57 protein-coding genes and 1 riboswitch (2 of these 58 cut by a window edge) are annotated in these 57671 nt (G+C 62.5%); of the genes, 19 read left to right on the forward strand and 38 right to left on the reverse strand.

What is annotated here, in order from left to right:
• The 3 genes from RE4_RS23215 to RE4_RS23225 form a co-directional block, all read left to right on the forward strand.
• Positions 1–1023 carry the 3' portion of an MlaD family protein gene (locus RE4_RS23215; RefSeq protein WP_060939431.1) on the forward strand. 216 nt of this gene lie to the left of the window's left edge, so the window shows 1023 of its 1239 coding nt (coding positions 217–1239); its start codon lies off the left edge, out of view; the stop codon is at positions 1021–1023.
• Positions 1020–1574: an Rv1363c family protein gene (locus RE4_RS23220; RefSeq protein WP_060939432.1), complete on the forward strand. Its 555-nt coding sequence runs from the start codon at positions 1020–1022 to the stop codon at positions 1572–1574. Before RE4_RS23215 ends, RE4_RS23220 begins: the two co-directional genes overlap by 4 nt.
• A gap of 116 nt (positions 1575–1690) precedes the next feature.
• On the forward strand, positions 1691–2572 hold the full coding sequence (locus tag RE4_RS23225) for an HhH-GPD family protein (protein ID WP_024487744.1): 882 nt from the start codon (positions 1691–1693) through the stop codon (positions 2570–2572).
• Here RE4_RS23225 and RE4_RS23230 read toward each other — a convergent pair.
• Together RE4_RS23230 and RE4_RS23235 are read right to left on the reverse strand one after the other, a co-directional pair.
• On the reverse strand, positions 2569–3591 hold the full coding sequence (locus tag RE4_RS23230; protein ID WP_238076934.1) for a hypothetical protein: 1023 nt from the start codon (positions 3589–3591) through the stop codon (positions 2569–2571). The two genes, RE4_RS23225 and RE4_RS23230, sit on opposite strands and share 4 nt — an antisense overlap.
• A 70-nt stretch (positions 3592–3661) precedes the next feature.
• The gene (locus RE4_RS23235; protein WP_238076944.1) at positions 3662–4474 is read right to left on the reverse strand and encodes a hypothetical protein; all 813 of its coding nucleotides are present in this window, start codon (positions 4472–4474) and stop codon (positions 3662–3664) included.
• Positions 4475–4860: 386 nt separating this feature from the next.
• Between RE4_RS23235 and RE4_RS23240 the strand changes: the two genes are divergently transcribed.
• Both RE4_RS23240 and RE4_RS23245 read left to right on the forward strand, forming a co-directional pair.
• Positions 4861–7479 (forward strand): helix-turn-helix transcriptional regulator, encoded by a 2619-nt coding sequence (locus RE4_RS23240; protein ID WP_060939435.1) that lies wholly within the window; start codon positions 4861–4863, stop codon positions 7477–7479.
• 38 nt (positions 7480–7517) lie between these two features.
• Entirely contained in the window at positions 7518–7943 is a 426-nt protein-coding gene (locus RE4_RS23245; protein WP_060939436.1) for an HIT family protein, read from the forward strand.
• On the opposite strand, the gene RE4_RS23250 is transcribed toward RE4_RS23245, so the two are convergent.
• Positions 7928–8665, reverse strand: a complete 738-nt coding sequence (locus RE4_RS23250; RefSeq protein ID WP_029254422.1) for an alpha/beta fold hydrolase — start codon at positions 8663–8665, stop codon at positions 7928–7930. The two genes, RE4_RS23245 and RE4_RS23250, sit on opposite strands and share 16 nt — an antisense overlap.
• A 45-nt stretch (positions 8666–8710) precedes the next feature.
• Between RE4_RS23250 and mhuD the strand changes: the two genes are divergently transcribed.
• The 3 genes from mhuD (at position 8711) to RE4_RS23265 (ending at position 10232) form a co-directional block, all read left to right on the forward strand.
• Positions 8711–9019, forward strand: coding sequence for a mycobilin-forming heme oxygenase MhuD (gene mhuD / locus RE4_RS23255; protein WP_007726927.1), 309 nt, complete (start codon positions 8711–8713; stop codon positions 9017–9019).
• 87 nt (positions 9020–9106) lie between these two features.
• A riboswitch (cobalamin riboswitch) is annotated at positions 9107–9245 on the forward strand.
• Positions 9246–9270: 25 nt separating this feature from the next.
• Positions 9271–9465: a CbtB domain-containing protein gene (locus RE4_RS23260; RefSeq protein ID WP_003945915.1), complete on the forward strand. Its 195-nt coding sequence runs from the start codon at positions 9271–9273 to the stop codon at positions 9463–9465.
• Complete coding sequence (locus tag RE4_RS23265; RefSeq protein WP_019746815.1) at positions 9456–10232, forward strand: CbtA family protein; 777 nt, start codon at positions 9456–9458, stop codon at positions 10230–10232. The genes RE4_RS23260 and RE4_RS23265 overlap by 10 nt, the downstream gene beginning before the upstream one ends.
• Positions 10233–10291: 59 nt before the next feature.
• Here RE4_RS23265 and RE4_RS23270 read toward each other — a convergent pair whose 3' ends face one another.
• Positions 10292–12127, reverse strand: a complete 1836-nt coding sequence (locus tag RE4_RS23270; protein WP_046379764.1) for a flavin-containing monooxygenase — start codon at positions 12125–12127, stop codon at positions 10292–10294.
• A gap of 140 nt (positions 12128–12267) precedes the next feature.
• Positions 12268–13413 carry a hypothetical protein gene (locus RE4_RS23275; protein ID WP_060939437.1) on the reverse strand — a complete coding sequence of 382 codons (1146 nt, stop codon included), beginning with the start codon at positions 13411–13413 and terminating at the stop codon, positions 12268–12270.
• A gap of 219 nt (positions 13414–13632) precedes the next feature.
• Between RE4_RS23275 and RE4_RS23280 the strand changes: the two genes are divergently transcribed.
• On the forward strand, positions 13633–14412 hold the full coding sequence (locus tag RE4_RS23280) for an acetoin reductase (RefSeq protein ID WP_060939456.1): 780 nt from the start codon (positions 13633–13635) through the stop codon (positions 14410–14412).
• A 95-nt stretch (positions 14413–14507) separates the two neighbouring features.
• The gene (locus RE4_RS23285; protein ID WP_046377894.1) at positions 14508–15776 is read left to right on the forward strand and encodes a GAF domain-containing protein; all 1269 of its coding nucleotides are present in this window, start codon (positions 14508–14510) and stop codon (positions 15774–15776) included.
• On the opposite strand, the gene RE4_RS23290 is transcribed toward RE4_RS23285, so the two are convergent.
• The 3 genes from RE4_RS23290 to RE4_RS23300 are packed head-to-tail and all read right to left on the reverse strand — an operon-like array spanning position 15755 to position 18518.
• Positions 15755–16399 (reverse strand): DsbA family oxidoreductase, encoded by a 645-nt coding sequence (locus RE4_RS23290; RefSeq protein WP_225989533.1) that lies wholly within the window; start codon positions 16397–16399, stop codon positions 15755–15757. The genes RE4_RS23285 and RE4_RS23290 overlap by 22 nt on opposite strands.
• A 55-nt stretch (positions 16400–16454) precedes the next feature.
• A complete protein-coding gene (locus RE4_RS23295; RefSeq protein ID WP_060939438.1) occupies positions 16455–17114 on the reverse strand; it encodes a response regulator in 660 nt (219 codons plus the stop codon).
• Between the two features lie 48 nt (positions 17115–17162).
• On the reverse strand, positions 17163–18518 hold the full coding sequence (locus tag RE4_RS23300) for a sensor histidine kinase (RefSeq protein ID WP_060939439.1): 1356 nt from the start codon (positions 18516–18518) through the stop codon (positions 17163–17165).
• A gap of 24 nt (positions 18519–18542) precedes the next feature.
• Between RE4_RS23300 and RE4_RS23305 the strand changes: the two genes are divergently transcribed.
• Together RE4_RS23305 and RE4_RS23310 are read left to right on the forward strand one after the other, a co-directional pair.
• Complete coding sequence (locus RE4_RS23305) at positions 18543–19058, forward strand: DUF4352 domain-containing protein (RefSeq protein WP_019746807.1); 516 nt, start codon at positions 18543–18545, stop codon at positions 19056–19058.
• Positions 19055–19537 carry a hypothetical protein gene (locus RE4_RS23310; RefSeq protein WP_020906087.1) on the forward strand — a complete coding sequence of 161 codons (483 nt, stop codon included), beginning with the start codon at positions 19055–19057 and terminating at the stop codon, positions 19535–19537. The genes RE4_RS23305 and RE4_RS23310 overlap by 4 nt, the downstream gene beginning before the upstream one ends.
• Here the strand turns inward: RE4_RS23310 and RE4_RS23315 are convergent.
• Positions 19512–19946 (reverse strand): OsmC family protein, encoded by a 435-nt coding sequence (locus tag RE4_RS23315; protein WP_003945839.1) that lies wholly within the window; start codon positions 19944–19946, stop codon positions 19512–19514. The two genes, RE4_RS23310 and RE4_RS23315, sit on opposite strands and share 26 nt — an antisense overlap.
• A gap of 98 nt (positions 19947–20044) precedes the next feature.
• Complete coding sequence (locus RE4_RS23320; RefSeq protein ID WP_060939457.1) at positions 20045–21268, reverse strand: TetR/AcrR family transcriptional regulator; 1224 nt, start codon at positions 21266–21268, stop codon at positions 20045–20047.
• A gap of 338 nt (positions 21269–21606) precedes the next feature.
• Between RE4_RS23320 and RE4_RS23325 the strand changes: the two genes are divergently transcribed.
• From RE4_RS23325 to fadD5, 3 genes are all read left to right on the forward strand, one after another.
• Entirely contained in the window at positions 21607–22596 is a 990-nt protein-coding gene (locus RE4_RS23325; protein ID WP_019746804.1) for an NAD(P)H-dependent flavin oxidoreductase, read from the forward strand.
• Positions 22593–23372 (forward strand): enoyl-CoA hydratase, encoded by a 780-nt coding sequence (locus RE4_RS23330; RefSeq protein WP_019746803.1) that lies wholly within the window; start codon positions 22593–22595, stop codon positions 23370–23372. Before RE4_RS23325 ends, RE4_RS23330 begins: the two co-directional genes overlap by 4 nt.
• 95 nt (positions 23373–23467) lie before the next feature.
• Positions 23468–25057, forward strand: coding sequence for a fatty-acid--CoA ligase FadD5 (gene fadD5, locus RE4_RS23335; protein WP_020906085.1), 1590 nt, complete (start codon positions 23468–23470; stop codon positions 25055–25057).
• A gap of 57 nt (positions 25058–25114) precedes the next feature.
• On the opposite strand, the gene RE4_RS23340 is transcribed toward fadD5, so the two are convergent.
• The 5 genes from RE4_RS23340 to RE4_RS23360 form a co-directional block, all read right to left on the reverse strand.
• Positions 25115–25594, reverse strand: a complete 480-nt coding sequence (locus RE4_RS23340; protein ID WP_021342784.1) for a nucleoside deaminase — start codon at positions 25592–25594, stop codon at positions 25115–25117.
• Positions 25595–25671: 77 nt separating this feature from the next.
• Entirely contained in the window at positions 25672–28215 is a 2544-nt protein-coding gene (locus RE4_RS23345) for an ATP-dependent Clp protease ATP-binding subunit (protein WP_003945604.1), read from the reverse strand.
• A 297-nt stretch (positions 28216–28512) separates the two neighbouring features.
• Complete coding sequence (locus tag RE4_RS23350) at positions 28513–29403, reverse strand: esterase/lipase family protein (RefSeq protein WP_269138594.1); 891 nt, start codon at positions 29401–29403, stop codon at positions 28513–28515.
• 5 nt (positions 29404–29408) lie between these two features.
• Positions 29409–30305 carry an esterase/lipase family protein gene (locus RE4_RS23355; RefSeq protein WP_060939458.1) on the reverse strand — a complete coding sequence of 299 codons (897 nt, stop codon included), beginning with the start codon at positions 30303–30305 and terminating at the stop codon, positions 29409–29411.
• A 150-nt stretch (positions 30306–30455) separates the two neighbouring features.
• Positions 30456–30794: a histone-like nucleoid-structuring protein Lsr2 gene (locus RE4_RS23360; protein ID WP_003945673.1), complete on the reverse strand. Its 339-nt coding sequence runs from the start codon at positions 30792–30794 to the stop codon at positions 30456–30458.
• 113 nt (positions 30795–30907) lie between these two features.
• Between RE4_RS23360 and RE4_RS31200 the strand changes: the two genes are divergently transcribed.
• A complete protein-coding gene (locus RE4_RS31200) occupies positions 30908–31282 on the forward strand; it encodes a DUF8017 domain-containing protein (protein WP_162267913.1) in 375 nt (124 codons plus the stop codon).
• Between the two features lie 226 nt (positions 31283–31508).
• On the opposite strand, the gene lysS is transcribed toward RE4_RS31200, so the two are convergent.
• From lysS to RE4_RS23385, 3 genes are read right to left on the reverse strand one after another with little or no spacing between them, the layout of a single operon-like run.
• Positions 31509–33020 (reverse strand): lysine--tRNA ligase, encoded by a 1512-nt coding sequence (gene lysS, locus RE4_RS23375; protein WP_003945834.1) that lies wholly within the window; start codon positions 33018–33020, stop codon positions 31509–31511.
• Between the two features lie 11 nt (positions 33021–33031).
• Positions 33032–33535, reverse strand: a complete 504-nt coding sequence (locus RE4_RS23380) for an anthrone oxygenase family protein (RefSeq protein ID WP_060939442.1) — start codon at positions 33533–33535, stop codon at positions 33032–33034.
• The gene (locus RE4_RS23385) at positions 33532–34365 is read right to left on the reverse strand and encodes an NmrA family NAD(P)-binding protein (RefSeq protein ID WP_020968357.1); all 834 of its coding nucleotides are present in this window, start codon (positions 34363–34365) and stop codon (positions 33532–33534) included. The genes RE4_RS23380 and RE4_RS23385 overlap by 4 nt, the downstream gene beginning before the upstream one ends.
• 80 nt (positions 34366–34445) lie before the next feature.
• On the opposite strand from RE4_RS23385, the gene RE4_RS23390 reads away from it, so the two are divergent.
• Positions 34446–35405 (forward strand): AraC family transcriptional regulator, encoded by a 960-nt coding sequence (locus RE4_RS23390; RefSeq protein WP_060939443.1) that lies wholly within the window; start codon positions 34446–34448, stop codon positions 35403–35405.
• A 21-nt stretch (positions 35406–35426) separates the two neighbouring features.
• On the opposite strand, the gene RE4_RS23395 is transcribed toward RE4_RS23390, so the two are convergent.
• From RE4_RS23395 to RE4_RS23460, 14 genes are all read right to left on the reverse strand, one after another.
• The gene (locus tag RE4_RS23395; protein WP_003945445.1) at positions 35427–35849 is read right to left on the reverse strand and encodes a rhodanese-like domain-containing protein; all 423 of its coding nucleotides are present in this window, start codon (positions 35847–35849) and stop codon (positions 35427–35429) included.
• A complete protein-coding gene (locus RE4_RS23400; protein ID WP_019746792.1) occupies positions 35846–36364 on the reverse strand; it encodes a cysteine dioxygenase in 519 nt (172 codons plus the stop codon). The genes RE4_RS23395 and RE4_RS23400 overlap by 4 nt, the downstream gene beginning before the upstream one ends.
• A gap of 261 nt (positions 36365–36625) precedes the next feature.
• On the reverse strand, positions 36626–37441 hold the full coding sequence (locus RE4_RS23405) for a type III pantothenate kinase (RefSeq protein WP_019746791.1): 816 nt from the start codon (positions 37439–37441) through the stop codon (positions 36626–36628).
• Positions 37442–37444: 3 nt separating this feature from the next.
• Positions 37445–37891 (reverse strand): aspartate 1-decarboxylase, encoded by a 447-nt coding sequence (panD, locus tag RE4_RS23410; protein WP_003945761.1) that lies wholly within the window; start codon positions 37889–37891, stop codon positions 37445–37447.
• A gap of 27 nt (positions 37892–37918) precedes the next feature.
• Positions 37919–38851, reverse strand: a complete 933-nt coding sequence (panC, locus tag RE4_RS23415) for a pantoate--beta-alanine ligase (RefSeq protein ID WP_170320391.1) — start codon at positions 38849–38851, stop codon at positions 37919–37921.
• Positions 38844–39785, reverse strand: coding sequence for a Rossmann-like and DUF2520 domain-containing protein (locus tag RE4_RS23420; RefSeq protein ID WP_019746789.1), 942 nt, complete (start codon positions 39783–39785; stop codon positions 38844–38846). Before RE4_RS23420 ends, panC begins: the two co-directional genes overlap by 8 nt.
• A 110-nt stretch (positions 39786–39895) precedes the next feature.
• Positions 39896–41020, reverse strand: coding sequence for a DUF6779 domain-containing protein (locus RE4_RS23425; RefSeq protein ID WP_201799169.1), 1125 nt, complete (start codon positions 41018–41020; stop codon positions 39896–39898).
• Between the two features lie 68 nt (positions 41021–41088).
• Complete coding sequence (locus RE4_RS23430; RefSeq protein ID WP_153213529.1) at positions 41089–41556, reverse strand: DUF3180 domain-containing protein; 468 nt, start codon at positions 41554–41556, stop codon at positions 41089–41091.
• A gap of 17 nt (positions 41557–41573) precedes the next feature.
• The gene (folK, locus tag RE4_RS23435; RefSeq protein ID WP_030534807.1) at positions 41574–42077 is read right to left on the reverse strand and encodes a 2-amino-4-hydroxy-6-hydroxymethyldihydropteridine diphosphokinase; all 504 of its coding nucleotides are present in this window, start codon (positions 42075–42077) and stop codon (positions 41574–41576) included.
• A complete protein-coding gene (gene folB / locus RE4_RS23440; protein ID WP_019746785.1) occupies positions 42074–42439 on the reverse strand; it encodes a dihydroneopterin aldolase in 366 nt (121 codons plus the stop codon). Before folB ends, folK begins: the two co-directional genes overlap by 4 nt.
• A 1-nt stretch (position 42440) precedes the next feature.
• Positions 42441–43301 carry a dihydropteroate synthase gene (gene folP, locus RE4_RS23445; RefSeq protein WP_020968349.1) on the reverse strand — a complete coding sequence of 287 codons (861 nt, stop codon included), beginning with the start codon at positions 43299–43301 and terminating at the stop codon, positions 42441–42443.
• 5 nt (positions 43302–43306) lie between these two features.
• Entirely contained in the window at positions 43307–43924 is a 618-nt protein-coding gene (gene folE / locus RE4_RS23450) for a GTP cyclohydrolase I FolE (protein WP_019746783.1), read from the reverse strand.
• Between the two features lie 59 nt (positions 43925–43983).
• Complete coding sequence (ftsH, locus tag RE4_RS23455) at positions 43984–46548, reverse strand: ATP-dependent zinc metalloprotease FtsH (RefSeq protein WP_030534808.1); 2565 nt, start codon at positions 46546–46548, stop codon at positions 43984–43986.
• A 267-nt stretch (positions 46549–46815) separates the two neighbouring features.
• Positions 46816–47463: a FadR/GntR family transcriptional regulator gene (locus RE4_RS23460; protein WP_060939445.1), complete on the reverse strand. Its 648-nt coding sequence runs from the start codon at positions 47461–47463 to the stop codon at positions 46816–46818.
• 99 nt (positions 47464–47562) lie between these two features.
• Between RE4_RS23460 and RE4_RS23465 the strand changes: the two genes are divergently transcribed.
• Entirely contained in the window at positions 47563–48903 is a 1341-nt protein-coding gene (locus tag RE4_RS23465) for an SLC13 family permease (RefSeq protein ID WP_060939446.1), read from the forward strand.
• A 28-nt stretch (positions 48904–48931) separates the two neighbouring features.
• Complete coding sequence (locus RE4_RS23470) at positions 48932–50341, forward strand: acyl-CoA synthetase (RefSeq protein ID WP_060939447.1); 1410 nt, start codon at positions 48932–48934, stop codon at positions 50339–50341.
• A 31-nt stretch (positions 50342–50372) separates the two neighbouring features.
• Here the strand turns inward: RE4_RS23470 and RE4_RS23475 are convergent, their stop codons facing one another.
• From RE4_RS23475 to RE4_RS23500, 6 genes are all read right to left on the reverse strand, one after another.
• Complete coding sequence (locus tag RE4_RS23475; protein WP_060939448.1) at positions 50373–52748, reverse strand: DUF7937 domain-containing protein; 2376 nt, start codon at positions 52746–52748, stop codon at positions 50373–50375.
• A 46-nt stretch (positions 52749–52794) separates the two neighbouring features.
• Entirely contained in the window at positions 52795–55116 is a 2322-nt protein-coding gene (locus tag RE4_RS23480; RefSeq protein WP_060939449.1) for an outer membrane protein assembly factor BamB family protein, read from the reverse strand.
• Between the two features lie 22 nt (positions 55117–55138).
• Positions 55139–55804 carry a DUF4190 domain-containing protein gene (locus RE4_RS23485; protein WP_060939450.1) on the reverse strand — a complete coding sequence of 222 codons (666 nt, stop codon included), beginning with the start codon at positions 55802–55804 and terminating at the stop codon, positions 55139–55141.
• A gap of 122 nt (positions 55805–55926) precedes the next feature.
• Positions 55927–56481: a hypoxanthine phosphoribosyltransferase gene (gene hpt / locus RE4_RS23490; RefSeq protein ID WP_019746778.1), complete on the reverse strand. Its 555-nt coding sequence runs from the start codon at positions 56479–56481 to the stop codon at positions 55927–55929.
• A gap of 3 nt (positions 56482–56484) precedes the next feature.
• Positions 56485–57462, reverse strand: a complete 978-nt coding sequence (tilS, locus tag RE4_RS23495) for a tRNA lysidine(34) synthetase TilS (protein ID WP_046377881.1) — start codon at positions 57460–57462, stop codon at positions 56485–56487.
• Positions 57463–57671: the final stretch of an Rv3626c family coenzyme F420 biosynthesis-associated protein gene (locus RE4_RS23500; protein ID WP_019746776.1), read on the reverse strand. Its footprint extends 865 nt past the window's final position; only the last 209 of its 1074 coding nucleotides appear in the window; the start codon falls outside the window, past its right edge; it ends in the stop codon at positions 57463–57465. It lies immediately after the preceding gene.

Raw genomic sequence — 57671 nt, forward strand, 5'->3', positions numbered from 1 at the left:
TCTGCCCAGGACCTCGTCGTGATGACGTTGAGCATCGCCGCCGACCAACAGATCCCCAACGATTCGCATGTGGCCATCAGCCAGGACACCGCCGTTCCGGTATTGAAAGTTCAGTTGTCCTCGCAGACCGACGGCGGCCCGTATCTGGTTGAAGGTTCGGTTGTTCCGACTGAGCGCACTTCGATCCCGGTCGCGTTGGGAACCGTGATTGCGAATTTCAACGCTGCTGCCGACACCGTCGATCCGGCAGATCTGCGTACCCTCTCGCACGAACTCGGTGAGGGATTGAACGGATTGGGTCCGGATCTGCAGGCGCTCGTCGACAACTTCGACGTGCTCGCGCGCACTGTCCAAGCCGATCAACCGCGTGTCAACACACTCGTCGAGAACTCGCGCTCACTGTTCACTGCGAACGAGGAAAATGTTGGCGCTCTTCCCGAAGTTGCACTCACACTTCGCCAATTGACAGATCAGGTACGAAAATCCGATCCGCAACTGCGCACACTCCTCGATCGAAGCCCGAGTGTTCTCGACAATCAGATACTGCCTCTCATCGAACAGAGTCGTGAGCCGTTCAGTCTGCTGTTGGCCAATTCTCTCGTCTCCACTCAGATCGTCACTGCACGGATGCCCGCCGTCGATGCCTTGTTGGTGGTGGTGCCCAAAGGATTCGAGAAGTTCGGAAGTATCGTCAAAGACGGACGGGCACAGCTTGATCTGATCACAGCACTCGGCCCGGTCTGTATCTACGACACGCCCCGGCGATCGGTACAGGACACCTCACCGACCATGCTCGACAAGAACCAACACTGCGCGGACCAGTCGGGCCGGATCCAGAATCGCGGTTCGCAGAACGTCCCCACCGGAGCTGGAACGATCGACGGGGTTGCCGAATACGATCCTGCCCTCGGCACAGTTGCGGCCGGTGACGGAACGTCGATTCGTCTGGGCTTCAACGGTGGTCAGAACACCGTTCTCGGTGACAACTCGTTTGCCGCACTACTAGTACAAGGAACGCAATGACCGAGACACCCCAGTCCGAGACACCCCAACCCCAGACTCCCGAGAGTCCGACACCCACAATCGTCGAAAAGCCCAAGCGGCTTCGCAAGCAGACCTTGTTGATCGTTGCCGGCGTCCTGGTCGTGGTCGCGGCGCTCGGATGGGGCGCATTCGCGACCTGGCAGAAATCGGCCGACGAAGACGCGCGTACCAGCGCACTGGACAGCGGACGACAATTCGCCACTGATCTTGCGACGTACAACTTCCAGAACCTCGATCAGAATCTTTCCGTGGTGCGTGACAACTCTGTCGGAGAGTTCGCCGGTCAGTACGCCCAGGTGGCAGCCAACCTGCAGAACATGATCGTGCAGTATCAGGCGACCTCGTCCGCTCAGATCATTTCAGCCGGACTGGCGAGCAGTGATCGCGACAACGCCGAGGTGCTCGTGTTCCTCGATCAGACGATCACCAATACCAACTCCCCCGATCCGAGGATCGACCGTAACCGCATGCAACTTTCTCTGGTCCGCGAGGACGGCGATTGGAAACTGAGCAACGTGCAGTTGTTGTGACTCAAAGGTCTGGCGTCACAGGCAGCCGTGTCGGTGACTGCCGATAAAGTGGCCTCCAGAAGTCGACGTGTCCTTCGTCGACCAGGAGCACAGGTTCGAGGAGTGTGTCGGTAGCAGTGGCAGTGGAATCTTCGGTGCTACTGAAGTGGTACTCCGAGACGGCTCGTGACCTGCCGTGGCGACGCGAGGGCGTCAGTGCCTGGCAGATCCTGATGAGCGAGATCATGCTCCAGCAGACGCCGGTGGTGCGCGTTGCGCCCATCTGGGAAGAGTGGGTGGAGCGCTGGCCGGTACCGTCGGCGATGGCAGCGTCGAGTCAGGCAGAAGTGCTTCGCGCGTGGGGCAAACTCGGTTACCCGCGACGCGCGCTGCGGTTACACGAATGCGCGGGCGTCCTGGCCGCCGAGCACGGTGACGTGGTGCCGGAAGACGTCGACACCCTGCTCTCCCTACCGGGAATCGGTTCGTACACCGCCCGCGCCGTGGCGTGCTTCGCCTACGGACAGCGAGTGCCGGTGGTGGACACCAACGTACGACGCGTGGTTGCGCGAGCCGTCCACGGCAATGCGGAACCCGGCAATCCGTCCAACACGCGAGACCTCGCCGACGTCGCGGCGCTGCTGCCACGGACACGAGCGCGCGCCGCCACCTACAGCGCCGCTCTCATGGAACTCGGTGCACTGATCTGCACTGCGCGGACGCCGAACTGCGAGAACTGCCCTTTGCCGAACTGCGCGTGGGTCGCTTCGGGCAAACCTGCACACACCGGACCGCCCAAGAAGGTGCAGAAGTTCGCGGGCACCGATCGCCAAGTTCGCGGAAAATTGATGGCCGTTCTGCGCGAGAGCCACCGTCCGGTCGAACGCGCGCAACTCGACATCGTCTGGCCGACCGATCCTGGTCAGCGTGACCGCGCACTACATTCCCTGCTGGTCGACGGACTGGTCGAGCAGACCGATGACGGCCTGTTTGCACTGGCTGGAGAAGGTACGCCCTAGCCCACTCGCATCGGGTCGCATGCTTCTGCTGGTTCGACGGTCTGGGGTGGTGTGACATCAGGATCCGAACGCCGAAACGCAGCGGGAACGACGGGTACCACCGGGTCGCAAGGCGGGAGCGTCAGGATCGGTAGGGCCGCTCCGGACGGTGGCCCGCTCGTCGGGTTCGCCGGCTCGGCGCCGACGTTCGGGCGATCAGTGGACACCGCTCGCGACCCGTCCGGCGACAGAGCGATCAGCAATCCCGTCAGCATGAGCAGGAGCGGCAGCACTATTGCCGCCGCCCACCGGATTCTGTTGACGGGCTGAACAGCCGCGCCGCCAGCGGACCTGACCTCACTCCCCCGACCGGCCGCTACCAGCGCAGCGCCTATCGCCAGTTGGGCGCGCTCGCCGAGATACAGGAAGCCGAGCCCTACCGATTCGGCGGCTTCGGCGGACAGCTGCCGAGACTCTTCCTTCACCAGCATCGCGACGAGCATCTTGGGCACGGGGTCTCGTTCAGCGACGAGCAGGTCCAATGTCGCAGCAAATGTCGAGCTGTCTGTAAGCAACTCGGCGGTTGCGTAACGGTGCGCCGAGTCCACGACGCCGGCGCTCGGATCGATGGCAGCGATCACAGTCTCACCGCCGTCCGGCCAGAATGCGAGAATCGGCGAAATACCATTCAGGGCGTCGACCGTCCGCAAGTAGGCAAGGCGAGCGTCCAGACCGTTGACCAACTCGATGTTCTCGAAAGTGCTGGAGGACAATGAACCCGGGACAAATTCGCGCACGTCCGCGCGCTCGCACATCACTCCGACGACGGTGGGGCACAGGTTCGAGCGCAGGGCCCGACCGGTGGCGACCTCGGCAGCGGAGGCGAGCGCGCGTGCCGACGCTTGCGCAGAGGGAACAGTCCCGTTCGCGCCCCACGGATGACGGAACTCGTCGATCGAGCCCAGAAGGGGCGTGTCCGCATCTACGAGAGCTGTTGAAATGGAATTGTTTTCGAATACCACGCCCAGGCTTTCACGCACTGGATCCTCCATTGACTGTTTCCAACTGGTTCTGAACTGTTTCAGGTGTTGCTATCACTGTGGAGCTGTATCAGAACGTCAGGCCACCGACCGCCATTGCGCCTGGTTCCAACACCACGTCCACCGGCGCTCGGCCGTCGACCGTGACGCGATACGTCCCCGGCAGGAGTCCGACAAACGAGAAGCGACCCTCGAACGGTTTCACCGTCCGCGCTATCGCGTGCCCGCATTGATCGACGCCGTTGATCACCACCGCCTCCGAGATGCCCGACGTCACCAGACCTGAGATCCGACCATCTGCCGAGACAGCTGTCCCCTGGTCTCTCCGACCACCAACAGAATTCCCTTGTGGATCACACACTCCCGGGGTGGTCGCCACCCGCACGGTGACATCGTCCGACCGCACGCGAGCCGCCCCTCGATCTGCGGTGACCAGTGCAGCAATCGATAGACCGTCGGCGTCTTCCCGCTTTCCCGCAGTCATCGTCGCTGTCCGGGTGAAGTACCGGTCCGCTTCCAGATTGCCTATCAGGCAATGTAACCCGAACTCGTCGACACCCGAGCCGTCTCCGCAGTAGTCAGGCACGGAGGGTAGAACGAAACCTCGAGGCACCGGAAGCTGCACGACCACGTCCGAGAGCGGGTTGCCCCGGACGCCGATGTCTACGACATACGTCACCGGATCACCTTCTCGGACAATGCCGTTGGACGGTCCGGAATCGAGCCCTGGACCGTCACCGGGATCGAACGGCGGCGCACCGTCAATCGCCGTCAACTCGACTGTGAAGGGAGAAGCGGACTCTCCCTCGGCTGCCAATCGAACATCCGACTGCATCGGTAGCGCACCGAGCGCAGCTGCGCCGACAAGTAACACTCCTGTCACCACGACTACGCCTCGCACTCTTCGGGCGCACGCTCTCGGTCGGAGTCGGACCGTAACCGCCTTCGACCACACCACTGACAGACGAGTTCTCACGACACTCCTTCGATGGCCGACCCTCGGGGCCCGGTCGGGCACTCTCGACCAGATTTGGCGAATCCCGAGCTACGTTCAATAGAAGTCGCTCGAGGGACTCGAAAGCCAATGGTGACGGCATGATTATGTGGGTGAACTTCTCTCACCCGGGGTGAAGTCGCGGGTGAATTGCCCGGGATGACACGCTCTGGATTCGCACCAGCTACGCTCCTCCCTGTAGATAGATGGATCGAGACAATCCGCCCAAATCCGCCAATTAGCGTGGGGCGTGAAAGCAGAAAGGGTCCGCGTTGATGTTCGGGAGGGACGGCCACGACTGGGCAGCTATTCCCGAAAGGCGCACTCTCACCGAGTCGATTCCTCGGCAAGCACTGTTCGCGAAACTGGATCGACGCGCCGCTCTGACCGTCGTCCGTGCACCGAACGGCCACGGGAAATCGTCGTTGATCGCATCGTGGCTGCGCGCCCATCTGGCATCCGAACGAATACTCGTCTGGGTCTCGGCCCCACAGCCCTCGTCGACACTCGAAGATTTCTGGGCCGTTGTCCTCGATCGAATCCACGCTGCCGGAATCGCACTGCCCGACGTCGACGATCTCGCCGATCCTTTCACCGCTGCCGCCAAATCCCTGAACGCCCTCAGCCGCCCCGTACTGCTCGTGCTGATCAGGCCGGATCTGATATCGGAACCAGAGTTGGACGATCAGTTGATCGATCTCCTCACCCTCTGCCACAACCTGGACCTCGTGGTCACGCTCTCGGGATTCGGCATGTTCGCCGAGCCATACCTTCTCGACACGGATCACGAGGTCATCGGCGCCGATGAGCTGTTGTTCACGACATCCGATACCGCCCAATTGCTGGAACAGGCGGGGGTGCGCACGGCCGAAGGTGATGCAGAACAAATCACATCCCTGACGGGTGGGCTGCCCGCATTGGTTCGCGCCGCAGTCGCCGCCGTCAGGGACTCACGTAACAGCAACCGTGAGCGAGAGATCAAAACGAACACCGCGCAAGCGATAGACGATTACGTGACTGATTCCGTTCTCGCCACCGCTGAGCGCCTAAAGCAACATGAGTTCCTACTCGCGACCGCCTTTGGTCGATCGATCACCGTCGGCGTCGCCACAATGCTGTTCGAGTCCCAGCGCCCTGACACTGCCGAAACCGTTCATGAGATCCGCTCGCGGCTGGTGACGCTGGAGACAGCCGGCTTGTTGTCGCGCGTCGAGGCCGAAGCCGACGAAACATGGGAATTGCCTCCCGCCATTCGACGATCGCTACTCGCGCACCACACTCGCGTGGGAATCGATCCGTCGCAACGTCTTTCATTCCTCGCTCACAATCGACTCGACAACGGTCATCACGCGTCGGCGCTGGACTATGCGGTCGAGGCACAGAACTGGACCCTGGCAGTAGACATCGTCGAACAACATTGGGTGACGATGATCGTGCATAACCTGGACTCGGTTCGCTCCGCCCTCCAACGGATTCCGGCGGAAGCTGCCGACAAGCACTCTGCCGTTGAGGCCGGGCGTGCCTTGTTCACGATGCATCCGAGCAAGCGATCCACGTCAATCGACTTGCTACCCGAATCGCCGGCCGAACTGTGGGAACTCGGCGCCCAACCCAGCGCGAAGGACGCCTTGAGCATCGCCTGCGTTCAATCGATCATGCTCAGGATGGCCGGTGAATACGGGCTCTCGGCAGAGACCACCAGGCGGCTGTCTCACCTCAGCCGCAGTGCGCTGGAAAACAATCCGGAAGCGGTCAGCGCACAACTCCCCCTGATGCGACTTCAATGGGCGATCAATTTCCAATTGAGCGGCAGGTTCACCGAATCCACGATCAAGGCTCGAATGGCATACCACGGCGCCCTGTCTCACGGAGTCGACTTCATCGCTCGCAACTCTGCGGGTAGTGCCGCCCTGAATTGGGCTTTGGCAGGTGAGCCGCGGCAGGCCAGACACTGGTTCGAACTCGAACAGAAGCATCCTGACCCCGGGGGTTGGCTCGAACCTGTAGTCAAGATCGCCGGCTTGACGGCACGGGCTCTCGCCGCTCTCGACACACTCGACTTCGGTGACGCACGTATCGCACTGACCGAACTCGGCGTTCCGTCCGACACCGAGGAGCTATGGGCGTTCGTCGTCTATGCGCACAGCCAATTTGCCCTGACTCAGAGCAGTGCATCTTCCGCTCTGTCCTTGCTCCACAACGCGATTGGAGTGCATTCCAAGCAGTACACGGCCACGTCTTTCGCGCTTCCTCTGCTGCAATCCGCAGAAATCGATCTCCTGCTCGCACTCGGCGAGGGAAACAAGGCGACGGCTCTGGCCAAGGAAATTGCCGATCCTGCAGCCAACCCGTGGACGCTCGCGTCGGTGGCGCGTTTACGTCAGCGAATCGGCCAGAACGAGGCCGCTGTGGCGCTGTGCCATCAGTTCGACTGGTCTGGCGAATCCTATCCGCGGGCACAGATGGAATCGCTTCTGGTGCAAGCGGTTGCACACTCCGAGCTGGGTGAGCCACGCCTCGCCTCTCAGGAGTGGTCCAGAGCGTGCAGTATCGCGGACCAAACCGGACTTCTGCGTCCGTTCGCGACCATTGGATCGGCGGACGTCGAGAAACTCGAATCGATGGCAGTAACAAAATCGCGTGCACTCGCCGAGTTCTCGAAAAGGGCTCCTGCGGAATCATTTCCGGGATTCGTACGTATCGTGGAGCTGACCGAACGCGAACAGAAGGTCCTCTCACTCCTGGCGCTCGGCATGGGATCGGCCGCGATGGCCGACAAACTCTACGTGTCCGTCAACACCGTCAAGACTCAACTGCGCACTCTCTACAAGAAGCTCGACGTGCACAATCGAAACGAAGCGATCACGAAGGCACGTCAGCTGCGCCTGCTGTAGTCCCGGGTCGGATCTGATTCGGACTACATTCTGTAGGCATGAGCACCGATACCTGTGTCTTCTGCAAGATCGTCGCGCTGACCGAGCCGGCGATTCTCGTCCACGAGAGCGAGACGACTCTTGCATTTCTCGACGCCCGACCGGTGAGTCGCGGACACACCCTGGTGGTCCCCAAGCGTCATGCAGAAAACCTCGATGCTCTCGAAAGCCACGAGGGCGCAGAGATGTTCCGCGTCGGCACGCTCATCGCCGGAGCTCTACGCCGCTGCGACATCACCGCTGACGGAGTCAACTTTCTGGTCAACGACGGGCGTGCCGCGGGGCAAACCGTGTTCCACTCGCACCTCCACGTCGTCCCCCGCCATCGCGGCGACAAGGCGAAGTTCGCTGCCGGACTCCTGGCCAGGCGAGCCGTCGAACTGGAGCAGGTGGGCGCGTCGATCCGCAGTCAGCTCACCGTCTGAAGGAATTCCGTCACCACTTCGCGATAGCGCTGCGGTTGATCGTCGTGAACCAGGTGGCCTGCGTCGGCAATACGTACGTACCGAGTTCCCGGCCTCTCGGCCATCTCTCGCATCTGTCCCTCGGGGGTGATGGTGAACTCTCCCTCGATCAGCAAGGTCGGCACGTCGATCGCCTTCCACTGATCCCAGAAATGCCTCGTGCCCCACTCCTCCGAGATGTCGCGGAAGGTCGACACCTCGCCGTGCAGGTACCACCCGTCGTCGCGGCGGTCGAAAGAGTCGAGAAAGTACTGGCCGGCGACGGGCCCGAAGAATTCCTTCATCGCGTCCTCGGAAGCAAACGGCTGCGGCCACGCCGAGATCATCTGAGCCCAATCCGCGGCGGTGCGTCCGCGAAAATCCGGAGCCATGTCTTCGAGGACCAGTGCACAAACCTTTTCGGGATGCGATGCGGCGAAGCACCACGCGTGCAGAGCCCCCATCGAATGGCCGATCACGATCATCGGCTCCTCGATGGACGCAACGGCAGATGCCAGGTCGTCGACGAATGCCTCGGTGGTCAGCTCTGACGGCGCGGGCCGGCCGTGACCGGCGGCGTCGAACGTGTAGACGTGGCCGAACTCGCGGATCCACGGCACCTGGCGTCGCCACGTCCTCGAGCTGCCCATGAGGCCGTGCAACAACAGAATCGGTTGTCCTGTTCCACCTTCGTCATGCAACACGAGTGTCACGGTACGCGGTGAAGGTGCGCGGGTAATGTCGCTTGCATGGCAGTCGTGAAGATCAATGCAATCGAGGTCCCCGAGGGCGCCGGCCCCGAACTGGAGAAGCGCTTCGCAGCACGCGCTCATGCAGTCGAGAACTCCCCGGGCTTTCTCGGATTCCAACTCCTCCGCCCCACCGCAGGTGAGAGCCGCTACTTCGTGGTGACGCAGTGGGAGTCCGAGCAGGCGTTCGCCGATTGGCGTGACGGCCCTGCCCGCGAAGCCCATTCCGGCGAGCGTGCGAAGCCCGTCGCTTCGGGTGCGTCGTTGCTCGAGTTCGAAGTTGTCCTGGACGTCGCCGCAAAGAGCTGATCTAGAACGATTGTGCCCGCCTTGGCGGGCACAATCGACGGTCATCTCGGCTTACGCGTTGACACGGTGCGGGCAGTAGTGCAAAAGTTCGCATGTAAACGCGATGGTCCGACAGGAATCCGGTGAAAGCCCGGAGCGGTCGCGCCACTGTAATTCGAGGTGAAGTGCCTTTTTCGGCACGACTATTTCGACAGCCAGACACTTCGGCCATCGCATGGACCTAGGGGACGCGAAAATCCCAGGAGGCTTCGATGGCTCTCGCCTATTCTCCCGATACGTCGATCGATTCGACTCGTCTTGCTTTCCTCGCCGCTGCAGTAGTTCTGTTCGCGATGCTCGCTCTCTACCTGGTCGGATTCGACCAGGGCGCTATCTCTCGCACCGGCATGTACATGCATGAATTGATGCACGACGGTCGACACTTGATGGGCCTGCCGTGCCACTAGTCGACAATTTCACGAAGCTTCTCATTCGTGGTTTGTTGGCTGGTTTGATCGCAGGCATCCTTGCCGGCGGAGTTGCATTCGTGCTGGGTGAACCGCACGTCAATGCCGCCATTGCGATCGAAGAAGCCAACAGCGCCACCGGTGAGGTTGCCGGCGAAGCCGCTGGGCATTCGCACGGTGACGAAGAAGAACCACTGGTGAGCCGCGACGGGCAGCGCGCCGGGCTGTTCCTGGCCACAGCGCTGGCCGGACTGGCACTCGGGGCAATCTTCTCGGTCGTTGCCAATTACGCTCGACGACTCACCGGAATGTCCGGGCCGTTGTTGGCGATCACCATCGCCGTCGGTGGTTGGCTGGCCATCGAGGCCGTGCCCTTCTTCAAGTACCCGGCCAATCCGCCGGCCGTCGGAGATCCCGACACCATCAACCAGCGCACACTGCTGTGGCTGGCCGCCGTGATTCTCGGGCTACTGTCCGTCACCGCGGCAGCAGCGGCGGCAAAGGCAGTTTCCGGGCACGAGTTCCTCAGCGTGCGCATCGCTGCTCCGGTGGCTGCGTTCCTGGTGATCGCCACGATCGGTTACGTCTCGCTTCCCGGCATCAACGAGGTGGGCGAGGACTTCCCGGCAACTCTGCTGTGGGAGTTCCGACTTTCCTCGCTCGCTACGCAGGCGACGCTCTGGCTCGTGCTCGGGTTGGCATTCGCCTTCCTCACCGAGCGCGCGACCAAGAACACCGAAGTAGCAAAAAAGTACGCCCTTCGCTGAACCTGCTGTGCGCCTTTATTAACCGCGGGCGGTTAATAAAGGCGCACAGCAGTTCTATTTCAGCTCAGGTGATGCACTTCCTGCAGTCCGTACACCGGCGTCGGGATGCCCTCGTAGCGCGCCTTCAACTGCAACGCCAAGTACAGCGAGTAGTGGCGCGACTGGTGCAGATTGCCTCCGTGGAACCACAGCGCTTCCTGCTGCGTCGGCTTCCACATGTTGCGCTGCTCGCCTTCCCACGGTCCCGGATCCTTGGTGGTATTCGAGCCCAGGCCCCACACCTTGCCGACCTTGTCGGCGGTGTCCTGACCGATCAGATCCGCCACCCAGCCGTTCATCGAGCCGTAGCCGGTCGCGTAGACCACCACGTCGGCAGGCAATTCCGTACCGTCTTCGAGGATCACGCTGTTCTCGGTCAGCTCACGAATGTTGCCGTGCGCGAGCTTGATGTCTCCATTGGCAACCAGTTCGGCCGCGCCGACGTCGATGTAGTACCCCGAACCGCGGCGTAGGTACTTCATGAACAGACCTGAACCGTCGTCGCCCCAGTCGTGCTCGAAGCCCGCCTTCTCGAGGCGATCGTAGAAATCCTTGTCGCGCTCACGGATTGCGTCGTACACCGGGATCTGGAACTCGTGCATGATCCGGTACGGCAGCGAACCGAACGTGAGGTCCGCCTTGTGCGTCGTCATGCCTGCGGCCAGTGCACGCTCCGAGTACAGATCGCCCAAGCCCAAATCCATCAGCGAATCCGACTTCACGATGTGCGTCGAGCTGCGCTGCACCATCGTGACGTCGATGCCGTTCTCCCACAGTGCACCGCAGATGTCGTGCGAGGAGTTATTGGCCCCGATCACGACGACCTTCTTGCCCACGTACTGATCCGGGCCGGGGTGCTTGCTCGAGTGGTGCTGATCGCCGAGGAACTTGTCCTGCCCGGGGAACGTCGGAATGTTGGCCTTGCCGGACATACCCGTCGCCATCACCAACTGCTTGGGACGCAACGTCAGCTTCTCGCCGTTGCGGTTGACCTCGACGGTCCATTCCTGGGTCTTCTCGTCGAACGACGCGGAGGTGCAGGTCGTGGAACTCCAGTACGGAACCTCCATGACCTTGGTGTACATCTCGAGCCAGTCGCCGATCTTGTCCTTGGGCGCGAACACCGGCCAGTTGTCGGGGAACGGCATGTATGGCAGGTGGTCGTACCAAACCGGATCGTGCAGGCACAGGGACTTGTAGCGTCCGCGCCACTGGTCGCCCGGCCGCTCGTGGCTGTCGATCACGATGGCCGGAACTCCGAGTTGGCGCATCCGGGCACCGAGGGCGATGCCTCCCTGGCCGCCGCCGACGATCACGACGTAAGGCTGTGTGGTGTAACCCAGTTCGCGATCCTCGATCTCCTTCTGCTCGGCCCACGTGATGCGGTTCGGGTCCGCTCCGTGCTTCGCTCCACGAGGCCGGCGAGTGCCCTTACCTTCTTCGTGTCCCTTCAATTCCTGCAACGACGTCAGCAGGGTCCAACCTTCATCTCCTTTCAAACGAAGGTGCCCGTGCGCGCGACCGGTTGCAGTCTCGAATTCGATCCAGGCCGACGTGACGCCGTCGGCTTCGTCGGGTGTCTCGGTGGTCCGGAATCCCGAAGGATCGGTGTCGTCGAGACGCTCGGAGAGCATGTCGGCAATCTGCTCGCGACCTTCGACGGTCTTGATGTTCCAGGTGAACGACACCAAGTCTCGCCAGAAGCTGTCGAGTGCAAATTTGCCTGCCACACGCTCGATGTCACGAGCCGCGAGGGCCGACTCGAAATCCGCCAGCCAGGCGTCGACGCGTTCCTGAGGTGTCACCGCCGTCAACTTCACCTCGGGGGTGACTGCGGAATCGATGGTTTGCGTCATCACTTCTCCTTGTTTGTGAATGTGACACACAGCACATCCCATAAGTGGCCCCGGTCACAAGCGTTGCAGTCTGTTGCAATCAGCGGGCGCGGTGCCGCCGCCCGATACCGGTTACCCGCACCGATGTGCGGGCAACCGACTCACCCCTCAGTAGGCTTGAATTTGCCGAGTCCCAGCGACTGAAATCCCACGACGTAGAACAGCGTCCACAACACGGCCCAGTCCACGAAACCCAGTGCATTGCCGTGTAATCCGTCGACAACTGCCGGCTCGTGAAGAATGTGCTCTGCCGCAAAGCGGTAATAGAACAAGAATGTGACCACCGCGAGCGCAAACGTGAGCAGCGCGCGGATCGCCAGGTTGACCCCGTCCGCAAAGCCCGTGGGCTTGTTACCGAAGGCGTTGGCCCAGAAGATCATCCAGAAGGCCCAGCACACACCGAGCTGCGCCGGGAACTGATGGACCACACCACCCAACTCGGCAACGGCATCGCTTCCCACCAACACCTTCACGACCGGAAGTGCCACGAAGTACAAGCCGGTTCCGACGGCGAAGTTACCGATCGTGGCTGCGAGCGCCGTCTTACCGCCGCCGCCGAACAGTCGCCACGGCCAGTTGTCGAGCGTCTGGCCAGTCAGGATCACGACCACCACGACGCAGTAGAACCATCCGAGTGCGGTGTCGACGGTCATCAACGGATCCGTGGCAGACAGCGACACGGACGGCAGACCGAACACGAAGTACAGCGCCAGCGTCGGGACGGCGACAAACGCGATCTCACACAAACCCACCAACGGCTGCTTCATCCCGAGGGAAGTCCACGGCCAATGCTGCCAGTTCAGGACCACCATCACCCAGGTCCCGAAGCCGAAGAGCACGAACAGCGCACCCGCGAAATATCCGAGGCCGCCCTCACGATCGGCCGCGAAATCCGGGTACAAACTCCCCAAGCCGTTTGCCAGGAGCCACGTCACCACGACGGCGAAGACCGCGGTCGCGACCATGATCGCCAAGCCTTTCGCCGGCTGTGGGAGTCGATCGAAGCCGGCGAACTCGCAATTGAAGCCGATGAACACAACAAAAAGGATTGCCCAGAAAAGCGCCGCGTTGAACGGCAGAGGATAGAAACTCCAGGGACTGGTGGTCGGATCGGCCAGAAGGTACCAACTCGCCACGGCCAGCACGAGAACGATCACGAGGTTCGCGATCCCGAACCCGATCCAGCGGCGTGACGGTTGTCGGCTCGGCGTGGCCGGTTCCGTGGGTGTGTCGACTGTAGCGGTCATGTGCCCTCTCCCAGATTGTCTCGCAAGATGATTCGCGAAGTGGTGGCGCAACTATGGAACCGTCGCGCGGGGTACCGGGAGGGTTGCCGAGGGTTGCAACTGCTGTCCGATTTTCCGGAATTGCAACACGGTGCAACCCTTCCGCATTGTGGTCGCCGTCACATACAAATCACTCACCGGTTCACAACCGACTGGTTCACTGCTTACGAGGAGATCTGCATGAGCATCACGGGCAAGGTAGTACTGGTCACCGGCGCCGGCCAAGGAATCGGACGCGGAATCGCTCTCCGCCTCGCCCACGACGGCGCCGACATCGCGTTGGTCGACCTCGACCAGACCAAGCTGGATGCGGTTGCCGACGAGATCAGACAGATCGGTCGTCGTGCGACGACGTTTATCTCCGATGTCAGCGATCGCGCGCAGGTTCACGCCGCAGTCGAACACGCGCACAGTGAGTTGAGCGGATTCGACGTCATCGTCAACAACGCGGGAATCGCTCTCGTCGGCCCGATCTCCGATGCGACGCCGGAAGAGGTCTCCAAGATCTGGAGCGTCAACGTCGACGGTGTCCTGTGGGGAATTCAAGCCGCAGCGGCAAAGTTCCAGGCGCTCGGTCAGCGCGGAAAGATCATCAACGCGTCGTCCATCGCCGGTCATGACGGGTTCGCCATGTTAGGTGTTTACAGCGCAACAAAATTCGCGGTCAGGGCCCTCACTCAGGCTGCGGCCAAGGAATACGCGTCCGACGGAATCACCGTCAACGCGTACTGCCCCGGCGTCGTGGGCACCGACATGTGGGTGACGATCGACAAGAGGTTCGCCGAGTTGACCGGTGCGCCAGAGGGCGCCACCTACGAGAAGTTCGTCGGCGGAATTGCGCTGGGTCGAGCTGAAACCCCCGACGACGTAGCCGGTTTCGTCTCTTACCTCGCTGGGCCCGATTCCGACTACATGACCGGGCAGGCCGGTCTCATCGACGGCGGTCTCGTCTACCGCTGACCGAGGTGTCTTCACTGAAAGCGGCGTCTTCGCCGAAAGCGGCGTCTTCGCCGAAAGCGGTGTCTTCACTGAAAAAGCGGTTGCCAGAGCCTGCGATGCCGCCCGGCGAGGATCCTCGCGACTACGCGAGGACCCTCGCCGCGGTGTACGACGCGACGATGGCCGGAGACCGCGCACCGGCCCGCCCAAGGGACGTGGTGCGCCAATCGTGGCAGCGCCTGCGCGAACTCGGTATCGATCCCGAGCACAGCCGGGTCGAACCGTCGATGGACGTCGCCGAACTCGATCTCCGTCGTCGTGAGTCCGGACTGTACGACGTACTCGACGACGTGACACGCGGACTCGAATCGGTCACCGCGAGCGGTGAGAACATCATGGTCGTCGCAGATCTTCGCGGAACTGTACTGTGGCGCAGCGGTTCCCATCGCGTACTGGACCAAGCTGCGCGTCTGGGATTTGTCGAAGGGGCGAACTGGGCGGAGGACAGCGTCGGCACCAATGCCATCGGAACGGCATTGGTGTCACGACAGGCGGTTCAGATCTTCTCGGCGGAACACTATGCGCGCAGCCATCATCCGTGGACGTGTGCGGGGGCGCCCATCCGCGATCCGCGGGACGACCGTGTCATCGGCGTCGTCGACATCAGTGGTCCTGCCAAGACCGTCCATCCCACGACGCTCGCTCTGGTCGACGCCGTCGCACGCCTCGCTCAATCACACCTGCGCGACAAGCATCGGGACAATCTCGATCAACTACGTTCTGTTGCAGGGCCGATGCTTGCACGAAGCGGATCACCCGCATTGGTGATCGACACCCACGGATGGGTCGCAGCGGTCGACGCGTTACCTCATCGCTCGCGCGTGCTGCTCCCCGCAGCTTTGGCTCCCGGCAGGACATGGTTCCCGGCCCTGGGCCTGTGCGAACTGGATCCGCTTCCCGGCGGGTGGCTGGTTAGACCGATCACCACCGGCGAGAGAATCAGCGCGCCCACGGTGCATATTGATCTGCGCGATTCCGAGAACATGTCGGTGACAGTCACGTCGGGTTTCGGCGAATGGGCATACGCCCCCACCCAACGACATGCGGAGATTCTGTTCCTCCTCGGATCCGAGAGACGGGGACTGACTGCATCGCGGTTGGCGCAAGATCTGTTCGGCGACCCGGCCCGCACGGTGACCGCGCGGGCCGAGATGTCGCGTCTGCGAAAGAACCTCGCCGGAGTTGTTGCAGCGCAGCCGTACCGGTTCGTCGATGCAGCGCACGTGACCTTGTCCTGCCCTGTGAACGGCGCACATCTGTTGCCGTTTTCGAACGCCCCGGCTGTGCGTGCCGCTCGCCTTTCTCAGGCCGGTTCGGAGGCCTGAGTGAGCAACTGCAGAAACACCTCTTCGGGCTGAGCGCCGGACACGGCAACCGCACGGTTGGCGACAAAGAACGGAACGCCGCTGACCTGCAGTTGGCGGGCCATGGACAGATCTTCGCGGACAGCCTCCGCTGCGGCATCGGAGCCCAGTTGCTCGCGCACGACATCGGCGTCGAGGCCGACGCTCACGGCCAGCTCGACCAGCACCTCACGGTCGTCGATCACCAAGCCGTCGCTGAAGTGCGCTTTGAACAGCGCTTCGAGGAGTTCGTTCTGCCGCTCACCCGCGAGATGCAGCAACCTGTGCGCATCAAAGGTATTGGCGGCGATCACGGTTTCGAAGTCCAAGGTCAACCCGACCTCGGCGGCCGTCGCGCTGACGTGGGCGAACATCTGACGTACCTGATCAGGCGCCATCCCCTTCATTTCGACCAAGGCGTCGAGTTCGGTTCGGCCCTCTCCCACCGGGGTCTCCGGAGCGAGCTGGTACGAGCGCCAGATGACGTTGACGCGGTCCTTGTTCTCGAAACGATCCAGCGCCGAGAGGAACCTGGTCTTTCCGATGTAGCACCACGGACAAGCGACGTCCGACCACACTTCGATGGTCACGTCTTGGTCAATCACGATTTGATCAGTCACCGAAGGTGCAACAACGAACAGGGTCGGGATTAGTCCCGAGTCACGTCACAAGGCCACACCGGAACGCGATCAACGACGCACTCACGCGGTTGGGCACACCCAGCTTGGCGAACAGCGAAGAGATATGCGTCTTGACGGTGGTCTCACCGAGGTACAGCCGCTCCGCGATAACGCTGTTGGCCGCGCCTGTCGCCAGGATTGTCAGCACTTCGCGCTCCCGATCGGTGAGCGAAGCGAGCGGAGTCTGATCGGGCGCTTGCCGACGCGGCGACGAGGCCACGATGGCGCGCAGAGAATCGCAACTGAACAACGAGTGGTCCGACGCCACTACCCGCACTGCCTGCTGGAACGCCTGCGGAGCTGCGTCCTTGCTCAGGAAACTGTGCGCGCCCGCCTCGACTGCCTGCACAACCATGTCGTCGACGTCGAAGGCGGTCATGGCAATGACCTTCGGTGGATTGCTCATGGTCATCAATTCACGCGTGGCCTCCAAGCCACCGACCCGTGCCATTTTCAGATCCATCAGCACCACGTGGGGACGAAAACGAGTGACCTTGGCTGCGACCTGATCGCCGTCCTCGGCCTCGGCCTCGGCAACCACCACGATGTCCGGCGCTGCTTCCAGGATGTCCTTCATCCCGCGCCGAACCCACGCGTCGTTGTCGACGATCAAAACTGTGATGCGCGAGTCAGCGTCCATAGTGCGCTCAGATTACCCAGAGCCCCCGACAGTTGGAGGGTGGGAGGGCTACGACGACCAGGGCACCCAGCAACTGACGAGGAAATCGTCCCCCAACGCGCCTGCCTCCACCTTGCCGCCGATCTCTCGCGCCTGTTCGGCCAACCCGCGTAGGCCGGATCGAGAACCGATCGACGTCATGGGTGCAAGCTCGCTCAGCTTGTTGCGTGCGAGGATGCGGATTCCGTCGTGCGGCGACCCGGTCACGGAAATGACGAGCATCTGGTCGCTCGCGTACTTCTGGACGTTGGTCAACGATTCCTGAACGACGCGATAACAGACATGCCCCGCCAACATTCCGACATCACCCGGGAGCAACTCGGATTCGAGACGGCAGTGGATGCCTGCCGCGCGTGCACTGTTGACCAGGTCACCGATCGCGTCGATCCCCTGGTGCCCACCGTGTTCGCGGCGATCACCGCTTCCCCTGAGCACTCCGACGATTCCCTTCAATTCGTCCAAAGCCTCGTGTGCGGTGGTTCTGATCATCGCTGCGGTGTTGACGACCTTCTCGGGATTGTCTGCCGCGCTGACCTGCAACCCGCCGGCGAACAACGAGATCCGGCTCAGACTGGCCGCGATCGTGTCGTGCATGTCTCGAGCGATCCGCGTTCGTTCCTCGGTGCGAATCATCTCGTCGCGCATCACGTCGGTTTTCTCGGTGGCCAGATCCCGTACGTGCTCGGCCTCGACGAGTTCGGTTCTGGTCCGAATCAGGAGCGAGAGCGCCACGACAATGCCGACCATGACGGCTGCGACGAGCCACGGGATCCAGATGGCGACGTCGTATTGAACAACCACCGAACCGTCTTTGGGTTTCGCGGTGCCCATCGTGAGAACGGAGTACTCACGATTTCGAAAAGCGTCGTAGGTCAACGAAATTCCGCACACGACGAAGACAGCTGCCGCGGCTACTGCAAGCCGAGGCCCACGCGCGATCCGAGCAACGGCGAACAACGCGATGAGCGCCGCCGTCGCATCGGTGGGGAAGAACAGCGGGCCGACCAGCGTGATCGCCAGAACCACCCAGGGATGTTGATGGCGCCAGACAAGCGATATCCCACCGGCCACGCCCAGGACGAACCCGATCCCGACCAATGCCGGTGGCATATTTCCCGACGCGCCTGCGATGCCCACCGTCATGAAGGAACAGAAAAGGCTGAACGCGACGGCGGCGGTAGTCCATACGCGTCGTCGCACAACGGTTCCTTTGGTGGTGATCACCGAGCAAGCGTATCCACCGCCACCGACGCCTCGAATCAGCCGAACGGGTGGACGAACCGTCAAGCTCCGACCGAAAGGATGAGGCTCCCCGATCTTTCGACCGAAGCGGTGAGCGGTCCCCACATCGTTGACTTGTGCCATACCAACTCTCGAAAGGCGCACATCATGCGATCACTCCGTACTCCCCTCGCCCTCCTCGCCGTCGGCGCAGCCCTGTTCGCAACCATCGCCTCGGGCGAGACCGACGAAGCGAAGAAGGTCGACGACAACGGTTCTTCCGCCGCACCCGCGGCTGCCTTCGGCATCGGTGACGTCGTCGAACTGGGCGACTGGCGCGTCCAGGTACACGGCGTTGTCGATCCCTATGTCTCGACCAATCAGTTCATCACCGCGGATCCCGGAAACCGCTACGTCGTGGTCGACACCGAGGTCACCAACAACAGCGACAAGCCGTCGACTGTGTCATCGATGATGTGCTTCGAACTGCAGGACTCGACCAACAAGTCGTACAACATCACGTTCACCGACAGCAGCACGTCGAGTGTCGACGGAGAGCTTGCGCCGGGTGCAGCCAAGCGAGGCGAATTGGCGTACGAGGTCCCCGAAGCCGCCACCGGTCTTCGCCTTCAGTTCAAGTGCGACCTGTTCTCGTCCGGCTCGGCAACCATCAACCTGTCGTGAACCGCCCGGGCGATCTGCTGCTGAGTCCGTGGGCGCTGGTCTCGGTGGCCGTCATCTTGGTCAACGACCACGTACTCAAAGGGGCATTCGGGAACACGATGACGGGCAAGCTGTCCGACGTCGCCGGCGTGTTCCTGTTTCCCTTGCTCCTGCTCTCGGTTCTCGAGGTGCTCAGACGAAAGCTGGCGGGGCGAGCAGCGATCGCCTGGTCCATCGCGGTCACGGGCATCGGCTTCGCCGCGGTGAAGACGGTCTCGCCGATCGGCGACGCGTACGAGTGGGTGATCGGGTTTTTCCGCTGGACCGCAGGAGGATTCCGCGGCGAGCTCTTGCCGATCGTGGTCTTTCGTGATCCATCGGATCTGTGGGTGCTCCCGATATTGTTCGCAAGCTACCTGGTCGTCACACACAACCGCACTCGGGCGCCGCAGGGGGCGCCCGAGCACGAGGTGATCAGTCCAGTGCCGCATCCAACGTGATGTCGACGCCGGTCAGCGCCTTGCTGATCGGGCACGTTTCCTTGGCCGCCTGGGCAACCTTGGCAAAACCGTCGGCGTCGAGGCCGTCGACCTCGGCGCGAACGGTGAGCTTGATTCCGGTGAGCTTGAAGCCGACCGTGTCGGGGCCCAGCGACACGTCTGCGGTGATGTCGAGGCTCTGCGGAGTTCCGCCGGCCTCGGCGATCAGTGCCGACAACTGCATCGCGTAGCAGGACGAATGTGCCGCGGCGATCAGTTCTTCGGGGCTGGTGGTTCCGCCGGCTTCCTCAGCTGCGCGCTTGGGGAACGACACATCGAAGGTCGCGACACCCGAGCTGGTGAGTTCGACCTGTCCCGACCCGGCTTCGAGGGTGCCGTTCCAGGCGGTGCGTGCGGTACGAGTTGGCATTGCTGTCCCTACTTCCGTCTTCACATGATTCGGTGAACGCCTTGCGATCACGAACCTACCCGCGATACGTGAAGTCACACCTACTGTTTCGGACTGCGCTACCCCAGGAGAGTCGCGGTCAGCAATTTCTCGACGCGCGCCTGCGCGGAGTTCTCCGAGGAAAAGTGCACGATCCTGCCGATGTCGAAGACCAGACCGAGCGCCGCGTGGACGAGGAACCGCGCTTGGACGATCGTCAACTCCGGCCGCGCCTCGACGCACAAGTGCGCCCACTCCTCCACGTTGAGCCGCTGGATGTTCCGCAACTCGGTCCGCGACCGGTCCGGCAAGCTGCCGATCTCGGCGAAATAGACTGCCAACAGTTCGCTTCTGCCGAACGACACCTCGACGTACATCTTGGCCAATGTCTCTACGGCCGCGAGTGGTGTCTCCGACTCCGCCAACGCCGAACCCAACGTCATCGTCAGGCGATCGGACGCCCGATAGAAAGCCGCGGCGAGTAGATCGGCTTTGCTCGCGAAGTGCCGGTACACGCTCGACGCGTTGATACCCGCTGCAGCGCCGATCTCCTCGATACTCACGTCGTGATAGCCGCGCTGATCGAACAGCAATACGGCTTCCTGAAGCAGCACTTCACGTTTCGATGTCCGAGCAAGACCGGGTTTGCGTTCGGGCGCCGCTTTCTTCCCGCTGTCCTTCGCACCAACGGGCAACTCGACGCCGATGACCGACCAACAAGCTGTGAGAATCAACGATTCGATCTGCTTGGCGGACAACGCCGATCGATGACCGGTGATACTGGCGATCACGCTGAGCACAGCCGGTGCGATCAGCTCGACGTCGGCCGGGTCCAGTTCCGGGCGCACTGCGGCCAACGGCTCGGCAATCCGAAGATTGAGCGTGCGCATTCCCTCCCGCAATTGCTCACGATCCTCGTCGACCAGGTACCGGCCCTCCCAACGGTAGAGCCCTCCCCTACGCCGATTCTCGATCGTCGCGCGGATGACCCCCACCATGGTGGAGTTCAACTGCTCGCGTGGATCGTCGTTTCCGTGTACCGCGGGATCGCTGGCATCCAGCAACGCCTGGGTCAGGTTGTTCACGGTGTAGACGAACAGCGCGTATTTCGTGGGGAAATGACGATAGAGGGCCGGCCCGGAGATTCCGACCTTCGCTGCGATCTCGTCGATGCCGACCGCGTGGTAGCCACGTTCACTGAATGCCTCCGCGGCAGCGGCCGCGATTTGGGCCTTCCGATTCTTCGGACGCGTTCGTGGTGCAGAGCCACTGCCGCTCACGGAGACGCGTGTCTGTCCGGGCACCTGACCCTCCACTTCCGTTGCTTTCTTCCACTGCCTTCGTCCGCTGCACCGCACTTCTACGGGCGCGAGTCCGAACGGACCATGTTAACGGTCGCGAAGGTCGCAATTCGCGCCCGGTACGGCTTCACCCGAAACCCTACAACGCGGCTGTCACGGCGGACGGATTCCGGAAAAAGAGTCTTGACACCCGCTCTCACACCGGTGTTATGTTAGTGATGATTCGCACAAACTTGCACGCAGTCCGCTGGCGGGCTCGTTCCATGCAGCGCAGGATTTTTCTTCGCCTGCAATAGGGTTCGATGCCGATTGACCGATCGTAAGAAAGTAGTTGTGAGCAGATGATTCGCACTCGCTTCACCGAGATGTTCGGCGTAGACCATCCGATCGTGCAGGGCGGCATGATGTGGGTAGGACGCGCAGAACTTGTTGCGGCCACGGCCAATTCGGGCGCCCTGGGGTTCCTGACCGGCCTTACCCAACCCACTCCGGAAGATCTCGTCAAGGAAATTGCTCGGACCCGCGATCTCACCGACAAGCCTTTCGGCGTCAATCTCACGATTCTGCCGTCGATCACGCCGCCGCCGTACGCCGAATATCGCCAGGCGATCATCGAATCCGGGATCAAGATCGTCGAGACGGCCGGTTCCAATCCGATCGATCATCTTCCGCATTTCAAGGACGCGGGCGTGAAGGTGATCCACAAGTGCACTGCAGTTCGTCACGCGGTCAAGGCCGAGAGACTGGGCGTCGACGCCGTCAGCATCGACGGCTTCGAATGCGCCGGACACCCAGGTGAAGACGACATACCAGGGCTGATTCTGATTCCGGCGGCCACGCAGCAACTCACGATTCCGGTGATCGCGTCAGGCGGAATCGCAGATTCCCGCGGACTCGTCGCGGCGCTTGCGCTCGGAGCAGACGGCGTCAACATGGGAACTCGATTCATGTGCACCGTGGAATCTCCTGTAGCACAATCGGTTAAAGAGCAGATAGTCGCCAACACCGAGCGTGACACCAAGCTGATTTTCCGGACTCTGCACAACACCGCACGCGTAGCAGCGAATGCGATCAGCGCCGAAGTCGTCGACATCGAGGCACGCGGCGACGCGCAGTTCAGCGACATCCAGCATCTGGTCGCCGGGGCACGCGGGCGCAAGGTCTTCGAAGACGGCGATCTCGATGCAGGCATCTGGTCCGCCGGGCAAAGCCAAGGGTTGATCAACGACATCCCGACCGTCGCCGACATGATCGACCGCATGGTCTCGGAGGCCGAACACCTCATCACCTCACGGCTTTCCGGATTCGTCACCGCTGTGAGCGCGGCATGACCGCCACCGCCGAGACGGGCTTTCGCTCCGAAATCACCGACGGTGTACTGCGATTGACCTTCGACCGCCCGAAGCGGATGAACGCGATCGATCTACCCACGATGACTGCTTTCGCAGCCGCCGTCAGAGAGGGCGGCGCAGACCCGAGAGTTCGTACCATCGTGATCACCGGATCCGGTCGAGCGTTCTGCACCGGAGCCGATCTTGCGGCAGCGGCCCTCAACCCCGCAGACCCGAAAGTTGTCATGGATGCCGCGACTTCTCTGATTCGCGCCATCACCAGCGCCCCGGTCCCGGTGATCGCCGCGGTCAACGGCCCGGCAGCCGGCGTCGGAGTGTCCATCGCCCTGGCCGCGGACCTGACGTACGCAGCATCGAGCGCCTATTTCCTCCTCTCGTTCGTCAACATCGGCCTGATGCCCGACGGCGGCGCCAGTGCGCTGGTGCCGGCAGCGATCGGACGTGCCAGAGCGGCCGAGATGGCGTTGCTGGGCGAGCGGGTTTCCGCCGAGGACGCAGAGCGTTTCGGGCTCGTGTCCCGCACCGTCGCAGACGACGCGTTCGACGCACTCGTCGACTCGGTCGTCGATCGCACGTCGAAGGCTCCCCGACGCGCACTCGAACTCACCAAGCGCGCACTCAATGCGGCGACGCTGGACCGCCTCGATGCCGCGTTGGAGCTCGAAAATACCGGTCAGGCAGAACTTCTCACCGGCGACGACTTCAAAGAAGGCGCGATGGCGATGCTGCAGAAGCGCGCACCGCACTTCAAGTAGCCGTTGCGAATTTTCGTTAACAAAACCACTGTGAGAATCGACGGCTCACTGTAGCCTGAGTCACACAATCACCCACGCATGAGAGGAACCCATCGATGGCCTCCACCGATGCAGTCTCCGAGGCGCAGCGTTCACGCCGCACCAACTGGAACAATCAGATCGCCAGGCATGCGCAGATGATTCCCGATCGCACCGCGCTGCGATTCTTGGGCGATTCCATCACCTGGAGCACCCTCGACGCACGCGTCGAGAAGCTGGCAGACGCTCTAGCCCGACGCGGCGTCAGCTTCGGCGACCGCGTGCTCATCCTGATGCTCAATCGCCCCGAATACCTCGAGATCGTGCTCGCGACCAACGCACTGGGCGCGATAGCTGTTCCGGTGAACTTCCGTCTCACGCCACCCGAGGTCGCTTACCTGGTCAACGACTCCGGCTCCAAAGTCATTGTCGCCGAAGGACCATTGGCTCCACTGGCCGGAGCGGCGCGTGCCGTGTCAGAGGGTATCGACATCTCCATCACCGTAGGCGCCCCCGCCGAGGGTGACAGCCTGAACTACGAGGACCTGATCAGCGAGGCGGGCGAGCCGCACGCGTTCGTCGACATCCCGGACGACACTCCTGCACTCATCATGTACACCTCGGGAACCACCGGTCGCCCCAAGGGTTCGGTGCTCTCCCACTCCAACCTGTCTTCGCAAGCATTGACCTGTATCAGGGCCTTCCATCTGTTCAATGCCGATTCCATCGGCTTCTGCGCGTCGCCCATGTTCCACATCGCGGCCCTCGGTTCCATCGCGCCGAGCCTGCAACTCGGCACGACCACGGTGATCCATCCGGTCGGCGCATTCGACCCTGGTCAACTACTCGACATTCTCGAAGCCGAGAAGGTCACCAGCTTGTTCCTCGTGCCCGTGCAATGGCAGGCCGTGTGCGCAGTGCAGAAGGCGCAACCTCGAGCACTGTCGCTGAAGAACATCTCGTGGGGCGCCGCACCATCGTCCGATACCATCCTGCGGGCAATGGCCGAAACCTTCCCGGACGCATTCAATGTCGCAGTCTTCGGTCAGACCGAGATGTCGCCCATCACTTGCGTTCTCGACGGTGAGGATGCGATTCGCAAGCTCGGATCCGTCGGTCGGGTCATCCCGACCATTTCGGCCAGGGTCGTCGACGAGAACATGGACGACGTGGCGCCCGGTGAAATCGGTGAAATCGTCTACCGCGGGCCCACGATGATGAGCGAGTACTGGAACAACCCCACCGCCACCGCTGACGCCTTCCACGGTGGATGGTTCCACTCCGGCGATCTCGTTCGAGTCGACGACGAAGGCTTTGTCTACGTCGTCGATCGCAAGAAGGACATGATCATCTCCGGCGGAGAGAACATCTACTGCGCCGAGGTGGAAAACGTTCTCTACGAACACGAATTGATCGTCGAAGCGGCCGTCGTCGGTCGCCCCGACGCCAAGTGGGGTGAGGTGCCGGTAGCGATCGTCGCGATGGCGCCAGGTTCAGCCGTGGACCTGACCATCGAGGAACTGAGCAGCTTCCTCAATGATCGTCTCGCGCGCTACAAGCACCCGAAGGACATCGTCGTCGTGGAAGCTCTGCCGCGCAATGCAAGCGGCAAGGTCGTCAAGGGCGAACTGCGAGAGAAGGTCCGAGCGGTCGACGCAGTTTCCTGACTCCACACGCAAACGGGCGGCACCTCCACCGAGGTGCCGCCCGTTAACCTGTGCCTTTCAAGCACTCTGCGAATGCAACTTCCGATGCAGTTCTCGCACCAACGGAACCAACTCCGGCACCGGACCTTCGACCGGGACGTTCGGCGCAACCTCGTTGACGGACAGAGACTTCACCGGCGCCGGGGCCGCACCCCACTCCGCGAGCCAGTCGCCGAGTTGAGCCGAAGAGCAGATGTAGACGATACGTCCGAGGCCCACCCATGCGTGCGCAGCCGAACACATCGCGCAGTGCTCTCCCGAGGTGAATACCGTTGCCGTCGAACGCTCTTCCGGCGTCAGATACTGAACCGCCCACCGAGCCAGCTCGAACTCGGGGTGGCGAGTGTTGTCGCCGCCCGCGATCCTGTTTCGATCTTCCGCCAGAAATGTTCCGTCGGCCGCTGCCAGGACGGAACCGAAAGGTTCGTCGCCGGCATCCAATGCTTCCGTTGCCAATTCGACGCAACGACGCAGGTGACCCAGTTCGATGTCGTTCATGTGTACGCCCTCTCCCGTGATACACGAAACGGGCGGCACCGGTGAGGTGCCGCCCGTTCGTTAATTACTCTGCTGTACTACTCTGCTGCGCTTTCGCTTTCGCCGGCCTTGGTCAGCTCGATCGGCGGTGCGTCCGGCACGTCGATCGGCTTCTTGGTGGGCGTGAACGTGAACTTCGCGTCCTCTCCCGAGCCTTCGCCGTCCCAGTTCTCGACGTCGACGAGCACGATGTGGCCGGGTCCGATCTCTCCGAAGAGGATCTTCTCGGACATCTGGTCCTCGATCTCGCGCTGGATGGTGCGACGCAGCGGTCGTGCACCCAGTACCGGATCGAATCCGCGCTTGGCCAGAAGCGACTTGGCCTTGTCGGTGACCTCCATGGCCATGTCCTTGTTCTTGAGCGCCGCCTCGACGCGAGCGAGCATCAGGTCGACCATCTGAACGATCTGCTCGTTCGTGAGCTGATGGAAGACGACGATGTCGTCGATACGGTTCAAGAACTCGGGACGGAAGTGCTTCTTCAGCTCGTCGTGAACCTTGAGCTTCATGCGCTCGTAGTTCGACTCCGTGCCCGTTCCCGAGCTGAAGCCCAGGCCGACTGCCTTGGAGATGTCCGACGTACCGAGGTTGGACGTGAAGATCAGCACCGTGTTCTTGAAGTCGACGGTACGTCCCTGACCGTCGGTGAGACGGCCGTCCTCGAGCACCTGCAGGAGGGTGTTGTAGATCTCCTGGTGTGCCTTCTCGATCTCGTCGAACAGCACAACGCTGAACGGCTTGCGGCGCACCTTCTCGGTGAGCTGGCCACCCTCTTCGTATCCGACGTACCCGGGAGGGGCACCGAACAGACGCGAAGCGGTGAAGCGGTCGTGGAACTCGCCCATGTCGATCTGGATCAGAGCGTCGTCGTCGCCGAACAGGAAGTTGGCGAGCGACTTCGCGAGCTCCGTCTTACCGACACCGGACGGGCCGGCGAAGATGAACGAGCCCGAGGGACGCTTGGGATCCTTCAGACCTGCACGCGTACGACGGATCGCCTTCGAGACGGACTTGACTGCCTCTTCCTGGCCGATGATCCGCTTGTGCAGTTCCTCTTCCATGCGGAGCAGACGAGTGGTCTCCTCCTCGGTGAGCTTGAAGACGGGGATACCGGTCCAGTTGCCCAGAACCTCGGCGATCTGCTCGTCGTCGACCTCGGCGATGACGTCCAGGTCGCCCGCACGCCACTGCTTCTCACGCTCAGCGCGCTGAGCAACGAGGGTCTTCTCCTTGTCACGCAGGTTCGCAGCCTTCTCGAAGTCCTGCGCGTCGATCGCGGACTCCTTCTCACGACGCGCGTCGGCGATGCGATCGTCGAATTCGCGCAGGTCCGGCGGTGCAGTCATCCGACGGATGCGCATTCGCGCGCCCGCCTCGTCGATGAGGTCGATCGCCTTGTCCGGCAAGAAGCGGTCGTTGATGTAGCGGTCGGCCAGCGTCGCCGCTGCCACGAGAGCACCGTCCGTGATGGAGACACGGTGGTGAGCCTCGTAGCGGTCACGAAGACCCTTGAGGATCTCGATGGTGTGCTCGACGGTCGGCTCGCCCACCTGAACGGGCTGGAAACGACGCTCGAGAGCGGCATCCTTCTCGATGTACTTGCGGTACTCGTCGAGAGTGGTAGCACCGATGGTCTGCAGCTCACCGCGGGCGAGCTTGGGCTTGAGGATGGAGGCCGCGTCGATAGCGCCCTCGGCCGCGCCCGCACCAACGAGGGTGTGCAGCTCGTCGATGAACAGGATGATGTCTCCGCGGGTGTTGATCTCCTTGAGAACCTTCTTCAGGCGCTCTTCGAAGTCACCGCGGTAACGGCTGCCGGCCACGAGCGACCCGAGGTCGAGCGTGTACAGCTGCTTGTCCTTGAGGGTCTCGGGGACCTCACCGTTGACGATTGCCTGAGCCAGGCCCTCGACCACAGCGGTCTTACCGACACCGGGTTCACCGATGAGAACCGGGTTGTTCTTGGTACGACGCGAGAGAACCTGCATGACGCGCTCGATTTCCTTCGAGCGGCCGATGACCGGGTCCAGCTTGCCTTCGAGGGCAGCTTGCGTCAGGTTGCGACCGAACTGGTCGAGCACGAGCGAGGTGGACGGCGTGCCGGCCTCTCCGCGGGTGCCACCGGTTTCGGTGGGCTCCTTGCCCTGGTAGCCCGACAGCAGCTGGATGACCTGCTGGCGGACACGGTTGAGATCGGCACCGAGCTTGACCAGAACCTGGGCTGCTACGCCCTCACCCTCACGGATGAGACCGAGCAGAATGTGCTCCGTACCGATGTAGTTGTGTCCGAGCTGCAGCGCTTCGCGCAGACTCAGCTCGAGGACTTTCTTGGCGCGCGGTGTGAAGGGGATGTGACCGGACGGAGCCTGCTGGCCCTGGCCGATGATCTCCTCGACCTGGCTGCGGACTCCCTCGAGGGAGATACCCAACGACTCCAACGACTTGGCTGCAACACCTTCGCCCTCGTGAATGAGGCCGAGAAGGATGTGCTCCGTGCCGATGTAGTTGTGGTTGAGCATCCTGGCTTCTTCTTGAGCCAGGACAACAACGCGCCGCGCGCGATCGGTGAACCTCTCGAACATCGCTCTCCCTCACACTCTCCGGCGGGCAGGTTCGAGACCGGATGTCTCGTCCCTGGTCGCCGCGTTTCGCTCCGGCACTACAGACTGATCGCCTCGCCGGTCAGCGGACTGACGTCCACGAATCGACAAAGGTTGCACGACCCCACTTATTACTCTAGAGGGCGCGAAGTCCACCTGCTGCTCCTCCACCCGATTGGCGGCGGAAGCCGGACTGCTTACCGTTCACAACGTCGCAGCTGAGGGAATCGTTTCCCGGTTCCTGTACGCCTGAAGCGAACAGCGATTTTCGACGCCTGATCAGCCGAATATCGGGAGTACCCGAGTGCACGGCACCTCACGCGGATTCGACGGATCAAGCGCGTTGAGCGTCAGAGTCGCCGTTCGCTGCGACGCCACCAGCGCGATGTGATCCGACAGGTCCTGCTCGCAACCGTCCTGAACAACTATGTTCGACGCGTTCGACGCGGCCAGTATTCCGCTGCTGTACGGAACGACCACTTGATCGAACCGAGTCACGATGTTGGTGTACTCGACGTCATCGGAGTAGACGCCCGCGTCGCGCAGTTCGGTCACGAAGGTGGCGTTGTCGAAATCCGGTCCCCCGACGCCTTCCGGCGGCCCGACCTCCGAGCCGTCCCACAACGGAGCGATGGAGACGATCTTGGAAACCTTCGCGTCGCCGCCGAGAAACTTGGCGTAGTACGCACTGACCGTCGTCCCCTGAGAGTGTCCGATCAGGTCGACCTTCGAGGCACCCGTCGCAGAGAGAACGTCATCGACGAAGTCCGACAGCTGCCCTGCGCTGTCTCCGAGTGGTGCGAGACCGCCGGCTGCGGAAATCGGCCACGGCTGGTCCGTTCGATTCCCGAAGGTGAGCGCGAAAACGCAGTACCCGTCGTTGGCCAGTACGGGTGCGAGTACGCCCCAATTGGTCTGACGGTTGGCCGCCGTCCCGTGCACCAGGACGACTGGATCAGGATGAGCAGCGGAAGGCGTGCACGAGAAGTCGTTGGTGCCAGGGGCCGATCCGCCCGGGTTGGTCGCTTCGAGGGCGATTCCGCTGAAGAAACCGGACGGAACGGGAAGAGGTTCGTTCGCCGACGCAAGAGGTGCGGCGGTCGCGGCCACGGCACCCGCCAGAGCGAGCGCACCCACGCATGTTCGAATCCCCACCGAAGGCCTCCACATATTGATCAACCCACGACGGGCAATACCGAGTTGCACGGTACCGGCCGCTGATGCGCGGGATCGAGTGCATTGAGAGCAAAAGTCGCCGCGCGCAGCGACGCCGCGATGGCGAGATGATCGGAGATGTCTTGCTCACAACCGTCCTGGACGACGATGTTGGTTGCGTTCGGCCCGGGCTCCAGCCCATTTGTATACGGCAGCACCAGTTCGTCGTAGCGCGTCGTGATGTTCGTGTAGTGAACGCCCGGCGCGTAAACGCCTCCCGCACGGAGATTTTCGATGAACTCCGAACCGGCCCCCATGTTCAGGCACGCCTTGCAGATCGGGAATCCTGCCTGTGCCGCCTCGGATACCCCGAGTTCGCGAAGGCTGCGGCCGATACTTGCCTGCTCGTTTCCGAGGGTTCCCTTCCACAGCGATGCCACCGAGACGATGTTGTCCACTTTGTCGGCACCGCCGAGGAACTTCGCGTAGTACCCGTTGATGATCGTGCCTTGCGAATGCCCGACGAGATCCACCGACGTTGCGCCCGTAGCGCTCAGAACTTGATCGACGAAATTCGACAATTGTGCTGCGCTGGAAGGAATTTCCTGCATTCCACCGATGGCCGACAACGGCCACGGCTGCTCGGGGAAGTTTCCGTACGTCAGCGCGAAGACGCAGTAGCCCTCGTTGGCGAGCAACGGCGCATAGGTGGCCCAGTTGGTCTGCCTGTTTCCACCCGTTCCGTGAACGAGCACAACCGGATTGGGATGTTCGGCAGTAGGTTTACACAAAAAGTCATTGGATCCAGGAGCTGAACCGCCTGGATTTCCCAACTCCTGAGGAACACCGGCAAGGAAGGCATTGGGCACGGGCAACGCGGCCTGAGCCGAAGCCACGGAGGTGAACCCGACAAGCATCAGAGCGGCAAGAACCACGCCCCCGAACAACCCGATTCTGTGCACGACCGACTCCTCTACGAGAGATGCGAACCGTGCAGACGCTAACAAACTAGAACGCGTTATCAATCCGTTTCGGCAAAATGCGCCCGAATCCATTCGCGATCCATTTCAGACGGCCTTTTCGTAGGCTCGGCGCACCTCCGTGGAAATACGACCGCGGGCCGAAATCTCGAAGCCCGCACCCTTGGCCCATTCGCGGATGGCGGCACTCTGATCGCGGTCCGCAACGGGACGGGATTTGGTCACCGCTCCGTTGACCGATTTGGCGGAATTCGACTTTCTCGCATGAGGAATCCACTTTTTCAGTGCATCGCGCAGTTCCGCGGCGTGGGCGGCGGTCAGATCGATTTCGTAAGCAACTCCGTCGACGGAAAACTCCACAGTTTCGTCCGCGGGCGATTTTTTGTCCAGATCGTCAACCATCGTGACAACAACCTTTTTCACCACGACCATTCCTCCCCAGATCCTTCGATAAGCAGCGACAATAGCACCTGGACAAACGTCCTGTCTTGGCTCGTCCGGATGATTGGGACTGATCTCCGCCGGGTATGCCAGTCGGCTTGTCTTGCGACAAAGACAGACGGGGGAATCATGACAGACGACGGCTCGAGAAAAGACTACCGAGCGCAATCTTCGCCTCCAAGAACGGCACTCTCGCCAGCATCGCTTACAGCGGACCCACGAATTTCACCATCTCCGGACGCCCTGCGATCCGGTACACCGCAACCGTCACAAATATCCCGGCGGACAACGAATGCGATCCGCCCTCAGCACAATTCGATGTCGTCACCACACCCGGATACTCCACAGCCGAGGTCATGGTCTTCCTTGTCCAGTCGGATCAGGGACTACCTGACGCACTCAACCAGGGCACGATCGACCAAATCATCGCAACAATTCGAAAGTCCGAAACTCAGGCGACCGCGCATGGATGAATCCTTTGCCGCAGGCGAATGTCGTTGGGAACAAATCGAATCCCAACTACGAGCGCTCCCCGCTGAGCTGATCGAGCTGAAGAATTCACCCAGATTCATCTGGTTTTCGGCACCGCCGATAGCCGACGACGACGCCGACTGTGAACCGTATCGAATACCTTGGGAGTGCCCCAACTGAAAAAGGTTCGGCCGCAACATGTGCGGCCGAACCTTGATCGAAGTAAAGCTAGCGAGCGGACGGACGAACGATCGGGAAGAGAATCGTCTCGCGAATACCGAGACCCGTCAAAGCCATCAGCAGTCGATCGATTCCCATGCCGGTGCCGGTGGTCGGCGGCATGCCCTGTTCCATCGCGGCGAGGAACTCCTCGTCCAGCACCATCGCTTCGTCGTCGCCTGCCGACGCGAGGCGCGCCTGGTCGACAAAGCGCTCACGCTGGATGACGGGGTCGACAAGTTCGGAGTAGCCGGTCGCCAACTCGAATCCGCGGATGTACAGGTCCCACTTCTCGGTGACACCCTTCTTGCTGCGGTGATCACGAGTCAGGGGCGACGTCTCGACCGGGAAGTCACGGACGAACGTCGGCACGTACAGCTGATCGCCGCACTGGTGCTCCCACAACTCCTCGACGAGCTTGCCGTGGCCGTAGCCCTTGTCCTTGGGAACCTCGAGGCCTACCTTCTCCGCCAGAGCGAGAAGCTCGTCGACCGTCGTATCCGGCGTGACCTCGGTGCCGATGGCAGCCGACAGCGACGGGTACATCTCGAGAACCTGCCACTCGCCACTGACGTCGTACTCGGAACCGTCGGCGAGGGTGAGGACCTGCGTGCCGAATGCTTCCTGCGCAACTTCCTGGACGAGCTCACGAATCATCTTCGCGGAATCGTCGTACGTGCCGTAGGCCTCGTACGTCTCGAGCATCGCGAACTCGGGCGAGTGAGTGGAGTCGACGCCCTCGTTGCGGAAGTTGCGGTTGATCTCGAAGACCTTCTCGATACCGCCGACGACGCAACGCTTGAGGAACAGTTCCGGCGCGATACGCAGGTACAGGTCGATGTCGAGGGCGTTGGAGTGCGTGACGAACGGGCGAGCTGCCGCGCCGCCGTGCAGCGTCTGCAGCATCGGCGTCTCGACCTCGAGGAAGCCGCGGCTCTCGAGCGCATTACGCAGCGCACGGACAACAGCGACGCGCTTGCGGGCGTTGTCGCGAGCCTCGGGGCGAACGATCAGATCCGCGTAGCGCTGACGCACCCGGGACTCTTCGCTCATCTCCTTGTGAGCAACCGGCAGGGGGCGCAGCGACTTGGATGCGATCTGCCACGCGTCGGCCATCACGCTGAGCTCACCCCGACGGGAGCTGATGACCTCACCGTGGATGAAGACGAAGTCGCCGAGGTCGACGTCGGACTTCCAGGCAGCCAGTGCCTCTTCGCCGACGCCGGCGAGGCTGATCATGGCCTGCAGCTGGGTACCGTCGCCCTCCTGCAAAGTCGCGAAGCACAACTTGCCGGTGTTGCGCATGAAGATGACGCGGCCGACGACGCCGACCAGCACGCCAGTCGCCGTGTCCGGCTCGAGTTCCGGGTACTCCGCGCGGATCTGCGCGAGCGTGTGGGTGCGATCGACCGAAACCGGGTACGCCTCCTGCCCCTGCGCGAGGATCCGTTCACGCTTCTCGCGCCGGATACGGAGCTGCTCGGGGGTGTCGTCGACTGGCTGGGCTTCTACATCACTCACGGGGTACAAGACTACTGGGCCGTGTCCACCGCGTTTGTTGCTGGTAGCACCGCGGCGACCGCGAGCACGATTCCCGACAGGAAGTACAGCGCAACCCTGACGTGATTCCACACCGTCCAACCCACCTCGTACGACGCCCATGCGGCTGCATCGGTAGCGCTGACCGAGGCAAAAGCGTCGTTGCGGGGGACGTGGTAGATCGCTGTCACCGCGAAGGACGCGAGCACCCCGACACAACCGACAACGGCAAGGACCCAGCCGTCCGGTCTGGAGATCGCTGCCCAGATTCCGGCGGCGATCGCGGTGAGCGCCGATCCGACGAGTGGCAGCATCAAGGCGCTCCGCGGTGCTTCGACGTTGATCGCCTGCATCGACGTGATCGCGGCGTGTGCGTCGACCGACCGCAGGGCGGGCATTACGAAGGACGAGAACGCGAACAACGCGCCACCGGCAACGAGCGCGCCGAGCGCAGTCACGCCGACGAGCAACTCCAAGAAGATCTCGGATTTCTTCACGACCAGACCCCCGTTCGAGCAGCCTCGGCGGCAAAAGTGGTGAAATCTCGAGCGGGTCGTTCCAGGACCTCTTCGACGACGCCGGTCACACTTTGATTTCGTCCGTCGAGAACCTCGGCAAACAAGTAAGTGAGCAACTCCACGACATCACTCGGGACGCCAACTTCTGCCATGCCGCCGGAAAACTGTTGCAGTCCAATTCTTTCGAATGACACCGCACGCCCCGACACCGCCGAAATCGCCTCAACGGCCTCCGCGAAGGTGAGCAACTCCGGACCCGTCACCTCGAGAACTCGGCCGAGGAGGTCGGTTCGAGTCAATGCGGCCACCGCCACGTCAGCTAGATCGTCGACGTCGATGAACGGCTCCCCCACCTCTCCGACCGGAAGTTCCAGGCGGCCTTCCCGAATCGGATCGAGTAGATACCCCTCACTGAAGTTCTGGGCAAACCAGCTGGCCCGCACCACAGCCCATTCCAGACCGGTGTCGGCCAGAACCTGCTCGGCTTTCTGCGCCGCCGGTTCACCGCGCCCGGACAGGAGCACCATGCGACGAACTCCTTCGCGGTACGCAAGCTCAGCGAGTTCCTCGATGTGGGTGCTCGATTCCGGCACTGCGAGGTCCGGCGCATACGTCACATATGCCACGTCGACGCCGGACACTGCAGGCTGCCACGTCGTCTGATCGTTCCAGTCGAAACGCGTCCCGGATGTTCTCGACGCGATTCTGGTACGGATTCCCACCGCCGTCAGCCTCTGCGCAACGCGCGCACCGGTCTTACCGGTACCACCGATCACTACTGCCGATTGAATGTCGCTTGTTGTCGTCATGTACTCATTCGACCGCGGAGCGTCAATACGATCCATAGCCGAAGGTCGCAAAAACATACGTCAGCGTCTACCGTCGAAACATGGATGCATTGTCGATGATGCTGGCCGGGTCGCGGGCGGAGGGCGCTTTTCTGCTGCGCTCGCTGCTCGATCCACCGTGGTCATTACGTATCGAGGACCACGCACCGATCACCGTGCTGGTTCTGGTTCGCGGCACCGCAGTTGTCGTGTCCGACACCGGACAGACAGAAGATCTCGAGGCCGGCGACATTGCACTCCTGCGCGGCCCCGATCCCTATACGGTCGCCGATCACCCGGACACCCCGGTCCACGTACTCATCGACGAGGCACAAAACTGCGCCGCGGTCGACGGATCGCCACTCGAGGACATGTCGGTTCTCGGCGTTCGCACCTGGGGCAACTCGACCAGTGGCCAGACCGTCATGCTCACGGGCACATACCGTTTGGACTCCTATGTCAGCCGTCAGATCCTTGACAGCCTGACACCCGTCGCGGTAGTCCGTCGCAGCATCGAAACCGCGCCGATGACAAAGCTTCTGGAACAACAGATCGCCGCCGACGGACCAGGACAAGAAGTGTTGTTGGACAGGCTCCTGGACCTGGTCCTGATCTCGGCGGTCCGTACATGGTTCGCCGAGAACCAGAATCGATCACCGCGATGGATCAAGGCCTACGAGGATCCCGTCATCGGGCATGCCTTGCGGCTCATACACAATCGGCCGGAACATCCCTGGACGGTCGCGAGCCTGGCCCAGGAGTCCGGCAGCTCACGAGCGGCCTTCGCACGCCGGTTCACCGGTCTCATGGGGATCGGACCCGTCGGCTATCTGACCGAGTGGCGCTTGTCGGTGGCGGCGGATCTACTCGCAGACCCGGCACGAACGGTGTCCTCGATCGCGCGAGAAGTGGGCTACTCGAGCCCCTTTGCGCTCACGACGGCCTTCACCCGCCATCACGGAATGAGCCCGAAGATTTACCGCCAGACCCGCTGTGCGCCTTTATTAACCGCCCGCGGTTAATAAAGGCGCACAGCAAATACCTCAATGAGCCGAAACCGCCGCCAACTCGCGGGAGCAATGACGCACTCCGCTGAGCGCACCGAGCAGTCCGGCGGCCTTGATCGCCTGGTACCCGCCCACGAGATCGGTGGCCTTGTGCAGACCCAACTGCTGCAACGACGCTGCGGCCAGGCTCGAGGTGTAGCCCTCGGAGCAGACGATTACCCACTCGACGTCGTGGTCGGTGGCCAACGCGAGGTGTGCGCTGCTGGTGGGGTCGAGTCGCCACTCGAGAACGTTTCGCTCGATCGCGAGTGCACCGGGGAGGGTTCCCTCGATGGCGCGCTGCGCCTGCGGGCGAATGTCGACGAAGATCGCGCCGCGATGGAAGGCTTCGGTGAGCTGGAAGACGTACATACGATCGATCTGTGCGCGAGCGTCGTCGAGCATTTGGTCGATGGTCATTTGGTGCCCCCCTCGGGCAGGTCGGTCAGCTCGGTACGGGTGCGACGAAGAGTCCGGTGATCCGTCACTTCGTAGAAGGACATTGCCGTCAGCGGCGGTGAGTAGGCGTGAACACTCAGAGTCGGTGCATCAGAGCTGATTTCGATCGGAGCACCAGGAACATCCGTCGAACGCACGACATCGTGAACCCAGCCGAGCGGGAAAGAAGCCTGATCGCCGGCGTCGAGCTGGCGTTCCACCAGGGCGTCACCGGCCCAACGGAATTCGGTCAGAGAACCACTGAGGACGGTCAATGCGCCGAACGAACCTGCGTGGTCGTGCAATTCGGTGTTGCGTTCGGGTACCCAGCTGATGAGCCACACATCGACGTCGTCGTCCGCATGCAGGCGAGTGGACCAACGATCGAGCGTCGGGAAGGCGTCGGGAATGAGGTGGTCGAAACGGCCGTCGAGCACGCCGTTCGCTCCCTCGTCGGTCAGTCGCAGCAAATCGGCCGGGCGAAGGCGGGTAGGCAACGACGCACCACTCGGACGGCGTCCGGACGCCCCACGATTAGCGCTACGACCTGCGGAAACAGCACGATCAGCAGCGAGAGTAGGGGTCAAAACAGAGAGATCTGCAGAATATGTGGATAGCACGAGCTAGCTCCAAGGAATGTGAATTGGTCAAGGCAGCGGTCAGCCTCGACAACACTCCTGAGCACCCATGCAGCGATTCACGAGCACCATTGTGGCATAACTTTTGCAATCGCGAAACTGCTGGAACGAAACCATCGATCAGGCGACCGGTCGTCGACCGGATCCACGACGCGCCTGATTGCGCTCGAAGACCAACCTCAGCCCCTCGAGAGTGAGGTCCCGTTCGAGGTGGTCGATAGTGTCGGATTCGGGAATGATCAGCGGTGCGCTGTCCCCGGTTGCGATCACGGAGACGTCGTCACCACCGAACTCCGGCAGTTCGTCGCGTACGCGGTTGACCAATCCGTCAACGAGGCCGGCAAAGCCGAATACCGCACCGGACTGCATGCATTCGACGGTGTTCTTGCCGACCACCGAACGCGGGCGCACCAATTCGACCTTGCGCAGCGCAGCGGACTGCGACGCCAAGGCATCGGTCGAGATCTCGAGTCCGGGCGCGATGCAGCCGCCCAGAAACTCACCCTTGGCGGAAACGACGTCGACACAGGTCGACGTACCGAAGTCCACGACAATGCACGGACCCTCGTAAAGATGGTGAGCGGCAAGACTGTTGACGATCCGGTCGGCTCCCACCTCTTTGGGGTTGTCCACCAACAGTGGCACACCGGTGCGAATACCCGGTTCGACCACCACGTGGGGAACGTGACCCCAGTACCGCTCCAGCATCACGCGGATTTCACGCAAGACGGACGGCACTGTCGACAGCGCCGCAACGCCGGTGATCTCATCGACATGAGTACCCAACAGCCCACGGAAGGTCAACGCCAACTCGTCGGCAGTCATCCGAGGGTCGGTTCGCATTCGCCAGTCCTGCAACAGCTTCGAATACTCACCAGTCCCGGAAAACAACCCCAGAACGATATTGGTGTTCCGCACGTCGACCGTGAGCAGCATGGATTACACCAGGCTGGATTCGCGCGAGGCCTCGAGTGTCGACAGCATGCGCGGGGTGATCAGACCCGAACCCTCCGGCGCGTGAGCCGGGTCTGAGCCGAGTTCGATCTGCTTGTTGTCGGCATCGACGAAGACGACGCGCGGGGAGTATTCCTTGACTTCCTGCTCGTTCATCACGCCGTAGGCGATGAGGATGACCAGATCGCCCGGCTTGACCAGATGCGCTGCCGCACCGTTGATTCCGATAACACCAGTTCCGCGCTCGCCGGCGATGACGTACGTCTCGAGACGCGCACCGTTGTCGATGTCGACGATGCACACCTGTTCGCCTTCGAGGAGGTCTGCGGCGTCCATCAGATCCTGGTCGACGGTGACGGAGCCGACGTAATGCAGGTCGGCGTGAGTCACGGTGGCGCGGTGGATCTTCGACTTCATCATTGTGCGAAACATATCCAGGTCCTTACTCGTGAAAAGTGCTCAGTGAGACAGCAGGTCGTCGATGGCGTCGGCGGATGGGTCAGTGTCACGCTCGAGGAACCCGGTTCCCACCGCGACACCGACGTTGTCGATCAAACGGGTGGTTCCGAGCTTGGCGGCCACTAACAGTCGGCCGTCACCTCGCTCGGGCGCGGGGCCCAGATCGACGCCCCGAACCTCGAGGTAGTCGACCTCGATTTCCGGAACAGCTGCCAGAACAGCGCGTGCGGTTTCCAGAATTGCTTCCGCTCCCCCGGACGCCGCGTGTGCACCGGCGATCAGAGCAGCGGAAAGCGCGACCGCTGCAGCGCGCTGGCCCTCGTCGAGGTAGCGATTGCGAGAGGACAACGCGAGGCCGTCGAACTCGCGGACCGTCGGAACTCCGATGATCTGTACATCGAAGTTGAGATCCCACACCATCTGACGGATGAGTGTCAGCTGCTGGTAATCCTTCTCACCGAAGTAGGCGTGATTGGGTGCCGCGATCTGCAGCAGCTTCGCCACAACCGTCAACATTCCCGCGAAGTGAGTGGGGCGCGCTCCGCCTTCGAGTTCGCTACCCAACGGGCCCGGCACGATGGTGGTGCGCTGGCCCCGCGGGTACATCGTCTTGGCGCTCGGCGCGAACACCAATTCGACGCCCTCGGCGCGAAGCAGGTCGAGATCCGCATCGAGAGTGCGCGGGTACGCGTCCAGGTCTTCGCCCGCACCGAACTGGAGCGGGTTCACGAAGATGGAAACGATCACGACGGCGCCGGTGACCTTGGCCTGACGAACCAATTCGATGTGGCCGGCATGCAACGCACCCATCGTCGGAACGAGCGCCACCTGACGCCCGACACCTCGCAGTGCCCGCGAGACGCGCCGAAGCTTGTCCGGATCGTGGTGCACCGTCAGTTCGCCGCGCTTGTATCCGCCCTGCAGATCACTCACGACGGTCACCTCCCGTTTCAGTCAAGATGTCGAACAATTCGGTGGGGGCGCCCACCCGCTGGGCCGATCGCAAGGACATCGCCCGATAGCCGGCAGCGAGCTCCGGATCCAGTTCTGTCAGTACGCGCAAATGTGTGTCGACGGCAGCAGCGTCGCCGCGTGCCACCGGACCGGTCAACGCCGAGGGACCGCGTCGTAGCGCGTTGTCCAAGGCTGCCGACAGCAGCGGCTGCAGGACACGCTCGGCCACTCCACCCGGATCTCCGTCGACCAACTGTTGACCGAGCAGCTCGTCACCTTGCAACGACGCTCGCAGCGCCTCGACGGCGTCGACCACGAGCGTGACCAGGTGATTACTGCCGTGAGCCAGTGCGGCGTGGTAGAGCGCGCGGTTCTCCTCGCGCACTCGGACGGGCTCGCCGCCGATCTCGAGGACCAGTGACTGCGCGATCGCGTAACCGATGTCGTCGGCAGCAGTGATTCCGAAGCATGCCGACGACAGCCGTGCGGTGTCCTCGTCGTGACCGGTGAACGTCATCGCCGGATGGATAGCCAAGGGCAGCGCGCCGAGTTCGGTGAGCGGAGTCAGGATCGCGATGCCGTTGGCACCGGACGTGTGGGCGACGAGCGTGCCCGGCTTGACGGCTTGGGTGGCCGCGAGACCTCGCACAAGATCCGCAAGCTGGTCGTCAGGAACGGCAAGAATCAGCAGTTCGGAGCGAGCTGCGACGTCGGCAGCCGGAAGAATTTCGGTATCGGGAAGCCGCTTCACAGCGCGGGCGACCGAGGCACTAGAGACGGCGGAGCAAGCGCTCACAACATGACCGGCTCGCTCCAATGCGGCACCGACAGCTGTTCCGACCCGTCCTGCTGAGACAATTCCTACCGTCAATCGCGCAGGTGCAGGCCCATTAGTGATCCCGAAGGAAGTCACCGGATTCCTCTCGTTCGTTCCAGTCCCGCTCGGCGGGTACCAGACGTTCTGCGTCCGAGGATATCCTTCGCCCGAACCGTCATGCCATGGCCGGGCGAGTGATCTGCGACTCAGTCCTCTCGGCGACGACGTCGACCGGAGCCTTCGGACGGGTTGCTCGAACTCAGGTTCGCCATTATTTCGGCGACGGTCAATCCGTTGGAATGAGCACCGCTCGCGGCATCTTCCGGAGCGGCACGGCGACGACGGCGAGGCTCTGCGTCAGGCTCCGCAGCGGGTTCAGCTTCCGCGACAATCTCGGGAACAACCTCGGGCGCCTCTTCGACGACAGCGTCTTCGATGACGGCGTCTTCGATGTTCGGGGCCTGGGCGGGAGCCTTGACTTCAGGCTCGACCGGCGCTACCGGTTCCGGATCCTTCTCCACCGGAACGTCTTTCACCGTTCGTGTCGGCGAGGAACTCACAGTGGAACTCGCTGGGGAACTCTTCGGTGCCTGGTTCCCGCTCTGATTCTGTGGCTTCTGCGTCTCTTGTGGCTTCTGCGTCTCTTGTGGCTTCTGCGTCGGGATGACGCGCGGCGCCACGAAGCTGCTGTCACGCCACGACGTCTCCGCGAACACGACGGTCGTCTCAGCAGTCACCGGATCGTCGTTGGGCGATGCCAAGCCGCCGACGTTCGGTGCCGGTTGGCTGGGTCCGTTCTGGCCGGCGCCGGGAACGTACAACCCCGACGGTGCCGGCTGGTACGCGCCGTACGAACTACCGCCAAGTTCCGGTACTCGCGTGGAATCGGTCTTGAGCGCGGTCTGTTCGGGCAGCAGTCCACCTTCGAACAGTGCTTCGAGGTTTCGGCGCAGCGCCACCAATTCGGCGCGCAGCCCGGCCAGTTCCTCAGCGTCCGCGGTCACCTCACGTCGCACGCGACCTTCGACGCTCAGTTCGTACTCACGTCGAGCCGAAATTTCACGTTCGAGCTGCAGTTCGTACACGGTCTGCAGATCGGCAACCTTGGCTTTGTCCAGTGCCGACTCACGCCGATACTTGGTCATGGCGATAGCGCCGAGGGTGGCTGCCCACAGAGCGACGACCAGTCCCACCCGAAGAAGCTGAACGCTGTTGCTGAAGATCAGAAACAGCGAAGCAATGACAGCAAGTGCCAGAAGAGCAGCAATGATCATCTGGCTCGCGCTGCGCTTGCTTCGGCGCGCAGACTTCGATCGACCAGAATTTGTCATGGTTGCCAGGGTACTTGCCGAGACCGGGGTCGCCACGTACCTCGGTGGGTGATTTGCCGACCAGGCTGTCAGTGCGCGGGCTCGTCAGGTGTATCTTCCGGCGTCTTGCAACAATGTTCGAGCCACAGAGCTGCCGCTACCAGCGCAATTGCGGCGCCCAACCCCACCCACGCGCCCGGCGTGTCGGAGGCTGCGGCCTGCAGAACCGAGCGCTGTGGGATGAGATACACCAGCACTCCGACCCAGACACCGACGGTAGCTGAACCGACCAAAGCGGATGCTTTGGCCAATGCCAGCGCTCGGGCGGCAGTGATGGGATGAAGCTGTCTGAGCCCGTCTCCGACCTGACGGTTCTTGACGCGTGAACGAATGACAAAAGCGAAGACGGCCTCGGCAACGGCCACGAAGTACAGCGACGCTCCCGCATAAACGGGGATGGGCGGCATCGAACCGTAGAACACGCGAATCAGAATCCAGGTCGCCACAGCAGCAACCGCAGCCAGAACCGCGAGTTCACTGATCCGGGTCGGCTTCAAACCCTTGCCTTCTTCGGTCACCGCGCAAGCACCACATCGGTAGTGCGCACACCTTCACGCTCAGTGCGATCGAGGCCGTCGAGAATTTGTGCCACCGACAACTTCTGGCCGTCGACGATCAGCGTCGCGTCAGGCTCGACGTCCAGCCAGGGAACGAGCACGAATGCCCGTAGATGCGCTCGCGGATGGGGAAGGGTGAGCACGGGATCGGAACTGACGACGCCTTCGCAGTCGACCACGTCCACGTCCAGGCTCCGGGGTCCCCAACGCTGTTCGCGCACCCGGTCTGCAGCTTCCTCGAGAGCTTGCGACCGGCGAAGCCACTCAGCGGCGTCGGCCTCGGGATCGTCGACCACCACCACCGCGTTGAAGAAATCCTGCTGCTCGACGCCACCCCACGGCGCCGTCGAGTAGACCGGTGAGACAGCAACGACGGCGCTGCCCAACCCGTCGACGACGGACTGCAGGTGAGCCACGCTGTCGCCGATGTTGGAACCGATCGACAGAACAGCGCGCGTCATGCCGATCTGGTCCGATGTGCGACGACGGCGACGTCCGCAAAAACCAGCGGAATCGGTGCCGACGGTTTGTGGACCACGACCTCGACGCTCTCGACTCGCGAATCTTTCATGACGTCGTCGGCGATCTCAGCGGCGACGGTCTCGATGAGATCGCGCGACGGGCCGGCGACGATGGCTGCGGCGGCTTCCGCCAACTCGCCGTAGTGCAGGGTATGGGTCAGATCGTCCGACGCCGCGGCGGGAGCCAAGTCCATCCACACGGTGATGTCGATGAAGAAGTCCTGACCGTCACGCTTCTCGTGGTCGAACACTCCGTGATTACCGCGAACCTTCAGCCCGCGCAATTCGATTCGGTCCCCCATGTCAGGCCCTTTCTCGTCCACGGTTCCAGGCGTCGACCACGGCAATGGCGTCGAGCGAGGCTTGTGCGTCGTGCACCCGAACTCCCCAGGCACCCTCACGTGCTGCAAGGGCCGAGACCACGGCCGTCGCAGTCTCGCGGCCACCAGGCGGACGGGGATTGCCGTCGGGATCGCTGAGCAGAGACCCGAGGAACCGCTTTCGGGAAGCGCCGACCAGTACCGGGAATCCGGTCGCGTTGAACTCGGGTAGTGCACGCAACAGTGCCCAGTTGTGGTCGGCGTTCTTCGCGAACCCGAGGCCGGGGTCGAGGATGATCGACGACGAATCGACCCCTGCTTTCAACGCCAGATCGACCTGCGACAGCAGTTCGTCACGGACGTCGCGGACCACGTCGTCGTAGTGATCGGCGCTGCCACGATGGACGTAGTCACCGGCCGAGCGCCAATGCATGAGGATCCAGGGCACTCCGGCGTCTGCCACAACGGATGCCATGTCGGGGTCTGCGCGACCACCCGACACGTCGTTGACGATGCCTGCGCCCGCTTCGATCGCGGCGGCGGCGACGGAAGCACGCATCGTGTCGACGCTGACGCGAATTCCGGCTGCCACGAGTTCTTCGATCACCGGGGCAATACGATCCGCCTCGAGTTTCGGATCGACGCGGGTGGCTCCGGGGCGCGTCGACTCGCCGCCGACGTCGACGATGTCGACGCCTATGCGTTGCAGTTCGAGCCCGCGAGCGATCGCCGCGTCACGATCGAGAAATTGACCACCGTCGGAAAACGAATCGGCGGTGACGTTCAGAATCCCCATCACGACCATCCGGGCCGGATCGCTACCTGCAACGGGAGCCGCGGACATCTCGCTCACTTACGAAGGATGAGGTCCAGCGCTTCGGACCGTGAGGCCGCGCTGGATTGCAGGAGCCCACGAACCGCTGACGTGGTCGTGCTGGCTCCAGGCTTGCGGATACCGCGCATCGCCATGCAGAGGTGCTCGGCTTCGATGACGACGATGGCTCCACGCGGGTCGAGCTTGCGCATCAAAGCATCCGCGATCTGGCTGGTCAGGCGTTCTTGAACCTGCGGACGCTTGGCGTACAGATCGACGACGCGCGCGAGCTTCGACAAACCGGTGACCTTCCCCGACTTTCCCGGGATGTAGCCAACGTGAGCAACACCGTGGAAGGACACCAGGTGGTGCTCGCACGTCGAGAACATCGGAATGTCTCGCACGAGCACCAATTCCTGGTGACCCTCGTCGAAAGTTGTATTCAACGCGTCGTCGGGCTCGGAGTACAGACCCGCGAAGATCTCCTTGTACGAGCGCGCAACCCTGGCCGGCGTATCGAGCAGACCTGGGCGCTCCGGATCTTCACCGACCGCGATCAACAATTCCCGTACGGCAGCCTCTGCCCGCGCCTGATCGAACGGGCGGCCCGTTCCGAGCGACACCAGTTCACTGGCCACATCATTCACCGACAACCGAACTCTCCTCGAGAATTGTTCACAGGTCCCCCGCCGCAGAGCCTAGTGGCGCAAGGTCAGCGGGATCCGTCCGGTCCGTCCCAGCGAGCGGTGCTCGGGCCGTCGTCCTCAGCCGAATGATGCGGCGGCGGAGTCTGCGGCTGTTCCGGTGCGGGGCTCTGCCACTGGTTTTCGCCGGTCGGGTTTCCCCGGTTCGGATCGGCGAAGGGTCCACCGTCCGGGTACTGCACCGGGTAATCGGGCTGCGCGGGGTAACGGCGGCCGGGGTGCGGCTGCTCGGGGTACGCCTGCTGTCCCGGGTGCGGCTGACCGTACTGCCCCTGATCGGGCTGGGGCTGACCGTGTTGGGGCTGACCGTACTGGCCCTGCGACTGGTTCGGCGGGGTCGGATTCTGTCCACCGGTGTACCCACCCGACTGCTGTCCGGGGTACGTCGGCGACGGGTTCTCACGCGGAGGCCAACCCGGTGCCGACCATCCGGCGGGCGCTCCGTAGTCGGGTGTTCCCGGTTGCGGAGTCTGCTGCGGAGCACTCGGCTGCGGGTACGAGGGCTGTGCGTAGCCGTTGGAAGGTCCCTGGTTGCCGTTGTTGGGAAGACCACCATTGTTGGGGACACCGCCGTTGGGGACACCGCTGTTGGGTGCGCCTGCCTTGACGAGAACAGGTGCAGCAGCGGGCTCCGGCCACGTTTCGCCGCGCTCGATCGCGAGTTCGCGCGGAGTCTTCACCGGCGGACGATCCGAAGGCGTGCGCCCACCGAAATCGTTGAAAGCCGTGATACGCGGACGCTTTTCGACGCCGGCAAGGATCTTCTCGAGGTCCTTGCGAGTCAACGTCTCACGCTCGAGCAGTTCGGTAGCGATGAGGTCGAGCGCATCGCGGTACTCGTTGAGGATTGCCCACGCTTCGGTGTGCGCCGCCTCGATGAGGTTGCGCACCTCCTCGTCGATTTCGCGGGCGATCTCGTGCGAGTAGTCGGACTGAACGCCCATCGAACGGCCGAGGAACGGATCCCCGCCCTCCTGTCCGTAGCGAACCGCGCCGAGCTTGGCACTCATGCCGTATTCGGTGACCATCGCGCGTGCGATCTTGGTCGCCATGTCGATATCGGACGACGCTCCGGTGGTGGGCTCGTGGAACACCAGCTCCTCGGCGGCGCGTCCACCCATTGCCATGACGAGACGAGCGATCATCTCCGAACGCGTCATCAAACCCTTGTCGTCTTCGGGCACGGTCATCGCGTGACCGCCGGTGCGACCGCGAGCGAGGATCGTGACCTTGTAGACCGGCTCGATGTCAGGCATTGCCCAAGCAGCCAGCGTGTGACCGCCCTCGTGGTACGCCGTGATCTTCTTCTCGTGCTCGCTGATGATGCGACTCTTACGCCGCGGTCCACCGACAACACGGTCCACCGATTCCTCGAGCGAGGCTTCGGTGATGACGGTTCCGTTTTCGCGTGCGGTGAGCAGCGCAGCCTCGTTGATGACGTTGGCAAGATCGGCGCCCGACATTCCGACGGTCCGCTTCGCGAGGCCTTCGAGATCGGCGTTGGGATCGATCGGCTTGCCCTGCGAGTGCACTCGCAGGATCGCACGGCGACCGGCGAGGTCGGGGGCGCCAACCGGAATCTGGCGATCGAAGCGTCCCGGACGCAGCAGTGCGGGGTCGAGGATGTCTGGGCGGTTGGTTGCGGCGATCAAGATGATGCCGGTGCGATCACCGAAGCCGTCCATCTCGACGAGCAGCTGGTTGAGCGTCTGCTCGCGCTCGTCGTGTCCGCCGCCCAGTCCTGCGCCGCGCTGACGACCGACTGCGTCGATCTCGTCGACGAAGATGATGCAGGGGCTGTTCTGCTTGGCCTGCTCGAACATGTCGCGAACACGCGAAGCACCGACACCGACGAACATCTCGACGAAGTCCGAACCGGAGATGGTGAAGAACGGGACGCCGGCTTCGCCTGCGACAGCGCGAGCGAGCAGCGTCTTACCGGTTCCGGGAGGGCCGTACAGCAGCACACCGCGCGGAATCTTGGCGCCGAGCGCCTGGTAGCGAGCCGGGTTCTGCAGGAAGTCCTTGATCTCGTACAGCTCTTCGACAGCCTCGTCCGCACCGGCGACGTCGGCGAACGTGGTTTTCGGCATGTCCTTGGTGAGCTGCTTGGCCTTCGACTTACCGAATCCCATGACTCCGCCGCGACCACCGCCGCCCTGCATCCGGTTCATGACGAAGAAGAAGATGCCGAACAGAATGATCATCGGCAGCACGAACAGAAGGATCGACGTCAGCCAACTCTCCTGAGTGACCGTCGTGTTGAACTTGTCCGCTCCGGCGCCTTCGACCTTGTCGAAGATCTGCTCCGACGCACTCGCGGGGTACTTCGCCAGGATCTGCGTCTTACCGTCGGTGGCGTCGTTGCCGTTCTTGAGCCACAGACGAACCTGCTGCTCACGGTCGTCGATCTGCGCCGACTCAACGTTCTTGGCGTCGAGTTGGGAGATCGCGACCGAGGTGTCGACGGTCTTGAAGTCGCGGGTGTCGTTGCTGAAGTAGCTGAAGGCATAGATCACCAACAGCACGACGGCTACGAGTAGCACGTTACGGAACACAGTCTTACGGTTCATACAGGTCGGCCGATGTGGCCGGTCCTTTCGAGAGTGCGGGTCTGCCAGGTCGCCTTCCGGCTGCCAACCGGACACCTGCAGGTTACCGCGATCGGCCCCATCGATGCCCGCCAGCGGCCGTGCCGCTTGGTTGGAACGGTCGTCACTGTGTTCAACGTGCGCATTGCCGATCAGGTTCCCGGGCTACGTCGCAGCACAGTTTCCTGTGAGCGAACATGCTCATAGTGGTTATCGTGCGCTTTTCCGACGCTCGTCCGTCGTTATTCGTCAGGCCGTTTCGGAGAGGATTCCCGCAACAACGTCAGCGGCGCCCGATTGGTCACCGTCGATGATCCGGTGCGCGAGCTGATCGAGTCGCGCAGACAGTCGCGCCGAGGACTCGGGCACGTCCGCCTGCTTGGCGATGGTGTCGTCGAGATCAGCCAATAAGCCGCCACCGGCCAGGTGCCTGACGCAGCGCCATGTCTCGGCGAAGTTTCTCGCGGTCCCGTCGTCGGTCAACATCGCGACCCGAAGCGCAGCGTTGGGATTCGACGCCGCCGCCCGAGCCAGGCCGGCCATGATCGCTTCCCTGGCAGCAGTCAGTTCGTCGACGGTTCGGTCTTGCAACCGCACTCCCGAGTCTGCAGACCTACCCGCGTCGGGCGTCGGAGCTTCGCGAATCACCGCTCCGTTACCGTGCTGGATTTCGACTCTGCCCCGAATCTCGAGGGCCACGAGCGCTTGAGCCAGCGACGCTCGACTCACGCCGAGTTCGGCAGCCAGGCTGCGTTCGGGAGGAAGCCGATCGCCGGGCGAAAGGCCTTGAGCCTCGATGAAATTCGAAATGTGCTCGGCCAACTGCTCATACAGACGCGGACGCTTCAATCGTCCGGGCAGGCCCGAGCGCGAGCCGGGCGATGACGTCGAATTCATGCCTCGGAGTGTACTTGACAAATGGAGCAGTGGCAGAGAGGCTAGGCCAATTCCAAGTGATGCAGACCACAAGCTGGTCGCGAACGGATTGAGAGTTCGATGGCAAATGTCATAGCCCTGTCAGTACTTGTCCTGGTGTTCGTCATATCCACCGTGAGGTCGGTGAACATGGGTGCGCTTGCCCTGGTGGCTGCCTTCGTCGTCGGAACACTGGTCTTCACTGTCGATACCAGCGAGATCCTCGACGGCTTCCCGGCCAGCCTCTTCGTCATCCTGGTCGGCGTCACCTACCTGTTCGCGCTGGCCAGAAACAACGGCACGGTCGATTGGATCATTCACGCGGCGGTCCGTGCGGTCAGAGGACGAGTGGCCCTCGTGCCGTGGGCGATGTTCGCGGTGTGCGCGGCCGTCACCGCCATGGGCGCGGTCAGTCCCGCTGCCGTTGCCATCATCGCGCCCGTGGCGATGGGCTTCGCCACCCGCTACCGGATCCACCCCATGCTGATGGGCTTCATGGTCGTCCAGGGCGCAACGGCGGGCAGCTTCTCCCCTATCGGAATCTTCGGTGTGATCACCAACGACGTCATGCGCCAGAACGGCCTCCCGTCCAGCCCGGCCTTGCTGTTCGTCTCGACCTTCGCGGCCGCGGCCGTAGTTGCCGCAATCGCGTACGTCTCGTTCGGCGGTCGCGCATTGATTGCACGCGGCGCCTCGGAGCGCGTGCTTGTCAGCGCAGTCGGCAACGCGTCGGGCGGTGGCGACACCATCACCGGTTCGGGTGCCGGCGACAGCTCGAAGGGTGGCGGCAAGTCCTCGGTTGGGACCGCTCCGCACGAGGGAGCACTCAATCTCGAGCGGCGACTCACCCTGCTCGGACTGGCGTCGCTTGCACTCGGCGCCTTGGTCTTCGACCTCGACGTCGGATTCACCGCACTGACCGTCGCGGTACTTCTCACCCTGATCTTCCCGGCCTCCGCCCGCGGGGCCGTCGACAAGATCAGCTGGGGCACCGTGCTCCTCATCGGCGGAATCGTCACCTACGTGGCCCTATTGCAGAACCAAAACACCGTCCAGTGGCTCGGGGATTCGGTAGCTCACGTGGGCATTCCACTTCTCGCGGCGTTCCTGATCTGTCTGATCGGCGCGATCGTGTCGGCGTTTGCATCCACCACCGGAATCCTCGGTGCACTCATCCCTTTGGCAATTCCCTTCCTCATGACCGGCCAGGTCAATGCAACCGGCCTGGTTATCGCACTGGCAATCTCGTCGTCTCTGGTCGATTGCAGTCCGTTCTCGACCAACGGCGCGCTGGTGGTGGCGAACGCCGCTCCGGAAGAACGCGACGTGGTGTTCGGGCTGACGATGCGGTGGGGCATGACCATCATGGTCGTGACGCCGATCCTCGCCTGGCTGCTGTTCGTTGTTCCCTGGTCCGTCTGAATCTTCGTTTGAAGAAAGGAAACTCGCGATGAACAGCGAATCCACACTTTTACGCTCCCTCGACCCCCACACATTCGACGATCATGGAGCGGCGGTCAGTTTCGGCGAAGGCGCAACCCTCTCTCGCGCCGACCTGTTGGCCGCCGCCACCGCGGTCGCCGATCGAATCCACGGTGCACAGCGCGTGGCAGTACAAGCCGCCGCCGGCCTCGAGACAGTGGTCGCCGTCGCCGGCGCGCTGATCGCCGGTGTTGCCGTGGTCCCGATCCCACCGGACTCCGGCCCGCTCGAACGTCAGCACATCATCGCCGATTCCCAGGCCGAACTGATACTCGGGGACGGACCGTCGGATTCGATTATCCCGTTGATTCCCATCGATATTCACGCGCGATCTGCGACGTCCTATCCCGAACCGAGCGCGGCAGCTACCGCACTGATCATGTACACCTCAGGAACCACCGGAGCGCCGAAAGGCGTCGTCCTCTCGCGAGCAGCGATCGCAACAGATCTCGACGCACTTGCCCACGTGTGGAATTGGACTCCAGAGGACACACTCGTCCACGGACTTCCCCTCTTCCACGTCCATGGGTTGATTCTCGGCGTGTTGGGCGCCTTGCGCGTCGGTTCACCGCTGATTCATACCGTCAGACCAACTCCGGATTCGTATGCCGCAGCGGGCGGCTCGTTGTACTTCGGTGTTCCGACCGTCTGGTCACGCATGTGCGGTGATCCCTCGGCGGCGGCAGCATTGCGATCCGCGCGCTTGCTCGTGTCCGGAAGTGCACCACTTCCGGTTCCATTGTTCGAGCGGATGAAATCGCTGACCGGGTTGGCTCCCGTCGAGCGCTACGGAATGAGTGAAACCCTCATCACCGTCAGCACGACGCACGACGGCGAACGTCGCCCGGGTTGGGTCGGGCACGCTGTTCCCGGAGTCAGGACGAGGTTGCGCGGCGAGAACGGCGAATTGTCGGCGCACGACGGAGAGCAGCTTGGGCAACTGGAAGTTGCGGGAGCCGTGCTCTTCGACGAGTACCTCGGGAACCCCTCGAAGACAGCGGAATCCATGACCGAGGACGGCTGGTTCCGCACCGGCGACATCGCGGTGATCGACGACAGCGGATTCCACCGCATCGTCGGCCGCGAGTCGGTCGACATGATCAAGTCCGGTGGATACCGCATCGGTGCAGGCGAGGTGGAACAGGCACTTCTGGCATACCCCGGCGTTCGCGAGGCCGCCGTCGTCGGTGTGCCGGACGACGATCTCGGCCAGCGCATAGTCGCATTCATCGTCGGGGACGTAGCTGACTGCGCGGTGGTTTCGGACTTCGTCGCCGAATCGCTGTCGATCCACAAGCGGCCTCGTCAGGTTTGTCTGGTGGACAGCTTGCCCCGCAACGCTATGGGCAAAGTCCAGAAGAAGCTGCTGACGCTCTGAAGGCAAGCCTCTTCCATCGAAGCGTGCTCGGTCACTGTCGGGTCACCACGACGGCGGCGTCAGCCATCCGATCGTGGAAGCCGCGGACGTCCGGTGCGCTACTGATCGAAACGATGATCGCGATCGAAATAGCGACTGTTACAAGAGAACCGAGAATGCTCGCGACACTGCCCAACGACATCGAATTCAGCATGCCGACGAGCTCGTCACCACTACCGAGCATGGCCAACGCCGAAACAGCCGATCCGAAGTACATGGGGATCACGAATGCATTCCGTTTGAAGGACTGCGCCAAGGCCGGACGTGCACCTCCTACCGAGCGAACCCCTATTCCGAGGGCGAGTTTGCCCAGGGTTACCCCGAATGCCGACTCTCCCCATACGAAGTACACGATCGAACCGATCCCGATCAGCAGGCCGATCAGACCCGAACTTGTCCGGTAGGAATCGAAGTCGAATCCGTTTCCGAGCGTCGCGGTGGAGATCATTCCGCCGACGACCGACACAACTGCGAGAATGGCAAAATCGATGAACCGCGCGGCAACTCGTATCCCGGCGCCGGCCGGCCGAAACCCACCAGGCAGGAGTGGAACGCCGGTCGGCCCATACCCCGGGTTCGGTTGCGGCACGGCAAATTGCGGCACGGCCGGTCGCGGTGCGGACGGTTGCACAAGGTCGCCACTGGAGCGGGCCTCCGGTCCGCTCGAAATGAACGTCTCGGTCGCAGGTTCGGGTTCGGGTTCGGGTCCGAGTAGACCGAATTGCCCAGCAGCCCTTCGGTCCAACGCTGCATCCACGGCAGGATCACCCAGCGCTTCGAGCCACGTCACAAGATCGTCGTACGTCGACGGATTCGCAGCGATCGCCGGCCGCAACTCCGGCGAACTCGATGCGATCTCGAACAGCACCGCCGCCGGAGTCCGCGGATCCGCAGCCTCGAGAGCACGCCTCGAAGGCTGAACGGGCTGTCCGAGATTCGGTACCGCAGCTGTAACCGTGGTGGCCGACGCGAACAGTTGCACCCCCGCATACAAATTCCGAACAGCCGGTGAGACTGTGAGAGCGAGAGCAACCAGAACCACCAGCACCGCCATGGCGAGATCGAATATCCATGCACTGTAATATATTTCGCCATGCATGGCCGACTGCACCACGAGACGAGCGATCATCAGGACGAGCAAGCCGACACAGACTCCAAGACCACCCTCGCGTGACGGGCGAGGGTCGAGCGAAGAATACCGAAGCGACAGTGATCTGACTCCGACGACGGCAAGAATCCCGAAGAGTATCGCGAGAACAGCGAGCACCAACGCATCTCCCCACGGCACGATGCCAAATTGCGTTGCTGCCATTGCGATCTGAGAGAATCCAACACCGAAGCTCCACACCGCGATCAACAGCATGCCGTTTCGTGCCGCTGCGAGCCAGACGTATCCGGGGTGCGTCCCGTCGCCGACGGATGCAACACCGAATGGAATGAATGTAATTGCAGCTGCGGCAATCAAGAACGTGATGCCGTAGTACGGACTAGCCGTGACCGTGTGGAACAGCTCGACACTTGTGCCCTCGCTGATCGAGTGGAGTAATCCGGCTGCGAGGAGAGCGATGCCGAGCGCGGCGATGGTGAGGCGCCAGGACGCAAACCGTCTGGCGACACCGACTGCCGCAACACCCACCACGACGATCGGAACGGCCGACGACACGAAGAGAACGATCAGGCTCTCGAATGTCTGCGGCCCGTCGTAATATCGGTAGCGACTGGCGGAGACCAGGATGTAGATCAGCGCGAGTAGCGCCGAGGCCACTGACGACCCCCAAGCCACAAACACAAGCGGCTTCACCAACGCCAACCATCGCGGCGCGGTTCGAGGGTCGATGCGAATTTCGGCCGCTCGCGGTTGAGCTGCGAGCAGGGCGCCGGCAAGCCCGAACCACGCTCCAGCGCCGACCCCGTTGCCGGTGAAAACACTCGAGCTCTCACTGAATCGGAACATTCCACGAATGACGTCGTAGACGACAAGACCCACGACAGTGGCAATGAGGGGTCCGTTGGCCACCAGACGCAGCACACGTATCTGCCCGACATTCCAATTCGGCCCGAGCATTCCGAGTCGCGCCACGTACGGCAGAGACAGGGACACCAGCGACAGCAGTGTCGGCAAAACCAGAAGCACCACAAGAGCACTCGAACCGACGCGGGTTATTGCGACGGTCGCACTCCACGGCAAGAAGAACGACACGAACAGTAGTACCGCGGCTGTCCCGTCGCGGGTGTAGTCACCGATCCGAATATCCTCGAACGCAGATCGCGCCGGTGAATAGCCCTGCGCCGGTGGGTACACGCCGTGTGGCTGGGGCAAACCGTCTATTGATGATTCGCTGTGTTGACGCGAGTTGTCTTCGGTCATTCGCCAAGCTCCTCAGATGTGGGAAGTGCGCCGAACGGCTCAGGCACTATCGCCGATATTTGGTGGTCCCCGACGAATCGCGATCGTTGCTGACGATCTTGGCGAAGCATTGATCGTTGGCAATCCGCTTCGAATCGCACCACCCGTTTGCCGCATCCGCATCCGCAAACGTCAAGCCTGCGACGGTTATCCACCAACCCCGGAGATCGAAGGTCCGCCATTCGTCACTCCAGAGCAGACGCACCTCCGGATACATGAGACGAAGTTCGAGATGCTGTCGCAGGATCTGGGCAGCAGTCCAATGCACCTGAGCGCCATTGATATCCGCCGCATCGAGTCCGACCCGCTTGGAGGAGATCTGAGCCACCCACCTGTTCGCGAGGTCACCGATCACAAAGGGGCGATCGGCGTCGGCCTGAGCCCGGAGGGCGTCAAGACTCGCAGATTCGACGTCGCCCGTTGTCGGCTGCGCGCTACGTGTGGGTCGGATCGGCGTATTGGTGTCACTTCGCGATGCCGGCCCGGATGTCAGGCTGGTATCACTCGTCCCCTCGTCCTCGCATTCGACGAGTTGAGCACCTGACGCTCTCGAATTGGTCAGACTCGAAGACTCACCGAGAGTGTTCGGCAGCCTCCAGAAGCTACCGAGGTCGTACAGGAACTCGCGCTGGATCGAGTTCGTCGTGTTCGTCCCATCGGTTCGGGGAAGATAGATCGGCGCATCGGAGAAGTCGAACACCGCCGATGCAACGCTGTGGCCGGTGTCGGTGATCGACACACGAAGCGCGTCGGTGGAGACGATGTCTCCGCCGGGACATGATGCTTTCATTTCCATTAGAACGACGAGACCCTCTGCCTGCGTGCGGTATTCAACCGGCGTCAGGGTCGGTGTCCGTCCGCATTTCGTGACGTACTCGTTGCCTCCGTCGAATTCAGGGACAGCGGGCAGCCTGCCCGGTGTCCCTGACGGTCCGCCGGTCGGTGGGTAGTAGAGGAATTCGTCATTGGAGATCGAGGCGAGTCCGTCGTGGGCCTTCGACCAAGACCAGTGGTTGGTGTGGGAATCGAGTGACCAGCTGATGGAGCCGTCGTCGAGTTCAACGGCTAGTACCCTGCCGTCGTTAGGATGGACGAGAATTCGCTCACCGTCCGAGACCGAGTAAGAGAAGTAGTCACCGATCTTGGTCGACCACAACTGTTCCCCGGTGTCGATTCGGTAGGCCGAGAGCGTGTCCGAGTCGTTGCCCAACACGATGTCGCCGACGATCCGGCGTAGCGAGAAGTGGTCTCCGCCGATGACCGACCACAACTCGGTGCCGTCGTTCATGTCGTAGGCACCGTGCGAGCCGATGTACGGACGAGAGTTCGATGCCGAGACAAGCCACGGTGATGCCGGTGCGTCTTCGTCAACTCTAAATCTCTCCGCACCGTTACGGTCGGACACGATGCTGGAGTATCCGTCCGACGGAAATGGCATCGCGCAGAGGACGCCGGCAAAACCTTGTCCTGGAAGTGCCTCGTAGCCACCCAGATTCGGATTCGAAAGCAGTGCGCCATCGACCGCGTTGAGCGCCGTAGATCCGATGCTCGAGTAATAGACGATGCCGTCCACGATCTCGAACGAATGCGAATCGCCGGATCCGACGCAGTCGGTTTCCGGTGGAGTTGTCGTTGTCCACGCCGCGTCGAGATCGTTAGGCGTACCGCGCGAAATCACCAGCCCGGACTGGCTACCGCCGACAGTGAAGACCGCTCCGTCGGAAACCTCGACCAAGGTGGCTGTATCGGCGTCGACACTCGAACGAATCGCCCCCGAGTCGAGCGAGAAGGAAACGACTCGAGCTGTTCCACCAGGGTTCCTGACGACACAAGGTAGGGCTGCATCGATCGCGGCGGTCGCACACGACACCGTGCCGGCGACCGGCGTTTGCCATCGAATGGATCCGCTCTCGGCGTCGACTGCTACAAGTTGGGACTGCTGGCCCTGCTGTGGACCGACCGTAGTGATCAGAGTCTGTCCCACGTCGATGAATCTCGCCGTTCCATAGCTCGCACCGAGCGAATCCGGCCACAGAAATCTTCCGCCCGGCAGAACCTCGTCAACGTCCAACGACCACCCTGGCGTCGGCTGCGTGGGGTAAGTGTTGACCAGCTGGCCTGCAACCGGTCCATCGGTGTCTCCCGACCGGAGAATCGTGACAACGGTGACGGCGCCTGCGGCGAGGACCGCGACGGCGGTAAGGGATGCAACGGCAAGAATCCATCCTCGGCCACGAGATTGAGAGGGCGGAGGATGTCCGGCAACCGGAGCCTGCGGTGGTGAAGGCGGGGGTGGTGGGGGTGGTGGGGGCGGGGGCGGCAACGTCATCGGTTGTGTCTCCCTCTGTCGATCATTCGTCCGCTAGGCAAAGCACTACGACAGGACTCTCTTTGCGAACCCAATCGGCGGTACACGAAGATGTGGACGTGCCGCGGCTGACTACCCGGTGAGTGGCGCTGCTCGAGCTGCATGAGACCGGACTGACGTATGTCTCGCTGGTCCCGTCGCCCTTGTCTGCCCCGAGCCTTCGTACGATGCAGTCACCTACCGAGGCATTGGCGATGACCGACGCCGTGTCGCTTCCGCTGTACGTCGGCGCCACCGTCCGGGATGTGGTGGTCGCATACGTCGGATAAGTCGTACTCGACGATTCAGATGTGTAGTAGAGAGAAGACGCGCTGTCGTAGTCGTCGAACGCGCGGGTGACTGCATTGGCAATGAGAAACATCCACACAATCGACAGCACCAGAAGCGCGGTGAAGATGTAGCCGATGACCAGACCGGCGATTGCAAGTCCTCGCCCCTGCTCACCGGTTCGTTTGATCTGCGCCAGCGAAATGTGGCCGAGCACAATGCCGACCGGCGCCAGCACGAGCGCCCCGACCAGGGCGGCAATTGCGAGGCCGTTCGTGGTCGGAGGTTGGTACAGAACGCCCTGCGGTTGGGCACTCCAGTACTGCTGCTCCCCACCAGGCGGGGGCGGTGGTGGCGGTGGCGGTGGTGGCGGAAGGGTCACCGAATAAGCCGTCGATAGCGCATTCCGTGAATCTAGCGACGCCTCGGAGACCTGTCTGTCGTCCGTTCGGCGGACTGATGCAGAGGTGCCGAAATGTGAAGAGTTCTAACCGGCGAGCAGGCTCAGCCGCCGTAGACCTCAGGGTCCAGGGTGCCGATGTACGGCAGATCGCGGTACCGCTCGGCGTAGTCGAGGCCGTAACCGACGACGAACTCGTTGGGGATGTCGAAGCCCACGTCGCGGACGTCGACGTCGATCTTGACCGCGTCCGGCTTGCGGAGCAGGGTGACGACCTCGAGCGAAGCGGGATTACGCGTCTTGAGGTTGCGCATCAACCACGACAACGTCAGGCCCGAGTCGATGATGTCCTCGACGATCAGCACGTGGCGACCGGCAATGTCCTTGTCGAGGTCCTTGAGGATGCGGACGACGCCCGAAGACGAGGTCGAGGATCCGTAGGAGCTCACGGCCATGAATTCCATCTGCGACGGGATCGGCAGGGCGCGGGCGAAGTCGGTCATGAAGAAGACCGCTCCCTTGAGGACGCCGATCAGCAGCAGATCCCCTTCGGGGGCGCCTGCCGGGTAACGCTTGGCGATTTCCTCAGCTAGTTCCGCCGTTCGTGCACGGATCTGTTCTTCGGAGATCAGTACCGATGCGATGTCGCCCTCGTACACGCGTCAAACCCTTCGTCGGTCTTCGAATCCGAGGATCAGCCTGCCACGTCGCCGGGCCGCCACCAACCTCGCCTCCGGTGTTCCGCCCCCGATCGCGACGCCGCCTTGCCCCCGCCAGTCGATCAACAAGGCGTCGACCGCCCGTAACTGTTTGTCCGTCAATGCTTTTGCGCCGCCCTGCAGCAGCCAGGCCCGGAGAGCGCGTCGGCGGATTGCGGTGGGCGCTTCGGCAAGTGTGTCCACTTCCACTTCCCCGTCGACGACAGCCCGTAGAAGTAGGGCCTCGGCGTACTCGTCGAGCGCCTCGCCGTCCTCACGCAACTGCGTCGCGGTTCGGGCCAACGCCTCGGCAACTCCCCCGCCGAGAATTTCTTCGAGCAGCGGCAACGCCTCGTGCCGCAGACGCACGCGAGTGAACTCGGGATTGTTGTTGTGCGGGTCCTCCCACGGCGTGATGCCCAGGTCGACGCAGGCCGCCCTGGTCACCGACCGACGGATGCCGAGTAGCGGCCGTCCCCAGGGGGCGTCGAATGCAGCCATACCCTGAATCGATCGCCCACCGGACCCGCGGGACAGTCCGAGAAGGACGGTCTCTGCTTGATCGTCGAGCGTGTGTCCGAGCAGAACCGGGAGGTCAGTCCTGGCGTCGCGCAGAGCGCTGTACCGAGCCTCACGCGCAGCGGCTTCGAGACTCCCACCTTCGGCTACGTCGACGGTCAGCACCGTCGCGGTCCGGCAACCCAGCGCCAGCGCCTGGTCTGCGGCCGAGCGCGCGACGGCATCAGAACCAGGCTGCAGCCGATGGTCCACGATCAACGCGTCGACAGAATCGGTTTCCGCCACCGCTGCTGCGGTCAACGCCAATGAATCGGCGCCCCCGGACAGGGCGACGACCACACGGCGTCGTGGCTCGAATGCGACCGTCCATGCCCGCACGGCCTGTCGCAGCGCCAGGAGGGCAGGCGTCTCAGGCAGCAGCATCTAGCCGAGAACGCGCTTTACCCACGCGTCGGGATTGTCGATCTCGTCGAGCAACGGCAAGGTCTCGGGCCCGGTCCAGATGGTGTTGAACTGCTCCATGCCGACCTTGAGAACCACCGCGTCGACGAAGGCCTTGCCGCGTACGTACTGCGCCATCTTGGCGTCCATGCCGAGAAGCATCTTGATGATCCGCTGCACGGGGTTGGACT

Origin of the sequence: Rhodococcus erythropolis NBRC 15567 (assembly GCF_001552595.1) — a bacterium.
Taxonomy (GTDB): Bacteria; Actinomycetota; Actinomycetes; order Mycobacteriales; family Mycobacteriaceae; genus Rhodococcus_F; species Rhodococcus_F erythropolis.

What these genes read in the sequence shown, in the direction of transcription:
- RE4_RS23220 (WP_060939432.1), top strand. Translation starts at nt 1,020, where the DNA reads ATGACCGAGACACCCCAGTCCGAGACACCCCAACCCCAGACTCCCGAG.
- RE4_RS23240 (WP_060939435.1), top strand. Translation starts at nt 4,861, where the DNA reads ATGTTCGGGAGGGACGGCCACGACTGGGCAGCTATTCCCGAAAGGCGC.
- RE4_RS23245 (WP_060939436.1), top strand. Translation starts at nt 7,518, where the DNA reads ATGAGCACCGATACCTGTGTCTTCTGCAAGATCGTCGCGCTGACCGAG.
- mhuD (WP_007726927.1), top strand. Translation starts at nt 8,711, where the DNA reads ATGGCAGTCGTGAAGATCAATGCAATCGAGGTCCCCGAGGGCGCCGGC.
- RE4_RS23260 (WP_003945915.1), top strand. Translation starts at nt 9,271, where the DNA reads ATGGCTCTCGCCTATTCTCCCGATACGTCGATCGATTCGACTCGTCTT.
- RE4_RS23270 (WP_046379764.1), bottom strand. Translation starts at nt 12,127, where the DNA reads ATGACGCAAACCATCGATTCCGCAGTCACCCCCGAGGTGAAGTTGACG.
- RE4_RS23275 (WP_060939437.1), bottom strand. Translation starts at nt 13,413, where the DNA reads ATGACCGCTACAGTCGACACACCCACGGAACCGGCCACGCCGAGCCGA.
- RE4_RS23280 (WP_060939456.1), top strand. Translation starts at nt 13,633, where the DNA reads ATGAGCATCACGGGCAAGGTAGTACTGGTCACCGGCGCCGGCCAAGGA.
- RE4_RS23285 (WP_046377894.1), top strand. Translation starts at nt 14,508, where the DNA reads ATGCCGCCCGGCGAGGATCCTCGCGACTACGCGAGGACCCTCGCCGCG.
- RE4_RS23295 (WP_060939438.1), bottom strand. Translation starts at nt 17,114, where the DNA reads ATGGACGCTGACTCGCGCATCACAGTTTTGATCGTCGACAACGACGCG.
- RE4_RS23300 (WP_060939439.1), bottom strand. Translation starts at nt 18,518, where the DNA reads ATGGCACAAGTCAACGATGTGGGGACCGCTCACCGCTTCGGTCGAAAG.
- RE4_RS23305 (WP_019746807.1), top strand. Translation starts at nt 18,543, where the DNA reads ATGCGATCACTCCGTACTCCCCTCGCCCTCCTCGCCGTCGGCGCAGCC.
- RE4_RS23315 (WP_003945839.1), bottom strand. Translation starts at nt 19,946, where the DNA reads ATGCCAACTCGTACCGCACGCACCGCCTGGAACGGCACCCTCGAAGCC.
- RE4_RS23325 (WP_019746804.1), top strand. Translation starts at nt 21,607, where the DNA reads ATGATTCGCACTCGCTTCACCGAGATGTTCGGCGTAGACCATCCGATC.
- RE4_RS23330 (WP_019746803.1), top strand. Translation starts at nt 22,593, where the DNA reads ATGACCGCCACCGCCGAGACGGGCTTTCGCTCCGAAATCACCGACGGT.
- fadD5 (WP_020906085.1), top strand. Translation starts at nt 23,468, where the DNA reads ATGGCCTCCACCGATGCAGTCTCCGAGGCGCAGCGTTCACGCCGCACC.
- RE4_RS23340 (WP_021342784.1), bottom strand. Translation starts at nt 25,594, where the DNA reads ATGAACGACATCGAACTGGGTCACCTGCGTCGTTGCGTCGAATTGGCA.
- RE4_RS23345 (WP_003945604.1), bottom strand. Translation starts at nt 28,215, where the DNA reads ATGTTCGAGAGGTTCACCGATCGCGCGCGGCGCGTTGTTGTCCTGGCT.
- RE4_RS23350 (WP_269138594.1), bottom strand. Translation starts at nt 29,403, where the DNA reads ATGTGGAGGCCTTCGGTGGGGATTCGAACATGCGTGGGTGCGCTCGCT.
- RE4_RS23355 (WP_060939458.1), bottom strand. Translation starts at nt 30,305, where the DNA reads ATGCTTGTCGGGTTCACCTCCGTGGCTTCGGCTCAGGCCGCGTTGCCC.
- RE4_RS23385 (WP_020968357.1), bottom strand. Translation starts at nt 34,365, where the DNA reads ATGACGACAACAAGCGACATTCAATCGGCAGTAGTGATCGGTGGTACC.
- RE4_RS23390 (WP_060939443.1), top strand. Translation starts at nt 34,446, where the DNA reads ATGGATGCATTGTCGATGATGCTGGCCGGGTCGCGGGCGGAGGGCGCT.
- RE4_RS23395 (WP_003945445.1), bottom strand. Translation starts at nt 35,849, where the DNA reads ATGACCATCGACCAAATGCTCGACGACGCTCGCGCACAGATCGATCGT.
- RE4_RS23405 (WP_019746791.1), bottom strand. Translation starts at nt 37,441, where the DNA reads ATGCTGCTCACGGTCGACGTGCGGAACACCAATATCGTTCTGGGGTTG.
- panD (WP_003945761.1), bottom strand. Translation starts at nt 37,891, where the DNA reads ATGTTTCGCACAATGATGAAGTCGAAGATCCACCGCGCCACCGTGACT.
- RE4_RS23425 (WP_201799169.1), bottom strand. Translation starts at nt 41,020, where the DNA reads ATGACAAATTCTGGTCGATCGAAGTCTGCGCGCCGAAGCAAGCGCAGC.
- folK (WP_030534807.1), bottom strand. Translation starts at nt 42,077, where the DNA reads ATGACGCGCGCTGTTCTGTCGATCGGTTCCAACATCGGCGACAGCGTG.
- folB (WP_019746785.1), bottom strand. Translation starts at nt 42,439, where the DNA reads ATGGGGGACCGAATCGAATTGCGCGGGCTGAAGGTTCGCGGTAATCAC.
- folP (WP_020968349.1), bottom strand. Translation starts at nt 43,301, where the DNA reads ATGTCCGCGGCTCCCGTTGCAGGTAGCGATCCGGCCCGGATGGTCGTG.
- ftsH (WP_030534808.1), bottom strand. Translation starts at nt 46,548, where the DNA reads ATGAACCGTAAGACTGTGTTCCGTAACGTGCTACTCGTAGCCGTCGTG.
- RE4_RS23460 (WP_060939445.1), bottom strand. Translation starts at nt 47,463, where the DNA reads ATGAATTCGACGTCATCGCCCGGCTCGCGCTCGGGCCTGCCCGGACGA.
- RE4_RS23465 (WP_060939446.1), top strand. Translation starts at nt 47,563, where the DNA reads ATGGCAAATGTCATAGCCCTGTCAGTACTTGTCCTGGTGTTCGTCATA.
- RE4_RS23470 (WP_060939447.1), top strand. Translation starts at nt 48,932, where the DNA reads ATGAACAGCGAATCCACACTTTTACGCTCCCTCGACCCCCACACATTC.
- RE4_RS23475 (WP_060939448.1), bottom strand. Translation starts at nt 52,748, where the DNA reads ATGACCGAAGACAACTCGCGTCAACACAGCGAATCATCAATAGACGGT.
- RE4_RS23480 (WP_060939449.1), bottom strand. Translation starts at nt 55,116, where the DNA reads ATGACGTTGCCGCCCCCGCCCCCACCACCCCCACCACCCCCGCCTTCA.
- tilS (WP_046377881.1), bottom strand. Translation starts at nt 57,462, where the DNA reads ATGCTGCTGCCTGAGACGCCTGCCCTCCTGGCGCTGCGACAGGCCGTG.